At 59.1% G+C, this 55,001-nt stretch carries 54 protein-coding genes and 1 pseudogene; 30 read left to right on the forward strand and 25 right to left on the reverse strand.

Features of this window, described 5'->3' with window-relative positions:
* Positions 1 to 189 precede the first annotated feature (189 nt).
* From DYI20_RS09030 to DYI20_RS09055, 6 genes are all read left to right on the forward strand, one after another.
* Positions 190 to 669, forward strand: a complete 480-nt coding sequence (locus tag DYI20_RS09030) for a helix-turn-helix transcriptional regulator (protein ID WP_243857395.1) — start codon at positions 190 to 192, stop codon at positions 667 to 669.
* Between the two features lie 30 nt (positions 670 to 699).
* Positions 700 to 996, forward strand: coding sequence for a Sec-independent protein translocase subunit TatA (tatA, locus tag DYI20_RS09035; protein ID WP_122549360.1), 297 nt, complete (start codon positions 700 to 702; stop codon positions 994 to 996).
* Positions 997 to 1,024: 28 nt separating this feature from the next.
* Entirely contained in the window at positions 1,025 to 1,915 is an 891-nt protein-coding gene (gene tatC, locus DYI20_RS09040) for a twin-arginine translocase subunit TatC (RefSeq protein ID WP_243857334.1), read from the forward strand.
* 23 nt (positions 1,916 to 1,938) lie between these two features.
* Positions 1,939 to 4,884: a DEAD/DEAH box helicase gene (locus tag DYI20_RS09045; RefSeq protein ID WP_122549361.1), complete on the forward strand. Its 2,946-nt coding sequence runs from the start codon at positions 1,939 to 1,941 to the stop codon at positions 4,882 to 4,884.
* A gap of 21 nt (positions 4,885 to 4,905) precedes the next feature.
* Complete coding sequence (locus DYI20_RS09050) at positions 4,906 to 5,934, forward strand: hypothetical protein (protein ID WP_110100558.1); 1,029 nt, start codon at positions 4,906 to 4,908, stop codon at positions 5,932 to 5,934.
* Positions 5,935 to 6,024: 90 nt separating this feature from the next.
* Complete coding sequence (locus DYI20_RS09055) at positions 6,025 to 6,759, forward strand: polyprenol monophosphomannose synthase (protein ID WP_110098351.1); 735 nt, start codon at positions 6,025 to 6,027, stop codon at positions 6,757 to 6,759.
* Between the two features lie 75 nt (positions 6,760 to 6,834).
* Here the strand turns inward: DYI20_RS09055 and DYI20_RS09060 are convergent, their stop codons facing one another.
* From DYI20_RS09060 to DYI20_RS09070, 3 genes are all read right to left on the reverse strand, one after another.
* Positions 6,835 to 7,182, reverse strand: coding sequence for an RNA polymerase-binding protein RbpA (locus DYI20_RS09060; RefSeq protein WP_110098352.1), 348 nt, complete (start codon positions 7,180 to 7,182; stop codon positions 6,835 to 6,837).
* A 77-nt stretch (positions 7,183 to 7,259) separates the two neighbouring features.
* A complete protein-coding gene (locus tag DYI20_RS09065) occupies positions 7,260 to 8,492 on the reverse strand; it encodes an SPFH domain-containing protein (protein ID WP_122549362.1) in 1,233 nt (410 codons plus the stop codon).
* 120 nt (positions 8,493 to 8,612) lie between these two features.
* Positions 8,613 to 9,065, reverse strand: a complete 453-nt coding sequence (locus DYI20_RS09070; RefSeq protein WP_110098354.1) for an NfeD family protein — start codon at positions 9,063 to 9,065, stop codon at positions 8,613 to 8,615.
* A 260-nt stretch (positions 9,066 to 9,325) separates the two neighbouring features.
* On the opposite strand from DYI20_RS09070, the gene DYI20_RS09075 reads away from it, so the two are divergent.
* The 5 genes and pseudogenes from DYI20_RS09075 to DYI20_RS09095 all read left to right on the forward strand — a co-directional run.
* A complete protein-coding gene (locus DYI20_RS09075; RefSeq protein WP_110098355.1) occupies positions 9,326 to 9,937 on the forward strand; it encodes a maltokinase N-terminal cap-like domain-containing protein in 612 nt (203 codons plus the stop codon).
* Between the two features lie 120 nt (positions 9,938 to 10,057).
* Positions 10,058 to 10,879, forward strand: a complete 822-nt coding sequence (aroD, locus tag DYI20_RS09080; protein WP_122549363.1) for a type I 3-dehydroquinate dehydratase — start codon at positions 10,058 to 10,060, stop codon at positions 10,877 to 10,879.
* On the forward strand, positions 10,876 to 11,334 hold the full coding sequence (locus tag DYI20_RS09085) for a DUF3054 domain-containing protein (RefSeq protein ID WP_122549364.1): 459 nt from the start codon (positions 10,876 to 10,878) through the stop codon (positions 11,332 to 11,334). The genes aroD and DYI20_RS09085 overlap by 4 nt, the downstream gene beginning before the upstream one ends.
* A 51-nt stretch (positions 11,335 to 11,385) precedes the next feature.
* Positions 11,386 to 11,664, forward strand: a complete 279-nt coding sequence (locus DYI20_RS09090) for an Lrp/AsnC family transcriptional regulator (protein WP_110110163.1) — start codon at positions 11,386 to 11,388, stop codon at positions 11,662 to 11,664.
* 102 nt (positions 11,665 to 11,766) lie between these two features.
* Positions 11,767 to 12,282 (forward strand): annotated as a pseudogene (locus DYI20_RS09095) (transposase family protein); the annotation flags it as partial.
* Between the two features lie 113 nt (positions 12,283 to 12,395).
* On the opposite strand, the gene trpD reads toward DYI20_RS09095, so the two are convergent.
* Positions 12,396 to 13,454, reverse strand: a complete 1,059-nt coding sequence (gene trpD, locus DYI20_RS09100; protein WP_122549365.1) for an anthranilate phosphoribosyltransferase — start codon at positions 13,452 to 13,454, stop codon at positions 12,396 to 12,398.
* A 37-nt stretch (positions 13,455 to 13,491) separates the two neighbouring features.
* Here trpD and DYI20_RS09105 point away from each other — a divergent pair, with 37 nt between their 5' ends.
* The 6 genes from DYI20_RS09105 to DYI20_RS09130 all read left to right on the forward strand — a co-directional run bounded on the left by DYI20_RS09105 (position 13,492) and on the right by DYI20_RS09130 (position 19,642).
* Positions 13,492 to 14,001: a hypothetical protein gene (locus DYI20_RS09105; RefSeq protein ID WP_147472551.1), complete on the forward strand. Its 510-nt coding sequence runs from the start codon at positions 13,492 to 13,494 to the stop codon at positions 13,999 to 14,001.
* A 141-nt stretch (positions 14,002 to 14,142) separates the two neighbouring features.
* The gene (gene ctaE / locus DYI20_RS09110) at positions 14,143 to 14,781 is read left to right on the forward strand and encodes an aa3-type cytochrome oxidase subunit III (protein WP_233491952.1); all 639 of its coding nucleotides are present in this window, start codon (positions 14,143 to 14,145) and stop codon (positions 14,779 to 14,781) included.
* A 94-nt stretch (positions 14,782 to 14,875) separates the two neighbouring features.
* The gene (gene qcrC, locus DYI20_RS09115) at positions 14,876 to 15,676 is read left to right on the forward strand and encodes a cytochrome bc1 complex diheme cytochrome c subunit (RefSeq protein WP_110098369.1); all 801 of its coding nucleotides are present in this window, start codon (positions 14,876 to 14,878) and stop codon (positions 15,674 to 15,676) included.
* Between the two features lie 73 nt (positions 15,677 to 15,749).
* Entirely contained in the window at positions 15,750 to 16,832 is a 1,083-nt protein-coding gene (gene qcrA, locus DYI20_RS09120; protein ID WP_110123183.1) for a cytochrome bc1 complex Rieske iron-sulfur subunit, read from the forward strand.
* Positions 16,829 to 18,505, forward strand: coding sequence for a cytochrome bc1 complex cytochrome b subunit (gene qcrB, locus DYI20_RS09125; protein ID WP_122549367.1), 1,677 nt, complete (start codon positions 16,829 to 16,831; stop codon positions 18,503 to 18,505). The genes qcrA and qcrB overlap by 4 nt, the downstream gene beginning before the upstream one ends.
* A gap of 117 nt (positions 18,506 to 18,622) precedes the next feature.
* Complete coding sequence (locus DYI20_RS09130; RefSeq protein WP_208392070.1) at positions 18,623 to 19,642, forward strand: NADP-dependent oxidoreductase; 1,020 nt, start codon at positions 18,623 to 18,625, stop codon at positions 19,640 to 19,642.
* Between the two features lie 154 nt (positions 19,643 to 19,796).
* Here DYI20_RS09130 and DYI20_RS09135 read toward each other — a convergent pair whose 3' ends face one another.
* The 4 genes from DYI20_RS09135 to DYI20_RS09150 form a co-directional block, all read right to left on the reverse strand.
* On the reverse strand, positions 19,797 to 20,198 hold the full coding sequence (locus tag DYI20_RS09135; RefSeq protein ID WP_110098373.1) for a cytochrome c oxidase subunit 4: 402 nt from the start codon (positions 20,196 to 20,198) through the stop codon (positions 19,797 to 19,799).
* Positions 20,195 to 21,910 carry an aa3-type cytochrome oxidase subunit I gene (gene ctaD / locus DYI20_RS09140; protein WP_122549368.1) on the reverse strand — a complete coding sequence of 572 codons (1,716 nt, stop codon included), beginning with the start codon at positions 21,908 to 21,910 and terminating at the stop codon, positions 20,195 to 20,197. The genes DYI20_RS09135 and ctaD overlap by 4 nt, the downstream gene beginning before the upstream one ends.
* Before the next feature lie 5 nt (positions 21,911 to 21,915).
* Positions 21,916 to 22,815, reverse strand: coding sequence for an aa3-type cytochrome oxidase subunit II (gene ctaC / locus DYI20_RS09145; RefSeq protein WP_110110177.1), 900 nt, complete (start codon positions 22,813 to 22,815; stop codon positions 21,916 to 21,918).
* A gap of 250 nt (positions 22,816 to 23,065) precedes the next feature.
* On the reverse strand, positions 23,066 to 23,461 hold the full coding sequence (locus tag DYI20_RS09150; RefSeq protein WP_110098376.1) for a HesB/IscA family protein: 396 nt from the start codon (positions 23,459 to 23,461) through the stop codon (positions 23,066 to 23,068).
* Positions 23,462 to 23,793: 332 nt separating this feature from the next.
* Here DYI20_RS09150 and DYI20_RS09155 point away from each other — a divergent pair, with 332 nt between their 5' ends.
* Entirely contained in the window at positions 23,794 to 24,126 is a 333-nt protein-coding gene (locus tag DYI20_RS09155; protein WP_110100545.1) for a hypothetical protein, read from the forward strand.
* A gap of 25 nt (positions 24,127 to 24,151) precedes the next feature.
* On the opposite strand, the gene DYI20_RS09160 is transcribed toward DYI20_RS09155, so the two are convergent.
* Positions 24,152 to 25,561, reverse strand: a complete 1,410-nt coding sequence (locus DYI20_RS09160; RefSeq protein ID WP_122549369.1) for a M20/M25/M40 family metallo-hydrolase — start codon at positions 25,559 to 25,561, stop codon at positions 24,152 to 24,154.
* A 71-nt stretch (positions 25,562 to 25,632) separates the two neighbouring features.
* Here DYI20_RS09160 and DYI20_RS09165 point away from each other — a divergent pair, with 71 nt between their 5' ends.
* Positions 25,633 to 26,238, forward strand: a complete 606-nt coding sequence (locus DYI20_RS09165) for a DUF3043 domain-containing protein (protein WP_110098379.1) — start codon at positions 25,633 to 25,635, stop codon at positions 26,236 to 26,238.
* Here DYI20_RS09165 and DYI20_RS09170 read toward each other — a convergent pair.
* Positions 26,213 to 27,370, reverse strand: coding sequence for a quinone-dependent dihydroorotate dehydrogenase (locus DYI20_RS09170; RefSeq protein ID WP_110100543.1), 1,158 nt, complete (start codon positions 27,368 to 27,370; stop codon positions 26,213 to 26,215). The two genes, DYI20_RS09165 and DYI20_RS09170, sit on opposite strands and share 26 nt — an antisense overlap.
* Before the next feature lie 90 nt (positions 27,371 to 27,460).
* Here DYI20_RS09170 and DYI20_RS09175 point away from each other — a divergent pair, with 90 nt between their 5' ends.
* A complete protein-coding gene (locus tag DYI20_RS09175) occupies positions 27,461 to 28,525 on the forward strand; it encodes an alpha/beta hydrolase (RefSeq protein WP_110098381.1) in 1,065 nt (354 codons plus the stop codon).
* A gap of 29 nt (positions 28,526 to 28,554) precedes the next feature.
* On the opposite strand, the gene DYI20_RS09180 is transcribed toward DYI20_RS09175, so the two are convergent.
* From DYI20_RS09180 to hrcA, 10 genes are all read right to left on the reverse strand, one after another.
* Complete coding sequence (locus tag DYI20_RS09180) at positions 28,555 to 29,343, reverse strand: isoprenyl transferase (RefSeq protein WP_233487867.1); 789 nt, start codon at positions 29,341 to 29,343, stop codon at positions 28,555 to 28,557.
* A 23-nt stretch (positions 29,344 to 29,366) separates the two neighbouring features.
* A complete protein-coding gene (recO, locus tag DYI20_RS09185) occupies positions 29,367 to 30,215 on the reverse strand; it encodes a DNA repair protein RecO (protein ID WP_110098383.1) in 849 nt (282 codons plus the stop codon).
* Positions 30,193 to 31,941, reverse strand: coding sequence for a 2-isopropylmalate synthase (gene leuA, locus DYI20_RS09190; RefSeq protein ID WP_110098384.1), 1,749 nt, complete (start codon positions 31,939 to 31,941; stop codon positions 30,193 to 30,195). Before leuA ends, recO begins: the two co-directional genes overlap by 23 nt.
* Positions 31,942 to 32,205: 264 nt before the next feature.
* A complete protein-coding gene (gene era, locus DYI20_RS09195) occupies positions 32,206 to 33,234 on the reverse strand; it encodes a GTPase Era (protein ID WP_110100540.1) in 1,029 nt (342 codons plus the stop codon).
* Between the two features lie 18 nt (positions 33,235 to 33,252).
* Entirely contained in the window at positions 33,253 to 34,602 is a 1,350-nt protein-coding gene (locus DYI20_RS09200) for a hemolysin family protein (protein WP_110098386.1), read from the reverse strand.
* Positions 34,603 to 34,617: 15 nt separating this feature from the next.
* Complete coding sequence (gene ybeY, locus DYI20_RS09205) at positions 34,618 to 35,109, reverse strand: rRNA maturation RNase YbeY (RefSeq protein WP_110100538.1); 492 nt, start codon at positions 35,107 to 35,109, stop codon at positions 34,618 to 34,620.
* Positions 35,110 to 35,118: 9 nt separating this feature from the next.
* A complete protein-coding gene (locus DYI20_RS09210; protein WP_110100600.1) occupies positions 35,119 to 36,156 on the reverse strand; it encodes a PhoH family protein in 1,038 nt (345 codons plus the stop codon).
* Positions 36,157 to 36,298: 142 nt separating this feature from the next.
* On the reverse strand, positions 36,299 to 37,099 hold the full coding sequence (locus tag DYI20_RS09215) for a 16S rRNA (uracil(1498)-N(3))-methyltransferase (protein WP_110100537.1): 801 nt from the start codon (positions 37,097 to 37,099) through the stop codon (positions 36,299 to 36,301).
* 30 nt (positions 37,100 to 37,129) lie between these two features.
* A complete protein-coding gene (gene dnaJ, locus DYI20_RS09220) occupies positions 37,130 to 38,254 on the reverse strand; it encodes a molecular chaperone DnaJ (protein WP_110098389.1) in 1,125 nt (374 codons plus the stop codon).
* A 22-nt stretch (positions 38,255 to 38,276) separates the two neighbouring features.
* The gene (gene hrcA / locus DYI20_RS09225; RefSeq protein ID WP_110100535.1) at positions 38,277 to 39,293 is read right to left on the reverse strand and encodes a heat-inducible transcriptional repressor HrcA; all 1,017 of its coding nucleotides are present in this window, start codon (positions 39,291 to 39,293) and stop codon (positions 38,277 to 38,279) included.
* A 211-nt stretch (positions 39,294 to 39,504) separates the two neighbouring features.
* Between hrcA and DYI20_RS09230 the strand changes: the two genes are divergently transcribed.
* Both DYI20_RS09230 and DYI20_RS09235 read left to right on the forward strand, forming a co-directional pair.
* The gene (locus DYI20_RS09230) at positions 39,505 to 40,383 is read left to right on the forward strand and encodes a DUF3097 family protein (RefSeq protein WP_122549370.1); all 879 of its coding nucleotides are present in this window, start codon (positions 39,505 to 39,507) and stop codon (positions 40,381 to 40,383) included.
* Positions 40,384 to 40,537: 154 nt separating this feature from the next.
* Positions 40,538 to 40,933: a DUF4870 domain-containing protein gene (locus tag DYI20_RS09235; RefSeq protein ID WP_233487865.1), complete on the forward strand. Its 396-nt coding sequence runs from the start codon at positions 40,538 to 40,540 to the stop codon at positions 40,931 to 40,933.
* A gap of 4 nt (positions 40,934 to 40,937) precedes the next feature.
* Here the strand turns inward: DYI20_RS09235 and hemW are convergent, their stop codons facing one another.
* Entirely contained in the window at positions 40,938 to 42,200 is a 1,263-nt protein-coding gene (hemW, locus tag DYI20_RS09240) for a radical SAM family heme chaperone HemW (RefSeq protein WP_370443902.1), read from the reverse strand.
* Between the two features lie 24 nt (positions 42,201 to 42,224).
* Positions 42,225 to 44,063 carry a translation elongation factor 4 gene (gene lepA, locus DYI20_RS09245; RefSeq protein ID WP_122549375.1) on the reverse strand — a complete coding sequence of 613 codons (1,839 nt, stop codon included), beginning with the start codon at positions 44,061 to 44,063 and terminating at the stop codon, positions 42,225 to 42,227.
* A 272-nt stretch (positions 44,064 to 44,335) separates the two neighbouring features.
* Between lepA and rpsT the strand changes: the two genes are divergently transcribed.
* The 3 genes from rpsT (at position 44,336) to DYI20_RS09260 (ending at position 47,809) form a co-directional block, all read left to right on the forward strand.
* Entirely contained in the window at positions 44,336 to 44,602 is a 267-nt protein-coding gene (gene rpsT / locus DYI20_RS09250) for a 30S ribosomal protein S20 (RefSeq protein WP_110098392.1), read from the forward strand.
* Positions 44,603 to 44,940: 338 nt separating this feature from the next.
* Positions 44,941 to 46,578 (forward strand): AbgT family transporter, encoded by a 1,638-nt coding sequence (locus tag DYI20_RS09255; protein WP_122549371.1) that lies wholly within the window; start codon positions 44,941 to 44,943, stop codon positions 46,576 to 46,578.
* A gap of 40 nt (positions 46,579 to 46,618) precedes the next feature.
* On the forward strand, positions 46,619 to 47,809 hold the full coding sequence (locus DYI20_RS09260) for a M20 family metallopeptidase (RefSeq protein WP_110100532.1): 1,191 nt from the start codon (positions 46,619 to 46,621) through the stop codon (positions 47,807 to 47,809).
* 38 nt (positions 47,810 to 47,847) lie between these two features.
* Here the strand turns inward: DYI20_RS09260 and DYI20_RS09265 are convergent, their stop codons facing one another.
* Positions 47,848 to 48,948 (reverse strand): M20 family metallopeptidase, encoded by a 1,101-nt coding sequence (locus DYI20_RS09265; RefSeq protein WP_233242892.1) that lies wholly within the window; start codon positions 48,946 to 48,948, stop codon positions 47,848 to 47,850.
* A 973-nt stretch (positions 48,949 to 49,921) separates the two neighbouring features.
* Between DYI20_RS09265 and chrA the strand changes: the two genes are divergently transcribed.
* From chrA to DYI20_RS12640, 4 genes are all read left to right on the forward strand, one after another.
* On the forward strand, positions 49,922 to 51,130 hold the full coding sequence (gene chrA / locus DYI20_RS09275) for a chromate efflux transporter (RefSeq protein WP_110100529.1): 1,209 nt from the start codon (positions 49,922 to 49,924) through the stop codon (positions 51,128 to 51,130).
* Positions 51,131 to 51,638: 508 nt separating this feature from the next.
* Positions 51,639 to 52,070, forward strand: coding sequence for a hypothetical protein (locus tag DYI20_RS12630; protein WP_243857332.1), 432 nt, complete (start codon positions 51,639 to 51,641; stop codon positions 52,068 to 52,070).
* Positions 52,027 to 52,803 carry an integrase catalytic domain-containing protein gene (locus tag DYI20_RS12635; protein ID WP_243857329.1) on the forward strand — a complete coding sequence of 259 codons (777 nt, stop codon included), beginning with the start codon at positions 52,027 to 52,029 and terminating at the stop codon, positions 52,801 to 52,803. The genes DYI20_RS12630 and DYI20_RS12635 overlap by 44 nt, the downstream gene beginning before the upstream one ends.
* The gene (locus DYI20_RS12640; protein ID WP_243857328.1) at positions 52,767 to 52,910 is read left to right on the forward strand and encodes a hypothetical protein; all 144 of its coding nucleotides are present in this window, start codon (positions 52,767 to 52,769) and stop codon (positions 52,908 to 52,910) included. The genes DYI20_RS12635 and DYI20_RS12640 overlap by 37 nt, the downstream gene beginning before the upstream one ends.
* 194 nt (positions 52,911 to 53,104) lie before the next feature.
* Here the strand turns inward: DYI20_RS12640 and DYI20_RS09290 are convergent, their stop codons facing one another.
* Positions 53,105 to 53,893, reverse strand: a complete 789-nt coding sequence (locus DYI20_RS09290; RefSeq protein ID WP_233242895.1) for a hypothetical protein — start codon at positions 53,891 to 53,893, stop codon at positions 53,105 to 53,107.
* A gap of 67 nt (positions 53,894 to 53,960) precedes the next feature.
* Between DYI20_RS09290 and DYI20_RS09295 the strand changes: the two genes are divergently transcribed.
* The gene (locus DYI20_RS09295) at positions 53,961 to 54,368 is read left to right on the forward strand and encodes a hypothetical protein (protein ID WP_110100528.1); all 408 of its coding nucleotides are present in this window, start codon (positions 53,961 to 53,963) and stop codon (positions 54,366 to 54,368) included.
* Here DYI20_RS09295 and DYI20_RS12360 read toward each other — a convergent pair.
* Complete coding sequence (locus tag DYI20_RS12360) at positions 54,349 to 54,525, reverse strand: hypothetical protein (RefSeq protein WP_014320299.1); 177 nt, start codon at positions 54,523 to 54,525, stop codon at positions 54,349 to 54,351. The genes DYI20_RS09295 and DYI20_RS12360 overlap by 20 nt on opposite strands.
* Positions 54,526 to 55,001: the final 476 nt, after the last annotated feature.

The following is a 55,001-nucleotide window of genomic DNA, read 5'->3' on the forward strand; positions in this document are numbered from 1 at the left end:
TCAAGGGAGTCGAGCCGGCAGAACGTCGTGAGATCAGGAGATGATAAAGTAAGCTTGGACACGTCGAGGTCTTTCGGATGGACTGTGTAAGAACTTCCATCATCGGAAGACCTCGACGTCTATCCGGGCAGCGCCACGCCGTGTCCTGGAATCACTGATCCACACCCTCAATTACGAAGAGCCCGATTACTGTTCTACCGGCAACACACCTATGTGCAGGCCTGGTGTCGTCGTGCGAATGCCGAACGGTCCTTCCGGCTCGATCGGATCGGGCGTTTGGCCGAGACCGAGGACACCTTCACCCCACATGTGGCCTTGCACGCATTGGGCCTGCCCACCACCGGCGAGACGCATGATGACCATGAGACGTTGGTGGTGCAGTGCCTGTTCTCCTACCGTTTGAAGGATCTGGTACCCACCTACGATCCTGTCCGTGTGGCCGAACTCGATGACGGTCGCGTGGTTGCGGAACTACGCATGCATTCGATGCGTGCTCTGCAGGATCTGGTCACCTCCCACCCCGGAGAAATCCAGGTACTGGGCACCACACCACAGTCCCGTCGCGTGCGAGATGAGCTCGTCGAGCGCCTGGATGGAGCAATCGCCACCCAGCACCGTGCCATGACAAAGCAGGACTTTCTGTCACCGGTGACATCTAGATCGCTGTAGACTGTTCCACAGCTACGGAAAGGACGTGCCATGTTACCTAAGGGTTGGCCACTGGTCATCGTTATCATTCTTATTCTTCTGCTGTTTGCAGCACCCAAATTGCCACAGTTGGCCCGCAATCTGGGCCAGTCCATGCGCATTTTCCGCTCCGAGGTCAAGCAGATGAAAGATGAGGACCAGGACTCCGAGAAGTCCCAGTCCTCGCAGAAGGACTCCGCTGAGTCCGAGCAGGGCTCCGATATCCGCGCCGTGGAAGGCACGGTGGTCGAAGACGAGCCGAAGCAACAGCACTCGGAACACACCGCTCAGAACAACAACCGCTCCTAAATTTTTATCGGTGTGACTTTTCACGTCCATGACTGAAAACTCCTCCTCCGACCCTGGTTCGAGTAGCACGAGCACCACCGGCAAAAAGAAGTCGCGCACCACCACACGTCGCCGTCACAACCCCGAGGGGCAAATGCCCCTGAAGGCCCACCTCACAGAGCTCCGCAACCGCATCATCAAAGCAGGGCTCGCCCTGGTGGCCGGCACGATCGTGGGTTTTATCCTCTATCAGCCCACCTTCACGATGATCACCGAACCGGTGTCACGGTTAGACACCGCAGAGCATCCGGCCGAGGTCGTGTTTTCTTCGGTCGCTCAGCCGTTCGACATCATGTTGCAGGTCGCGCTTTTTACCGGTGTGGTGATCTCCAGCCCGATCTGGCTGTATCAGTTGTGGGCCTTCATCATGCCGGGGCTGAAGAAAAACGAGAAGATCTACACGCTCGGTTTTCTCGCCGCGGCAATCCCGCTGTTCATCGGCGGGGTGGTGTTGGGCTGGGTCGCGTTGCCCCAGGCACTGTCTTTTTTCACCTCACTGACTCCGGAAGGTACCGCGCACCGGATTCAAGCCACCGTCTATATTCCCTTTGTGCTCCGGTTGTTGCTGGTCTTCGGGGTGGCCTTGGTGTTGCCGGTAATCTTGGTGGGTCTGAATATGGCCGGGGTGATCTCGGGCAAACAGATCCTGAAACAGTGGCGGATCTCGGTGATTGTCATCGCCGTGGTGGCAGCCATGACGGCCCCGGGCTCGGATGTGATCACCATGTTCTTCATGGGGCTGCCACTGACCATCTTGTTCTTTGTGGCCTTGGTGATCTGTCTGGTTAATGACAAGCGTCGGGTGAAGCGTCAGACCAAAAAACAACGACAGCTCGATGAGGAGATTCAGCGCGGGGCGAGGCCACTAGGGGAACTTTAATCGTTTCCCCTAGGCTGAATAGCATGACCGAGGCAGATCAGCACTTATCACCCGCCGAACGCTATGCGCTGGATGCCAAGCGTCGACGGCAAGCTCGCACTCCGCTCGGCGAGTTTTCCGCCTCACTGGGTTTTCAGCTCGATGAGTTCCAGCAACAAGCCTGTCAGTACCTGCAACAGGGCCACTCGGTCTTGGTAGCTGCGCCCACCGGGGCGGGAAAAACCATCGTGGGAGAGTTCGCAATTCATCTCGCCCAGTCCTCGGGGCTCAAGGCTTTCTATACCACCCCGATTAAAGCGCTCAGCAATCAGAAGTACACCGATCTGGTTCAGCGCTACGGAGCCGCGCAGGTGGGGCTACTCACCGGGGATGTGGCTCGCAACCCGGATGCTCCTATTGTCGTGATGACCACCGAAGTGTTACGTAATATGCTCTATGCCGACGCGGAGCCACTGAGAAATCTCGGCTACGTCGTCATGGATGAAGTCCACTACCTGGCCGACCGTTTCCGCGGTGCTGTGTGGGAAGAAGTCATTATCCATCTTCCCGAGCACGTTGCGTTAGTGTCGTTGTCGGCTACGGTCTCCAATGCCGAAGAGTTCGGCGCCTGGCTGGATACGGTGCGGGGTTCCACCAAGGTCGTGGTCTCCGAACACCGTCCGGTCCCACTCTGGCAACACGTCATGGCCGGAAAGAATCTTTACGACCTGTTTGCCACCACCGGTGAAGGTGTGGAGAAACCCAAGCTCAATCCGGAGCTGGCGAAGATTGCCAGCGAACAGCAACGAGCCGGTCAGCCCGCCCACTGGGGTAAACCCGGTTCCGGAAAACGCGGTCGCGGTGGCAAGAGAGGAAAGGGTGGCAAAGGAAGCGCATACCGCTTCCGCAACCACACCTCCCAGCACCGCCACAGTCCCGGCCCGCGCGCCCAGTCGATGGCTACACAGACCCGAACCTCCCGCCCAACGATGGTGCGGGTACTCGAACGCGAAGCGCTGTTGCCCTGCATTACCTTCATCTTCTCCCGTGCCGGTTGTGATGCTGCGGTAGAACAGTGTCTGCAAACCGGCCTGGATTTGACCACTCCGGCAGAAAAACGCGCCATTGAGGATCTGGTTGACCAAGCCGGAGCGACGCTACCCGAGCACGACCGTGACGTGCTGGGCTTTTGGGGGTGGCGCGATGGCCTGAAACGTGGTTTCGCCGCCCACCATGCCGGCATGTTGCCACCGTTCAAAGAGGTGGTGGAGGAACTGTTCGCCGCCGGGCTGGTCAAGGTCGTGTTCGCCACCGAAACCCTGGCGTTGGGCATTAATATGCCAGCCCGTACGGTGGTGTTAGAGAAGTTGGTGAAGTTCAATGGTGAAACCCACGCACCCATCACGCCGGGGGAGTACACCCAGCTGACCGGGCGAGCTGGACGACGTGGCATTGACATTGAGGGTCACGCGGTGGTGATGTGGTCCGACCACCGGTTCGAACCTCATCAGGTGGTCGGGTTAGCCTCGCGTCGCACCTACCCGCTGAATTCCTCGTTCAAGCCCACCTACAATATGGCCGTAAACTTATTGGCGGTCTACGGTCTCGATACTGCCCGGGGGATTCTGGAGTCGTCGTTCGCCCAGTTCCAGGCCGACCGGTCCGTGGTGGGTCTGGCCCAACAGGTCAAAGAACAAGAAAAGTCCTTAGAGGGATACCGGCAGGCGATGAGCTGTCATCTGGGGGACTTCACCGAGTATGCTGCCCTCCGCCGAGAGCTGGCCGCGGCTGAAAAATCTGCGTCCCGGGTGAAAAAACGTGCCCGGCGCGATGCTGAAGAACAATCCTTGACCCGGTTGGTGGTTGGCGACATTATCGAGGTCACAGGCCCCCGGAAATTCGGGGTGTGTACCGTGGTCTCCACCGCCGGCAACCCCCATAACCCCCGAGTTGCGGTCATTACCCATAAGGGGCAGTTTCGCCGGGTCGGCACTGATGATCTCGCGGAACCGGTGGAACCGATCGGGTCGGTGAATTTGCCCAAGAATCTGCTCACCAAGACTCCCACGCAACGCAAAACGATTGCCTCCTGGGCTCGCGAAGCCCTGCGCCGGAATCAGAAACCTCGGCCGCGCGAAGAAATCACCGGGTTCCGGTACCGGGATGAATCCGCGATCGAACGCGTCGAACAGTTGCGGGCGATGTTGCGCGCCCATCCATGCGATACCTGTGCCGACCGAGAAGAACACGCCCGCTGGGCCAACCGGTGGGCCACGTTGCGCTCTGAAACCGACCGGTTGATCTCCACAATCGACTCGCGGACCAACACGATTGCCACCACCTTCGAACGCATCCTGGGCTTGTTGGCCGATTACGACTACGTCGATCTGGAAACCGAGACGCTCACCAAACCCGGACACGTCCTGCGCCGGATCTATGGGGAACGTGACCTGTTGACCGCATTGTTGCTTCAAGACGGGGTGACTGACACCATGTCGCCCGAAGACCTAGCCGGGCTGGCGGCGCTGTTGGTATTTGAGGGCCCCGAGGAGGAATTGATCGTCCAACCCGATATGCCCACCCCGGCACTGACCGAGGCGCTGGATGCCAGCGACGCGATCTGGTACCAGCTCCAAGATGCCGAGTCACAAGCCAGTCTGAAAGTCACTCCGCAACCGCACCCGGGGTTGGTGTGGCCAGTCTTCCGGTGGGTTCGCGGTCAATCGTTGACCCTGTGCCTGTCCGGCACCACGCTAGCGGCCGGAGACTTTGTCCGGTGGGCCCGGCAAGTGATCGATATGCTGGACCAGCTGGCGAAGGCCAGCCCGGATGCGGATTTTTCCCGGCGGTGCTTTAAAGCCAAGGACCTGGTTAATCGCGGCATCGTCTCCTACTCCGCCAGCCCCGACCCGCTGGGGGAGGATGGCCCCGACCCGCTCGATTCCCTGGAGTCGGACGAACCTACTGGGACCACCGATGAGACCCGCTGAGAACAGGAGAGAGAACACGCTATGAGCCTGCTACTGCGTAACGGCTTCATCCACACCGCTGATGACCCTTTTGCCACCGCGGTGCTCATTGAGGATCAGACCATCTCCTGGGTGGGGTCCGAGGAAACCGCTGACGCGATGGTCAAGGCCACTACCGACCCCGAGCCCACTGTCGAAGTGGACTTGGCAGGAGCCTTGGTGGTGCCAGCTTTCATCGATGGTCTGAGTACTCAGGCCCCCGACGTGACCACCGGATCCGAAGACCGGCAACTGGTGTCGATGACGACCGAGGCGGAATCGGTGGAGGACCACAATGCGGTGGTACGCTACGGTCCGATCGGCTCTGTAGCCCCACAGTGGTGGATCCCTCACCAGGAGATCGATGACGGGTTGACCCAGTTGCTCGAACACAGTGACCGGACACCGGCGGTGCAGGCGTTGATCGGCTCGAGGTCACCACACGAGTTGGATACGATTCTGTCTCGACTCGAAGGAGCCGATGCCGGTTGGCTAATGCGGGCCCGCCACCGGGTAGTGGCCAATCACCCGCTCAGCGCCGAGCAGATTCAGCGCATGCGAGCAACACAGTTGTCGTTGACTGTCACACCGCTCTGCTCGGACACACCCGAATTGCAGGCGCCGCTGGCCGATGTGGTCGCAGCCGGCATCCACCTCAGCCTGGGTTCCGGGGATGATGAAGCCAGCCACGAGAATATGTGGCGGGTCGTCACCGCAGCGGTGGAACACCCAGACCCCGCCCAGCGACTATCCACCCGGGCAGCCTTTCATGCGGTGACTCGCAACGGGGTACGGGTTTTGCCCTCGGTGATCTCCCAGCGGTTATTCCAGCACGGTCGGATTAGGGTCGGCTCACCGGCGCGGTTGGGTGTCTACACCGGGACCGAGCTGGGCGTGCAAGTGCCGGATGAATCCAGCGCCCAATTTTCCACAGATGCCCGGGCCGGCTCGGCGTTATTGCCGATCGTGGATTCCGCTACCCCCTTGCCGCAGCGCCAGGCCACTGTGGTGGGAGAGGACTACCGGGGGTGACGGGGACGCAAGCTCAGCTACCACGAGAAGAGAACACTCCGCGCTATACTCATGCGAGGAGAAGTCCAGCACGGCTAATCGAGGAGAGCCATGAAAGTACTGACCATCATCCCAACCTATAACGAGGCAGAATCCTTGCCCGGAACTCTGCAGCGCGTGCGAGTGGCTAACCCCGAGGTGGATGTCTTAGTGGTCGACGATAATTCTCCCGACGGCACCGGCGAGTGGGCCGATGAGCAGGCAACTCAGGACTCTCAGCTCCACGTGTTACACCGCACCGAAAAGAACGGGCTAGGTGGGGCCTATTTGGCTGGTTTCGCCTGGGGCCTGGAGCGTGGCTACGACGTGCTGGTGGAAATGGACGCCGACGGCTCCCACCAGCCTGAACAATTGCACCGGCTCCTAGACGCGGTCAATCAGGCTGATCTGGTGATCGGTTCGCGCCGGGTGCCCGGTGGCAAGATGGTCAACTGGCCTTGGTACCGCAAGCTGATTTCGATGGGTGGTTCGGTATACCCACGAATTCTCTTGGGGCTAAAACTCACCGATATCACCGCCGGTTACCGCGCCTACCGTGCTGACACGCTTCGGGAGCTTGACTTGGATGCTGTCCAGTCCAAGGGGTATGGCTTTCAAGTGGACATGACCTTCCGCACCGCGCTGGCCGGTAAGCGTATCGTTGAGGTGCCCATTACCTTCGTTGAGCGCGAGTTCGGCGAGTCCAAGATGAGTGGCAATATCATCACCGAAGCACTGGTAAATGTCACCAAGTGGGGTGTGCAGGCTCGCTGGGAGACCGCCAAGAAAAAACTCGGCCTGAACTAAATTCACTGCCAAGAGCCAAGAGCTGAGACACCCCTCCCTTAAGCACCACGCAGGAGTGAGAAAGGGTGCCTGTCGCTACGGCAGTGGCTCTTCACCACGACGTTCCCGCAGGGCATTCAGCCGTTGTTTGAGCGATTCTTCGAGTTCTTCGATACTACGACGCTCCAGCAACATATCCCAGTGGGTCCGCACCGGTTTGGAGTTGTCTTCGACGTGCTGTTCACCGTTGACCAGCCGCGCCTCTTTACCGGTTTTTGTGGTCCAGGTGGGGGGAACTTCAGCTTCAGCGGCGAAGGTGACAATGACGGTTTCACCGTCTTCGCAACGGTACTCCACCCGCTGTCGGGCTGCCGGCTCCACACCGGCTTCAGTTTCCATGGACTGCGAACCTAGCCGCATCCCGCGAAGACTGCGATCACTCATCCAATAACTCCTCTATATCAACCTCAGTGGTGCTACCGCTGGCCCGGCAGAACACCGGCGCAAACTACCACTATAGATCATTGCTGATCGTCAGCACGACCGGCCTGCGGTGGATGGGGCGGACGGGCCGGCAGTCCATCCGCAGTGAAATCAGGCTCGGCCAAGGCCTCTTCCAAGCTGGTGTGCGACAGCTTGGGAGCCTTGGGAGCGTGCTCAGCAACCTCAGCGGCAGTAGTCGGCCGGGGCTTACGCCGGGCGCGACGCTGTTCGGACTCTGCAGTTCCAGCGGAGTCATGCTCCGAAGTACGCGGGGTCCAAGTAGTCTCAGCGCCATCGGCCGAGGAATTATTCCCGGTCCCGGTCTGAGGTGTCGACTGAGAACCATTCTGGTCGGTGGAGTTTCTCGGGCCAACGGGATCGCCACTGGGTCCGGGAACATGGAAACCGCCAGCAATATTCTTCAACGCGTCAGTCAGTTCAGACGGGATGATCCACATCTTATTGGAGTCGCCTTCGGCCAGTTTGGGCAAAGTTTGCAAGTACTGGTAGGCCAACAGATCCTGATCCGGGCGACCGGCGTGGATGGCCTCGAATACCGTGGTGATGGCCTCAGCTTCGGCGTTGGCACGCAAGATTCTGGCCTGGGCCTCACCTTCAGCAGCCAGCACCGAAGCCTCGCGATTACCTTCCGCGGTCAAGATCTCGGATTGCTTTTCACCCTCAGCGGTGAGAATCGCGGCACGACGATCACGCTCTGCGCGCATCTGCTTTTCCATCGAGTCCTGAATTGAGGGCGGGGGATCGATAGCTTTCAGCTCTACACGAGAGACCCGGAGCCCCCATTTGCTGGTGGCTTCATCCAGCACGCCACGCAACTGAGTGTTAATCGAATCGCGGGAGGTCAGTGCCTGTTCGAGGTTGAGACCACCTACCACGTTGCGGAGCGTGGTTGTGGCCAGGTTTTCCACGGCGTGAATGTAGTTGGCAATCCCGTAGGTGGCGCGGTTAGGGTCGGTGACCTGGAAATATACCACCGTGTCAATGGAGACCACCAGGTTGTCCTCGGTGATGACCGGTTGTGGCGGGAAGGAGACCACCTGTTCACGCATATCAATCAGCGGTAGCATCCGGTCGATGATCGGTACCAGCATGGTCAGGCCCGCTCCTTGAGTACGCTGGTACTTCCCCAAGCGTTCCACGATGCCCGCGCGAGCCTGGGGGACGATTTTGATGGCACTCGCCAGTACCGCGATGATCACGATGGCCAAGATGATCATCACGACGACAAGAATGATTTCTCCGGCACTCATAGTTCCTCCGGGATGAGTTTGTTGGGGCCTTTCAATTGTTCAACGCAATGAACGCTTTAGGGTGACAGATCTAACACGAGTATAGCGAGACCTCGCAGACGGGCATAGCCACCGCACGGCCTATCGCTGAGGACGGACCCATAAGATCGCGCCGTCAACCCGCTCGATCACGACTTCCTGATCCACCGCCAGAGGCATCGGGCTGGTGGTGCGAGCCGACCAAATCTCGCCATCGAGCTTGACGAAACCCGCGTGTTCTGACACCTCGCTAGTCACCGCCGCATTCCGGCCCGGATAGGCCTCGATCGAGTCATCGTGCGGATGACTGCCCGGCAAGCTCAAATGTCGCATCGCCACCGGACGCAGGGCAAATAACAACACCGCTGCTACCGCCGCGAATACGCCAATTTCCGCCGCGAAGGGGATGCCGAACAACGAGGCGATCAAGGCTCCGAGCGCGCCACCGGCAAGCATGAGAAAGATCAGATCCAACATCATGAGCTCAACGAGTACTGAGCCGGCAGCGACGACCAGCCACAGCACCCAGGTGTTGTCAGACAGCCAGTCGAACATCCTGTGACCTCCTGAATGTGGTCGCCGAAGCACTCTCGGTTCCGTTGTGTCGTAGCCTACCGAAAAGCACCGCCCAACACAGTACTCACACTTGACCAGCACAGACGATTCTATTTATAATTCAAGTAATAAAAAATATCCATATCGACCTAGGGGAAAGGTAGCAACGATCCCAACGTTCACTATTCAATCCCAGAATCACACTGTCCCTCGGGACCGAGATTGTCGAAGAACATCACTCAACCCCGTAAACTAGAAGAATGGCTACTGTATATCTCGCCGAAACAGAACCAGATAGAAATAGTATTCTCTCGGATTGGGTTGCTTCCCAATACTGGGGATCTGATGAAGACATAGAGATCGTCGGTAGCTACCATTTTGATGACACCGAAGGCTCCATCATGCTCGAAGGGTTCATCCTGCATCAAGGTGAACGCTTCTTACACGTGCCGGTTACATACCGCCTGAAGCCCCTGGCTGGCGCTGATTCATACCTGGTTGCCGAAATGGAGCACCCAGCGGTCGGACATCTGTGGATCTACGATGCGCTCGCGGATCCTGTGGCCGTACATTTGCTCAATCTGGCGATTGCCGGAGAAATTCAGCAAGCTGTTCCGTATTTCTATAATGCCGATGGACAGTACCTGGGGTCCGAAGAGTCAAACATCACACTGATCGTGCGTGGCGAGGTTCCTGAGCCCTGGGGCCAGGTCGGTGCACACCACGTCTTATTGCCAGACCAAACCGAGAGCACCACACGACGCATCGTGGCGATGTGGGACTCTGGTCAGTCCACCATCTATGAGCTCCTGGCACCGCAACCAACCTCGGATGAGACCACCACACCAGAAGAGACCGGCTCGATCGACTAAAACCACGAGCGAAAATCAGCCCGGGCGACCGTCTCTGGCCGGACCAATGGGTAAAACGCCGATAATCTACATTATGTTAACTTAACTCTGTATCGAGGTTTTCGGAGGGATCATCTGTCTATGTCAGCGCCCGTCTCCACCCCGCACGGCTCCTACCCCCGTCTCACGCTGGGTACGGCCACCTTTGATGCAGCCAATCCTGCGATCATCACCCCGCTCATGGGTTCGGGGCGAAACCAGATTCTGGGGCAGGCAGCATCGATTCGGGCCCATCCGGATTTCTCTTCGATCTCCGTGGTCGAATGGCGCGTGGATTTCTACGACAAATATGCCCAGCCGGCAAAGGTCACAGCCGTTTACGAGAAACTCATCGAGTTCTTTGGCGAGGTGCCGGTCTTGGCCACACTCCGAACGAGCGCCGAAGGCGGTCAGGCCGACGTCAGTGATCAGACGTACGTGCAGATTTTGACGGCGCTGGCGACCACACCGGGTGCTGTGATCCTTGATATTGAAACGGCGCGAGGCACCGCAGTCGAAGCGCTTGAGCAGGCGCAGGCTCATGACGTAGCCACGCTGGGATCTTACCACGATATCGACCACACCCCAACGAGCTTCGATATTCTCGAACGACTCCAAACCATGGGTTACCGCGGATATGATCTGGCCAAAATCGCGGTGATGCCCAACTCCCCCGCGGACGTGATCCGGATCTATGAGGCCACCTATCAGGCCTCCTCGGTCCTGACGCAACCAGTGATTTCGGTAGCCATGGGCCCGCTGGGCGTGGGATCACGGCTCTCGGGCGGAATTTTCGGTAGCGCCGCGACCTTTGCCACCCTTCAGGGCGCTTCAGCACCGGGCCAGGTGCCTGTGCGCTTGGTCGTTGAGGCTGGCCAGGCGGTCTATACTTCGGCGAAAAATTCAAAGGATGAGACACCATGACTCACCCAGTCCCCTCCCCCTCGCGGGCAACCGAACAAGTCACCCAGCCTGTCCCAGGTGGCCGATGGCGCCCGATCGTGGCAGTGGTGATCGATGTCGCCCTGGTGGCCGGATTTGCCGCACTCGGGATGAGTTCACACCAAGAAGAGATCACCGGTAGCGAGTTGTTCCGCGTGGCTGCTCCCTTTGCCATCGCCTGCCTATTCGCCAGTATCATGACAGGTTTTTGGCACAGCTGGCAGCGCCTGTGGCCCGCTGGACTGGTGGTTTGGCTCTCCACAGTGTTTATTGGTGTGGCATTACGCGTGCTGATTTTCTCCGACGGTTCTCACTGGAGTTTCGTCACCGTCTCACTCATCGTGTTGGGCATCCTGCTACTCGGGCGCCGGGCCATCTCCCAGCTGATCACCGTAGCCCTTATCCGATCCGCACAGCGCAGTGTAGAGACAGACTAGACTAAGGGTCAGCCCGTCGTTGAACCGGCAGATATCGAAGGAGACACGCTGATGGTTACTGCGTTCGTGATGATCAAGACGGACACGAATCGTATTCCGGAGGTCGCAACTGAACTGGCGGATCAGGACGGTATCGCTCAGGTGTATTCGGTCACCGGATCGTGGGACTTGGTGGCCATTGTCCGGGTGCGTGAGTTCGACGATCTCGAAGACGTGATTTCTGATCGTCTCTCCAAGATTGAGGGCATCGTCGATACCGAAACCATGCTGGCGTTCCGCGCCTATTCTCAGCACGATCTAGGAGAAGGCTTCGCCCTGGGATTCGACTAAGAGGTTCCGCGGATAGGGGCACGTCGCTGACGCGATGTGGTTTACCCACTGGGGTGTCATCGTCCACCTATCCCCCGATCGAGTGGTCTTCGATAAGCTCCCGGCATCTTCAACCAACTCGAGCAGATCTGCCTGGAAGCCTACGACAAGATCGTCAGTCTCAACCTGAGCGAGGTCACCGTTGATGGGTGCATCGTCAAGGCATCCTGTGGCGGTGAAGCCACCGGCATCCCGCTCGGCTGCGTCATCGCAAGCGCGCACCGCAACAACTCACCCTTGCTGCAACCCACGCTAGAGCATCTGCTGGGCCGGTTCGACCAGGGCATGGGCGTCGGCCTACCCGAAGACATCACGATCCATCTCGACGCCAGCTACGACAACGGCAAGACCCGCGACCTGCTCGACGAACTCGACCGCGGGGTGATCAGCCAGAAGGGCTTCCCGCTCCAGGCCGGCAAGCGATGGGTCGTGGAGCGAACCAACTCCTGGCACAACCGCGGCTTCAAGAAACTCGCCATCTGCACCGAACGACGTGCCCGCATCATCGACGCTTTCGACGCTCTCGACGCTGTCGCCAACGCCGTCATCGTGACCCGACGCCTACTCACCACAGCCTAGAGCACCCACCACTGGAATCGACCACCCGCCCGCCGACCACGACCTACCCGCGGAACCTCTAACAGTCGACAGAGCTAGATAGGTTTTACCCAGCCCCGGAAACTGGCTGGTGGCTAGTTCCCCTGTGAAACCGCAACCCAGGTGGTCAGCACCTCAGCGGCCGCACCGGAATCAATGGACTCTCGGGCTCGATCCATGTTCTTGCCGATACGTTCAAACAGATGCCCTTCGGCCGAGGTGTCATAGGCAGTGAGCCCGGCGGCGGTGTTCAGTAGCACCGCATCCCGCACGGGACCTGGCTGACCGGCCAGCAACTTGCGAACGATCGTGGCGTTGTACTCGCCGTCTTTGCCGGCCAGCGCTTCGACCGGTTGCAATGAAATCCCGAAGTCCTGCGGGTTCAGCTCGTAGGTTTCGACCGCGCCGTCGCGAATCTCGTAAATCGTCGACGGACCCGAGGTGGTGATCTTATCGCGCCCGTCGCAACCGCGGAAGACCATCCCACGAGTTCCACGATCCCTTAACACGCCGGCCAGTTTCGGGGCCATGGCTTCATGGGCGCATCCCATCGCCTGGGCCTCCGGGCGCGCAGGATTGGACAGGGGCCCGAGGAAATTGAAAGCCGTGGGCACACCGAGTTGTTTCCGGGTGGGCGCAACGAACCGCATCGAGGGGTGGTATTCCTGAGCAAACAGGAAGGTAATACCGGCCCGTTCCAGACACTCGGCCACGCGGGTGTGCGCCATGGTCAGATCAACACCGAGGGACTCGATCACATCAGCGGCCCCTGCCGTGGAGGACGATCCACGGTTACCGTGTTTAATGACTTTCGCTCCGGCTCCTACCGCCACCAACGAAGACATGGTCGACAGGTTTACCGTACCTAACCGGTCTCCCCCAGTGCCTACAATATCGACCGCATCGGGGCTCAGATCGATCTGGGCAGCTTGCGCGAGCATCGCGTTGGCCAGGCCCATCAGCTCATCGACCGTCTCACCCTTGGACGCCAGTGCGACGAGAAAACCAGCGATCTGGGCGTCCGACGCGTTTCCAGACATCATCTCGGTCATCGCCCACGAAGCAGAGTCTACGGACAGATCTTCGCCGTGGATCACCGACGATAACAGGCTCGGCCAGGTGTGTGTGGAGCAGTTCGCTGTGGTATGCACGATCTCATCCTAGTACCTGCACGGCGCAGAACGTGCGCGAGTGAACACCAACATCACAGCCTCACGCCGCACCCGCTCATCACGAAACCTGTGCTGGCAACTCGGACCGCGAAAAGTCTCCTTTATGCCACGACGCCCTCGCTTTGCGGGTATTCACTTACCGACGTTATCGCTCGTCGAGAATATGAGCGAACAAAACCGGCGCCTTCCGGGAGTTGACATGTCGCAGAAAATTGATCCCACGGCACGACGCATCATCATCTGGGCGATTCTTCTTGTCCTGTCTCTGGCACTGTTCGGCATCTCAGTGCTTGCTCAAACGCACCTGTCGAACAACGCTGCGACGTTGTCAGCCGATCAAGTCAACTTGTTAGAGACAGTCGTTCTCTGGTGCGGATTGCCCGGTATATTCTCCGCGACAATTCTCATCATTCTCGCTTTGAACGCCGACGACAACCCGGTTTTTGGAGAAAGCAGGGCTCCCCTCATCACCAAACACAGGTGCTTACCCATGCTTCGGGTGTCATCTTCCATGGCCTGCCAAAACTGACTAAAAGGGTGTTGAAACCTGCAAAAACACTGAAAAATCAGGCCACTTGAGGGTCTCTAAGTGTTCTGTGTCACTCATTTTCCTCGTGAAACACGGCTCAACGATTGGAGAACGAGCCCACTTTCAGTCCATAATGAGAGGGTGACAACTACGACTCAAACCATCTCGCACCCCACCACAGGTTTCCCCTCCCGGCCGAATCTGGTCCAGGTCGGGACCATTGTTTGGTTGGCCTCCGAAATTATGTTTTTCGGCGGGCTGTTTGCCATGTACTTCACCCTGCGCTCGACGTCTCCGACCCTCTGGGCGGAAAACACCGAGATGCTCAGTGTGCCACTGGCGACTGTGAATACCTTGATTCTGGTCGCCAGTTCTTTTACAGCACAGTTTGGTGTTTTCGCTGCTGAACGCCTGCAACCCCGGCGCACCGGAGGCGTCTTCAATATCGGCAAATGGGGCATGGTCGAATGGTTCGTGCTGACCTTCATTATGGGCACGGTCTTCGTCGCCGTTCAGTCCTTCGAATATGCCGAGCTGGTTCAACACGGCGTCACCATCGCGTCCAGCGCCTACGGGTCAGCGTTCTACATCACCACCGGCTTCCACGCCTTGCACGTGGTCGGTGGTCTGATCGCGTTCCTGTTCGTGATCGGTCGCGCTTTCTTGGCCAAGCGGTTCGGACACCATGAGGCCACGACCGCTATCGTGGTGTCGTACTACTGGCACTTTGTGGACGTTGTCTGGGTGGTGCTGTTCGGAATTATCTACTTCCTTCAGTAACCTAAGACTGTAAAACTTAATCACCATTCGCACCCTGAGGTCGTCGAGCCGGAAATGTCACGTCGGGCTTGACAAAAACGTAAGGAAATCATCAGTGAAGGCTCTTTCACAGAACCGTCGCCACCCCGCCGTGGCCGTCGCATTGCTCCTCATCGGGCTGCTGTTGACCGGTGGCCTGTACGCGTTGGCCAGTAGCCTCAATACTGCTAGCGCTACGACGGCTCAAGAGTATTCCGAATCCGATGTCGCTGCCGGCGAGCGACTGTTCAACGCCAACTGCGCCACCTGCCACGGCATGAACGCCACCGGCACCTCCGTTGCACCGTCGCTGGTGGGTGTGGGTGCTGCGTCTGTGGACTTCCAAGTCGGTACTGGTCGTATGCCGATGCAAATGCACGGACCGCAGGCTCAGCAGAAACAGCCCCAATTCAATGACGAACAAACCCAGCAGATGGCAGCCTATGTTGCCTCTTTGGGCGCTGGACCGGCCGTGCCAGAGGACGAATACCTCGACGTCGACCACGACGACGTTGACCTCGCTCGTGGTGGCGAGATCTTCCGTGTCAACTGCGCCATGTGCCACGCCGCCTCGGCTGGCGGTGGTGCCTTGACCCGCGGTAAGTTTGCGCCCACCCTGCATGGTGTGGAAGAAAAACACATCTATGAGGCCATGCAGACCGGACCGCAGAACATGCCGGTGTTCTCGGATGCCAATATTTCCCCCGACCAGAAGCGCGACGTGATCGCGTACCTGAAAGAATTTGAGAACCAGGGCCACCCCGGTGGATTTAGCCTGGGCTCTCTGGGCCCGGTTGCTGAGGGGCTGTTCATTTGGACTGCCGGGCTGGGTCTGGTCATCGGCTTCATGGTCTGGCTGACCTCGCGGTCGTCCTGACCACTGTGACCACTGAGCGCTACCGATAACCCAACACAAGCACATTCATCACTCGAGTAAAGGAATCAGATCTATGGGCGAGCAACGCCACGGAGGACCCGAGACATCGGGCACCGTCGAGCGCGCTGGGGAAGATTCGGGTCGTTACGCGATCGACAACCCGGGTCTGCCGCCACACCGGCGGCGTCTTGCTGATGAGGATCCACGAGAAGCCAAGAAAGCTGAACGGCAAGTCTCTGTGCTGTTCATCATCTCGATTATCGGCACGATCGTCTTCTTCATCGGCTACTTCGGTGTGGGTCAGGTTGGCCCCGATACCGGGTTCGACACCTTGCGCTTGCAGAACACGCTACTAGGTCTTGGCACGGCCTTCGCGATGTTGGGTATCGGTGTGGGTATTGTGCATTGGGCCAAAACCCTGATGCCCGACCACGAATGGGTCGAGGACCGCCATGAGGTCACCAGCGCCGAGGACCAAGAGGAAGCTCGCAAGATTGTCAACGACGTCGTTGATGAGTCCCAGATCAAGCGTCGCCCGCTGTTGCGCAATACTCTCATCGGCGCACTCGCCCTGGCTCCGTTACCCGCTATCGCGATGTTCCGCGATCTGGATGACTCCGATAACCGCTCGGATAACGTCGCTGAGAACTTCGGTGTGGAGCGTTTGCGTCACACCATGTGGGACGAAGGCGTCCGGTTGGTCCGCGACATCACCGGCACCCCGATCAAGGCCAGCGACGTAACCATCGGCTCGGCTTTCCATGTGGTTCCTGAAGGATTGCTGGAGCTCGAGCACGACAAGCTGAACCAGAAGGCCAAGGCCGTCGTGCTGTTGATGCGGTTGAACCCCGAAGACTTGCAGATTTCCGAGGGTCGCGAGGACTGGAACGTTGATGGCATCGTGGCCTACTCCAAGATTTGCACCCACGTTGGTTGCCCGGTGGCGCTGTACGAGCAGCACACCCACCACCTGCTGTGCCCCTGCCACCAGTCAACTTTCGATCTCACGCAGGAGTGCAAAGTGATCTTCGGCCCGGCTAGCCATGCGCTGCCGCAACTACCGATTACCGTTGACGATGAAGGCTTCCTGGTTGCCCAAAGCGACTTCCACGAGCCTGTTGGACCTGCCTATTGGGAGCGTGACAGGAACCGATGACAACAGTCCACGATTACAATGCATCCACTCGCACCGGTAAGATCGCGAACTTTGTCGATACTCGCGTTGGTGCCTCCAAGATCATCAAGGAGTTCGGACGCAAGCTGTTTCCGGACCACTGGACCTTTCTGTTCGGTGAAGTCGCGCTCTACAGTTTTGTGATCCTGGTGCTCTCCGGAGCTTTCCTGACCTTCTTCTTCGACCCGTCGATGTCCCACGTGACCTATGAGGGTTCATATAAGCCGCTCTACGGTGTGGAAATGTCGGCAGCCTATGCATCCGCTCTAGATATCTCCTTTGATATTCGTGGCGGTCTGTTTATGCGCCAACTGCACCACTGGGCAGCTCTGCTGTTCATGGCTTCGCTATCCTTCCACATGTTGCGTGTGTTCTTCACCGGTGCCTTCCGTCGCCCGCGCGAACTGAACTGGGTCGTGGGCTGTACTTTGCTGGTGCTGGGCATCCTGGCTGGCTTCACCGGTTATTCCTTGCCCGACGATGTGCTCTCCGGTAACGGTCTGCGTATTGTCGACGGCATGATCAAGGCCGTTCCGATTGTCGGTACCTACATCTCGATGTTCCTCTTCGGCGGCGAGTTCCCCGGCGAGGACATCATCAGCCGGTTGTACTCCTTGCACATTATGGTCATCCCCGGTCTACTGATCCTGTTGATTGCAATCCACCTGTTCATGGTGGTCACTCACAAGCACACCCAGTACCCGGGTCCTGGCCGCACCGAGCAGAACGTGGTGGGCTACCCGATTGGCCCCGTGTACGCTGCCAAAGCCGGTGGGTTCTTCTTCATCGTCTTCGGTATCCTGGCGCTGATTGCCGGCCTGTTCCAGATGAACGCGATCTGGAACTACGGACCGTATGACCCTTCCCCGGTGTCGGCTGGTACCCAGCCTGACTGGTATGTCGGCTTCGGTGACGGTGCTTTGCGTCTGATGCCCGGTATGCTCGGCGACTACTCCTTCCTGTGGCACATTCCCACGCCGTGGGGCGAGAACGCTTTGCCGATGGGCGTGTTGACACCGCTGATCCCGATGGCCTTGTTGATCCTGGGGATGTTCGTCTGGCCTTGGATTGAACGCTGGATCACCAAGGACAACCGCGAACACCACGTTCTTGACCGTCCGCGTAACGCCCCGGGCCGTACCGGTGTCGGCGTTGCCGGTGTCATTTTCTACTGTGTAATGTGGGCAGCAGCATCCTCGGACTTGATCGCTACCCACTTCCACGTCTCGCTCAACGACGTGACCTACGTGCTCCGCGTGCTGTACTTCTTGGGCCCAATCCTTGGATTCATCATCACCCGTCGCGTGTGTCTGTCGTTGCAACGCAAGGACCGCGAGATCGCCTTGCACGGTCGTGAGGCCGGTATCATTCAGATGTCTCCGAGCGGTGGCTTTTCCGAGAAACACGAACGCGTCAGCGACTACCGTCTCTATGAGTTGGTGGCCTTCGAATCCCAGAAGCCGGTTCCTGCTCAGCCCAATAAGAAGGGCAAGGTCGGTGGCATGGAGAGAATGCGCGCTGGCCTGGCACGGTTGCTCTTCGAAGAGCGCGTCGAGCCGGTGTCCCGTGCTGAGCTGGCTGAAGCCGAGGCCCACGATCACGGTCACGAGGAAATCACCGACGCCTCCTCGGACACCAACTCGCTGGAGCGCTAAGCCGGCACCAACATAGTCTGTGGCCCACTCCCCTGTTGAGGGGCGTGGGCCACAGCTGTGTCTCGTACGTTTAGGTAAAGGGTGACTCGTCTTGCGTTTGTGCCTAGGCTGGGTGGTATGACGATCATTAACAGTACACAGATTCATCTGCAATCGCGCCCGCAGGGCGTCCCGACCCACGACAATTTTGAGACCGCCACCATCGGCCTTCCCGATCTGGGCGACACCGAGGTGCGTGTGGCCAATGATTTCATCTCGGTTGATCCATACATGCGTGGACGGATGAGTGATGCCAAGAGCTACTCTGCCCCCTATGAGGTCGGCGAGGTCATGACCGGTGGCGCTGTAGGACACGTCATCGAGTCTCGTGATCCCAATCTCCCCGAGGGCACCATCGTCCTCCACAATCTGGGATGGCGCGATATTGCTCAGGGGTCCTCCGAGATCTTTCGCCCGATTCATCCTGCATCCGACGACATCCCCTTATCGCTGTACTTCGGACTACTCGGTATGCCCGGCAGAACGGCCTATGTTGGTTTGACGCGTGTCGCACGATTACAGCCAGGCGAAACAGTCTTCGTCTCCGGTGCGGCCGGTGCGGTGGGCACCGCCGTGGGCCAGTTTGCACGGTTGCTGGGCGCCAGCAAGGTATATGGCTCAGCGGGCGGACCCGAAAAGTGTGCGTTAATCACCCAGAAATACGGATTTGATGAAGCCATCGATTACAAGGCCGCCCCGATTCGAGAGCAAGTCAACGAGGTCATCGGTGACGATGGGCTCAATGTGTATTTCGATAATGTCGGAGGCGACCACCTGGAGGCTGCCATCGACGTGCTGGCACCGTTCGGACGTGTCGCGATGTGCGGTGCGATCGGTCAATACAATGCCACGGAACCGCAACCGGGGCCCGACAACATGACCAAAGTCTTGCGCCAGAAATTGCGCATTCAAGGCTTCATCGTCGGAGACTACACTGACGACCTCGGCGATGAATTCGACACCGTGGTCGGCAACTGGTTTGCAGACGGAAAGCTGACCTACGACGAAACGGTGGTCAACGGCATTGAGAACAGCGTTGATGCCTTCCTGGGGCTCCTGCGGGGAGAGAACTCCGGGAAAATGGTCGTCAAGATCTAGCCTGGCCGTCTCCGCTCAGCCCAAGATACAACGCCAGCACGGACTGGCTCCGTGAACACCACATATACAAGGACCGGCCGTTATCCGCCAAGCAAAGGGAATAACGGCCGGTCCTTGTCTGTCACGTCATACTAGGCGGGGCTGATTTTTCGCCTTAGTGGGCGTGCTCCCCCGTCGAGAACTCGAAGACCCATCCAATAAGGAAGAACAAGCCCAGTGCGGCACCGATGAAAAAGATCCACCAACCAACAGCAACGCCGAGCACAATGACTGCGCAGGCCACGCCCAGCCCAAGCGGCCACCAGCTCCACGGCGCAAAGCTGCCGTAGGTACCGGAGTAATCCTCGATCTCACCGTCTTCACGATCGGACGGTCCGGTCTTGAATTTCCGGTCGGTGAGCCACAGGTAGAAGGAGATCATCCAGCTCATCGCAGCTAGGGCAAAGAATGCCGGGATGCCAACCCATTCGGTAAAACGCGTGGCGAACATGTAGATCACAGCGACGATGACGAAGAAGGCACCAATGATGTTGAAAACGGCGATTGATGGTTTCATGCCCGTGCACCTTCCTTGTCGATACGGTATGAGGACTCAGGATCCGGCGAACTGGGGAGCAACTCGGGGTGATGCAGGTCCAGTGCCGGGCGCTCGGAACGGATTCGTGGCAGAGCGTGGAAGTTGTGGCGCGGTGGCGGGCAGGAGGTTGCCCACTCCAGCGAGCCACCGAAGCCCCACGGGTCGTCGACGGTGACCTTCTTGGCCTTGCGGTGGGTGATATAGATGTTCCAGAAGAACGGAATCATCGAGGCACCCAGCAACATCGCAAAGACCGTGGAGAACTGGTTCATACCGGTGAAACCGTCTTCCGGCATGTAGTCGGCGTAACGGCGAGGCATGCCCATGACACCTAGCCAGTGCTGGACCAAGAAGGTCCCGTGGAAGCCAATGAACAGCATCCAGAACTGGATTTTCCCCAGACGTTCGTTGAGCATCTTTCCGGTGAACTTCGGCCACCAGAAGTAGAAGCCAGCGAACATCGCGAAGACCACAGTACCGAAGATCACGTAGTGGAAGTGTGCCACCACGAAGTAGGTGTCGGAAACGTGGAAGTCCAGCGGCGGGGAGGCCAGAATGACACCGGTTAGACCACCGAAGAGGAAGGTGACCATGAAGCCCAGCGTCCACAGCATTGGGTTCTCGAAGGTAATGGATCCGCGCCACATGGTGCCGATCCAGTTCACAAACTTCACACCGGTCGGGACCGCAATGAGCATGGTCATCAGCGAGAAGAACGGCAACAGTACCGAACCGGTGACGTACATGTGGTGTGCCCACACGGTCATAGACAACGCAGCGATAGCGGTGGTCGCAAACACCAGAGACTTATACCCGAAGATCGGTTTGCGGGAGAAAACCGGGATGATCTCTGAGGCAATACCGAAGAACGGTAGCGCAATCACGTAGACCTCGGGGTGTCCGAAGAACCAGAACAGGTGCTGCCAGAGGATGGCACCACCGTTCTCCGGGTTGAAGATGTTGCCGTCAAAGCGACGGTCCAGACCCAGTGCGAAAAGCGCCGAGGCCAGTGGCGGGAAGGCCATCAGGATCAGGATACTGGTGATCAGGGTGTTCCAGGTGAAGATCGGCATACGCCACATGGTCATACCTGGAGCACGCATACTAATGATGGTGGTGATGAAGTTGACACCACCCATGATAGTGCCGAAGCCCTGTAGCGCCAGACCAAAGACCCAGAGATCACCACCCACACCGGGTGAGAATGTCGTGTTGGACAGGGGCGCATAGGCGAACCAACCGAAGGAGGCTGCACCCTGCGGCATCAGGAACCCGGCGGTGGCGATCAGCGAACCGAACAGGAAGAACCAGAAGGCCAGGGCGTTCAGTCGAGGGAAGGCCACGTCGGGGGCACCAATCTGTAGTGGCACCAGCACGTTGGCGAAACCCACAAACAGCGGTGTGGCGAACATCAACAACATCAGGGTTCCGTGCATGGTGAACAGCTGGTTGAACTGTTCTTTGGTCTGCAGGATCTGCATACCTGGGCTGAACAGCTCGGCACGGATCAACAGTGCCATCACACCGGCGATGCAGAAGAACGCAAAGGAGGTGATCAGGTACATGTACCCAAGCGTCTTGTGGTCAGTGGTGGTGAGCCAGTTGACGACAATGCGCCCCTTGGATACCGGAACTACTCGAGGTTGAGCTCGAGTCTGCGAGTCATCCTGGGTGTATTCATAGGTGGTCATAGTTATTACTCCTCAACCCGTTCCGGGTCACCGAGCGGAATCTCAGCATCTTGCTGACCGTCTTCGTTCTGGTTGGTGTTACGGTTCAGCTCATCACCGGAGAGACCCTCAGGCAACTGCTCGAGTTGGTCACGGAATTCTTCTTCCGAGACAACTTCGACGTTAAACAGCATTTCTGAGTGGTATTCACCGCACAGCTCAGCACACTTGCCCTGGAAAGTCCCTTCTTCCTGAGGGGTCAGGTACATATGGTTGGTCTGGCCGGGAACCATATCGAGCTTCTGCAAGAAAGCTGGGATCCAGAAGGAGTGGACCACATCACGAGATTTCAGACGGAACTCGACAGGAACATCAACCGGCAGATATAGGGTCGGCAAGGTTTCTTCGACGCCCTCGGACCCGTCGAGGTGAGCCTGCTCGCCGTAGAAGTGACGCTCTTCGCCGTCGTATTCGTAGTCGAAGTCCCACGCCCACTGCTTACCGTAAACGGTGACGGTCAGCGGGGAGTCTTCAACCGGAGTGTCGACCGAGCGCTGCACGCGGTCGGTGAAACCCCACAGGGTGAGGACCAAGATGATCGGGATGATAGTGAACATGGTTTCCATCGGAACGTTGTAGGCGTTCTGACGCGGGAAACCACGATCTTCCTTACGACGACGATAGGCGATCATGCACCACAGCATCAGGCTCCATGCGGCCACGCCGATCACCAAGGCGGCGATCCACGAGCCGACCCACAAGTGGGTCAGTTCTTCCGTGTGGTTCGTGGTGTCGTTGCTGCCTGGTAGCCAGCCCCGCTTTACTTGTTCTGAACATGCCGTGAGAACAAGCAACCCGATGGTGGCTAGCGCTCCTCCTTGGAGAAGCCGTTTACCGTGGCTGCCGGCTTGATTCTGCGATCTCACAGACGGCCCTTCCTCTTCATTACAAATCAGTGCGAGTGTGTCTATATAGAACTGTACCCCGTTTTCCTCAGCGGACTGAAGTCTGGGCACAGACCAAGACCGTTATGGTGTTTTCTATTTTAGAGTCTCAAGACCACCTGGGGTGAACAATGACACGAGACAGCGGACCAGATCATGGGCTCATGGTCTGGTCCGCTGTCATTTACTGTCCCGTACCTCGGTACTGCACTCTGGCTTGGTTCCTCAGCCGTTAGTGGAAGGAATCACCGCAAGCGCACGATCCTGCAGCGTTTGGGTTGTCGATCGTGAATCCCACTTTGGTGATGGAGTCTTCAAAATCGATGTTGGCGCCGATCAAATACGGAACCGACATCTTATCGACGATCACCTCAACGCCGTCGAAATCGCGGACGGCATCTCCGTCAAGGACGCGCTCATCGAAGTAAAGCTGGTAGATCAGTCCGGAACAACCCCCGGGCTGAACAGCGATGCGCAACCGAAGATCTTCGCGGCCCTCTTGGGTGAGTAGCTCGCGGACCTTCGCGGCCGCAACATCACTGAGGGTGACCTCGTGGGTGGGCAACCCGTCGGCAGGTGCGGCCGGCGGCAGATTCACGGACGACTGTTCCTGTGCTTCAGTAGTCATTTTCCGCCTTCTCTCAGATCGATCAAGGAGATCACGTAGATCGGATGGTTCAATTAGGTCGCACCTGGGCCTGAGGGCCTCACGAAAGCCATAGCCTCAGATGCTTTGTCTTCCATTGTAGACACTCTGTTATAACGGGGCGGGTGTTTTGTCACGCAGAGCGCAACCCGGGGTCTCAGCGACGGTCCCCTGACCACCTGGTAGATCGTCGCCCCCAGTGTGCCCGCTGAAACAGACATGATTGTTAGCGTGAGTCATAGGTTACCGAACAAGTTCGTTTTCAGAAGCGTTAACAGCACGACCGCACTATCGTAGAAAGGATCTTGGCTAGGATGGCCTCGATCTTCCGCCCGCGTACGGTCACCATCCCCGAGGAGCACCTGGACGAACTTGACACAGTGGTGCGGGGAATGCCGCAACGATATGGCAAACAGGTCGCGACTTTCGGTGATGAACTCTGGACGGTCGAGGGCCAGCCTCAGCTCGGTCCGGAGCCCTACGGTAGCGGTGACAGTTTTCGCTACACGACTACCTTTTCAATCCTCGAGGACGATCTCTCAGCACAAGCACAACAACAAGTTGTCGAGGATTTCCAGGACCTCGCCGACGAGTTGGGGCTAAGCCGCAACGAGGGCAACCCGTCCGAGCTAACCGCCAGCGACTGACCCAGCGGTGGGATTGTTCTATTGTTCACGATCTGGCCCGATTAAGCAGACGGGCCAGCAACAGGATTTCGGCGGTAATGCACCGGTAGAAATCCGGAAGGTACAAGGACTCGTTGGCCGAGTGCGCCCGGGTATTTGGGTCCTCCACCCCGGTGATCAAAATAGTGGCTTCGGGGAAGACTTCGGCGAGATCTCCGGTCAGGGGGATGGACCCGCCCAGACCGGTGGCGACCGGGTCGGTCCCAAAAGCATCCCGCAGACAGGACAACATCAGCTGGGTGGTGGCCGAGTCGAGGTCAGTGCTAAATGGTGAACCTTTCTCGCCCGGTTCCAGGGTGATCTCGGCGCCGAAAATATCGAGGGACTCCACGTGCTCCCGGACGCGTTGCATCGCCTCGTCGGGGGTCACCCCGGGGCCGATGCGTAGTGAGAACTTCGCCCGGGCCTGCGGGATGATGGTATTTGAGGCGTGGTTGAGCTCCGGTAGGTCGGTTCCCAAAATGCTCAGGGCGGGTTTATGCCAGAGTCGTTCGGCAATCGACCCGGTGCCGGCTAACCGCACCGAGTCCACGATGCCGGCCTGGGCACGCAGGTCCTCTTCGGGGTAGTCCACCTGGGCCTGGCCCGATGTTCCGTGCAGGCCGGGGATGGCCACGTCTCCGTGCTCGTCGTGTAAGGTCGCAATAACTTTGGAGAGCACGGTGGCCGCATCAAGTACCACTCCCCCAAACAGGCCCGAGTGCACCGCGTGATCGAGGATTTTGACATGAATGGTGCCATCAACCACCCCGCGTAGCGAGCTGGTGATCGCGGGCACGCCTTCGGCCCAGTTAGCTGAGTCGGCAACGACCACCACGTCGGCGGCGAGCTTGTCGCGGTGGCGGTCAAGGAAGGCGCGGAAGGTCGGTGAGGCGACTTCTTCTTCACCTTCAATCAGCACGGTGATCCCCAGCCCGTGGTCAGTACCCAGTAGCTCGTTGAGTGCGGTCACCGCTGCCACGTGGACCATAATCCCGGCTTTATCGTCGGCGGCCCCGCGACCGTAGAGGCGGTCGCCGATACGTGTGGCAGTGAAGGGGCCGGTGTCCCACAGGGCCAGATCTCCGGTGGGTTGCACGTCGTGGTGGGCATAGAGCAGGATCGTGGGGGCTCCCGGGGCCGGCGCCCGGCGGGCGAGCACGGCCGGGCCACCGCGGTCGCCGTCCGGTTGCTTCGGATCCAGCGGTTCGCTCAGGATCTCTACCTCATCGAAACCGGCCCGGGTCATCAGGGCTTTCACGGCTTCAGCGCAGGTGTCCAGCACGGTGCGGTCGTAGCCGGGAAAGGCGATGGAGGGGATCGCGACCAGCTCGGTGAGGTGTTGCAGAATCTGGTCAGCGTGAGCGGTGACCCAGTCGGTGGCATCGTCAGCGGTGAGTTCAGTGTGATCGGCCATGAACACCACAGTAGTTGTTGGTGCGGGTCGGGTGGCAGAGGGTGAGGGTGATTCCGCATAGAATAGGGGGCGTGTTTGGACGTAAGAAGACTGAGAAGACTGCTGAGGTCGACGAGGTAGAGGCCACCATCGAGCCGGTGGTGGAGAAGAAGAACTCGAAGACGACCCCCGCTAAGGGTGCCCCGACCCCGAAACGTCGTGATCAGGAGGCAGCCAACCGTCGCCCGCTGATTATGGATAACCGCAAGGAGGCCAAACGGGCCCAGCGCCAGGCGGTCGCCGAAGAGCGCGCCAAAATGCGTCGTGCCATGGAGACCGGCGATGAGAAGCACATGCCCTATCGCGATAAGGGTCCCCAGCGGCGTTATGCCCGGGACTTTGTGGATGCCCGCTATGGGATTAGCGAGTGGCTGATGATCATGGTGCTGGTGTTCTTATTGCTGTCTTTTGTCCAGATTCCAGAGGTCCAGGTCTTTATTTCGGTGGGCCTGATGGTGCTGGTCGTGGTCGTGGTGGTCGAAGGCTTCTGGGTCGGCCACCAGCTGAAGAAACGTCTGACCGAGAAATTTGGGGAGCTGGAGCGCGGTGTGCGCTGGTACGGTGCCATGCGCGCGTTGCAGTTGCGCCGGTTACGCCTGCCGAAGCCCCAGGTCAAGCGTGGGGAATTCCCCCGCTAACCCGCTCGTGACGCCAAGCGCTCAGGTTATTGCGCAGATCCCGGTTGATCCGGTAGACCCACAGCGGTCCTTGATAGAGGAAGGCCGTATAGCCCTGCACTAAGTCAGCTCCGGCACGCAGGCGCTGGATAACATCCGCTCCGGTGGTCACTCCCCCGACGGACATCACGGCCAGCGAGGATCCAGTGGCATCCAGGTGGGCACGCAACAGAGTGAGCACATCCAGGGAACGCTGGCTAAGGGGTTTGCCGGACAGTCCCCCACCGCCGTAGGACTCCACGGTGGTCGGGTCGGTGACCAGGCCCTCACGGGAGATCGTGGTGTTGGTGGCCACCAAACCGTCCAGCCCGAGTTCCCCGGCCAGGTCAGCCACCGCCAGCACATCCTCATCGGCGAGATCGGGGGCGATTTTCACCGCCAATGGCACGTGACGGCCGGTAGATTTCAGCGCCTGATCGCGCACCGCCGTCAGGATCGGACGAAGCGCTTCCACGGCCTGGAGTTGCCGGAGACCGGGGGTATTGGGGCTGGAGACGTTGACCACCAGATAGTCGGCGTGGCGAGCCAGCCGATCGGTGGACTCGCGGTAGTCTTCCACGGCGTTGTCGAGTGCGACCACTTTGGTTTTGCCAATGTTGACCCCGAGGATGGGGCGGTGGGTCCCAAACCGGCGGGTGAGTTTTTTCCGCGTTGCAGCCAGCCGGGGTTCAATAACGCGGGCCCCGGCGTTGTTGAACCCCATACGGTTGATCAGGGCCTGGTCCTGAGGTAGTCGATGCATTCGCGGTGCCGGGTTGCCGGGTTGTGGTTGGGCGGTGATGGTGCCGACTTCCACGTGCCCGAAGCCCAGGTCCATCAGCGCGGCAGTACCCCGGCCTGCTTTATCGAATCCGGCGGCCAGCCCGAAGGGCGAGGGAAACTCCAGGCCCATCACCCGCGTCCGCAGGGCCGGGTCAGCAGTAGCGAGCTTTCGGTACGCTAAAGAGAGACCAGTTGATTCCGCTGAACGGATGGCCTGAAATCCGATCCCGTGTGCTCGCTCGGGTTCCATGTTCTGGAAGACCAGCCGGAAGACCTCCGGGTAGATCCGTGGTGTGCCAGACAGGTTCCAGTCGGTGGATTCAGCGGTCATGCCATCATTGAACCATATTCTGTTTCGCCTCGTCGTGATCCTCTCCGCCTGCTCTCTGACCGCGACCTGATTCAGCCGAAGGTGTCCTGTATGTCCGAGCAACCGATTCATCCTGCACCAGATCAGCTTCCGGATTACCTCACCGATACTGCCCCGGGGGTGTGGGAACCCGACATCATGCGGGGATTTCAACGGCTATCTTTGCCCCTGGGCTATGACGACCAGGGCCCGGTCTCGGCCACCCTGGTGCGCCGTGCGCCGGCAGACGTTGACTGGAGCCTCCCGGTGCCCGGGCGTAACTGCAGCGCCGAACCAGACACGATTCCGGTGCTCTCGGTACACGGGTGGTCGGATTATTTCTTTAACGCCGATGAGGCCGAGGCCTTCGAGCAGGCCGGCTACCGGTTTTACGCCCTGGACTTGCGCAAATATGGCCGGTCGTTGCGGAGCTATCAAACCCCGGGATTCATTGACTCGCTGTCCAATTACGATGATGAGATTCGCGCCGGGCTGGCGGTGCTGGACCGGTTGCATCCGGGACAGCGGCCGGTTCTGCTCGGGCACTCCACGGGGGCGTTGACCTTATCGCTGTGGACCCAGCGACATCCGGGGCGGATTCGGGCGCTGATCATGAATTCGCCGTGGTTGGAGTTGCAGGGCAACTCGTGGGTGCGCGGCATGGCCCAGGCGGTGATGGAGCCGTTGAGTAAGATCTCGCCGAACTCGATGGTGAACCTGCCGCACACGGATAGTTACTGGCAGTCACTATCGGCCCAGGCGCACGGTGAGTGGAACCTGCACCCGCTGTGGCGGCCCCGCTACTCGTTTCGGGTGCCGCGGACCTGGCTAATCGCGGTACTGACCGGACACCGTCTGGTGGCCAGTGGTCTAGAGATTCGGGAGCCGATTTTGGTACTGACTAGTCGGGACACGAAGTTCACCATGAAGTATCAGCCCGAGGTGCAACGGGCTGACGCGGTGATTGATGTCAAGGTCACGGCCGACCGGGCCGCGCACCTGGGACGAACGATGACGCTGGTAAAAATCACCGATGCGCTCCACGATGTCTTTGCCTCAGCACCCGAGGTTCGTCGGGAGGCGCTGACCGTGGCGACCACCTGGTTGGAGTGGGCCTTGGGCTGGCCGGAAGTCTAAACGTTGCTCCGCTGGGCTTGCGGCGGTGGTTACCGGCCGGTGATCTGGTCGACGGCTACGCCGTAGCGACGATCCCGTCGGGCGTAGGTTTCGACGGCTTCCCACAGCGTACGGCGGTCCACATCGGGCCAAAGGGTGTCGGTGAAGACCATTTCGGCATAGGCAGATTGCCATAGCAAGAAATTTGAGGTGCGCTGCTCTCCGGAGGTGCGCAGAAACAAATCTACGTCGGGCACATCGGGTTCATCCAGGTGGGCGCTGATGGTGTCCTCAGTAATGTGCTGTGGCTTCAGCTTCCCGGCAGCCACCTGCGCGGCGATGGTTTTGACCGATTCGGTAATCTCGGCGCGTCCCCCGTAATTGACGCACATCATCAGCTGACAGCGGTCGTTGTCCCGGGTGAGTTCCTCGGCGGCGCGTAGCTCGTTGACCACCGAGTTCCACAGTCGCCCGTGTTGACCGTTCCACCGGATGCGCACACCCCAGCTGTTGAGCGTGTCGCGTTGGCGACGCAAGACGTCCCGCGAAAAGCCCAAGAGGAACCGGACCTCGCTGGGAGAGCGTTTCCAGTTCTCGGTCGAGAAGGCATACACCGAGACGTATTCGATGCCCAGCTGGAGGGCACCGGCCATCACATCCAGTAGCGCAGCTTCTCCGGCCCGGTGCCCTTCGGTGCGCGGCAGTCCTCGCTGATTGGCCCAGCGACCGTTTCCATCCATCACGATCCCCACGTGGCGGGGCAACACCTTGGCAGGAAGTTGTGGCGGTTGTGCTCCCGAGGGGTGGGGTGCGGGATCCAGGTAGTCGGTACGAGTCACGGTGGACAGGGCCTTCCGATGGGTCAGAGCTCGCGCTGGTTCATGACCTGCAGCGAGTGCAGGTTTTGTTCAACATGGAATCTTAAATATTGTGCCACGATCGAGGAGGCCTCCTCGATGACACGACTGGGGTCCAGCTCGTGGGCTGTGGCATCGGCCAACGCCTGCCCGGCAGCATCCCAGTCACCGGTGGCCAGCGCGGCCAACAGGCTGATGGCCTGCCGGCTGGGTGCCAGCGCGCCCTGGGGCCGGCAGTCGAAGCACACGGTCCCACCCAGCAGGATGGAGACTTGCACGTGAGGTCCCGGCGCCCCACACGAGACACAGTCACCGAAGTGGGCACCCCATCCGGCCAGCGCCAGGGCCCGGAGCAGGTAGGAGTCCATAATCAACCGCGGCGGGTGCTGGTGTTTGGCCAGTGCGGCCATTGCCCCATAGAGCAGTCGATAGTGCTCGGCGGTCGTGGGCGTGTCCTCTGCTCGGGTGAGTCGTTCGGCAGTTTCGACCATCGCGGAGGCAGCCCCGTAGGAGTCGTAGTCGGCGGCAATGATGGCCCCGTAGGGGTGGATGGTTTGAGTTTGGGCGATGATGTCTAAGGATTTTCCGGGCACTACTTGCAGGCCGGTGTGCATAAATGGTTCCAGGCTGGACCCGAACTTCGAGGTGGTGCGCCGCACTCCGCGGGCCACGGCCCGAATCTGGCCGTGCGTGTTGCTCAGTGCGACAATAATCCGGTCGGCCTCGGCGAGTTTATAGGTGCGTAGCACGATCGCATCGCACCGGTAGCTCTGAGCAACATAGCTGGCCCCGGCACGACGCGATCGGCTACCACCGGATCCACCACGAGTCTTACTCAGCGGTGGCTTCCTCATCCCGAATGAAGCGGTTCACCGCGGAGGTGACGGCTTTCAGTGATGCGGTGGAGGTGTTGTGGTCCAAGCCCACGCCCCACAGCACGCGGTCGCCAATCGCGCATTCGACGTAGGCGGCCGCCATGGCCTCGCCACCTTCTGACAGCGCGTGTTCGGTGTAGTCCAGCACGCGCACATCCACCCCAGCGTCGTGGAAGAGCTTCACCATCGCCGAGATGGGGCCGTTGCCCTCGGTGGAACGGCTGTGGACGGTGCCATCGACCATCATCTCCACGGTCATCGAGAACTCGCCGGACTCGGTGGTCGTCGAAGAAGAGGAGACGAACTGGTAGCGGCCCCAGCGGTCGGCTTCTTCTGGGCTGGGCAGGTATTCCTTGGTGAAGACCTCCCAGATTTGGTCGCCGGAGATCTCCCCGCCCTGAGCGTCGGAGAGGTCTTGGATCACCCGGGAGAATTCGATCTGGGCCCGCCGTGGCAAGTCCAGGTGGTGCTCGGAGCGCAACAGGTAGGCCACCCCGCCCTTGCCGGACTGGGAGTTGACACGGATCACGGCCTCGTAGCTACGACCCAAGTCTTGGGGATCCACCGGCAAATAGGGCACTTCCCAGACCAGATCGTTGACGTCCACGCCCTTTTCGGCGGCGGTGGCGTCCATGGCGTCGAAGCCCTTGTTGATCGCATCCTGGTGGGAGCCGGAGAAGGCGGTAAAGACCAGGTCCCCGGCCCAGGGCGAGCGGGCGTGGACCGGCATCTGGTTGGCGTATTCGGCCACTCGGCGGATCTTGGGCATATTGGAGAAGTCGATCTCGGGGTCGATGCCCTGGGTGTAGAGGTTCATGCCCAACGTCACCAGATCGACGTTACCGGTGCGCTCGCCATTACCGAATAAGCACCCTTCAATCCGGTCGGCCCCGGCCATATACCCCAGCTCGGAGGCGGCCACCGCGGTGCCGCGGTCATTATGCGGGTGCAGGGAGAGGATGATGGAGTCGCGATGGGCCAGATTGCGGTGCATCCACTCGATGGAGTCGGCGTAGACGTTGGGGGTCGCCATCTCCACGGTGGCCGGCAGGTTGAGAATCATCTGTCGGTCTGGGGAGGCCTCCAAGACCTCCATGACGGCCTCGGAGATTTCGGCGGCGAACTCCAGCTCAGTGCCGGTGAAGGATTCCGGGGAGTATTCGTAGACAATCTCGGTGTTTTTCAGCTGGTCTTCGTATTTGCGACACAACCGCGCACCCTGGGTGGCGATATCGATAATCCCGGCCCGGTCTTCACGGAACACGACCCGGCGCTGGACGATGGAGGTGGAGTTGTACAGGTGGATGATGGCCCGGGGCGCACCTTCCACGGCTTCATAGGTGCGTTCAATCAGGTGTTCCCGAGACTGGGTGAGCACCTGGATGCTGACGTCGTCGGGGATGCGGTCTTCTTCAATCAGCTGGCGGACGAAACGGAAGTCGGTTTCAGAGGCCGAGGGGAAGCCCACCTCGATTTCCTTATACCCCATCTCGACCAACAGCTCGAACATGGCCAGTTTACGGGCCGGACCCATCGGGTCGATCAGGGCCTGGTTCCCATCGCGCAGATCCACCGCACACCAGCGGGGCGCTTTAGTGATGACCTGATCCGGCCAGGTTCGGTCCGGCAACTCCACAGTGATGTGGTCCTGGAAGGGAACGTATTTGCCGATGTTCATACCCGAGGGTTGTTGACGATTCTCCATGAGATGTTCCTGCCTTTGTGAAAGCTTTGTGTGAGTTCAATGCTGTGGCAGGCCGTGAGTCAATACTCCGTAACGGGGTCCGGCCTCAAGTGAAGTTGTTGCGTTTAGTCCATCACCTTGGCCCCGCTACGGCACGATAGTAGCAGGGTGAGAGCCGAGAGAACCGGTGAGGAACGCATACCGCAACTCTAACACGTGGTGTGTGTTCTCAGTGATGGCTGCCACGCCGGGTCAGTATCCGGGGTGGTGCCGCAGGTCGTCGTCTCAGAGGTCCTCAAAGCCGACCCGGCGCATTTGTTTGGGGTCGCGTTGCCATTCTTTGGCGACTTTGACCCGCAGGTCCAGGTACACCTTGGTGCCCAAGAGTTTTTCAATCTCGGCCCGGGCCCTCGCCCCGATTGTGCGCAGCTGGGCTGCTTTCGTGCCGATGACGATCGCTTTCTGAGAGTCACGCTCCACGTAGATGGCGGCGTATACATCGGTGATGGGTGCTTTGGTGTGGCGTCGAGACGCGCGCTGCCCGTCTCCGGCGTCGTGTTGCGCGGTGGTCTCCTCGTCGCGCTCGCGCAGGCTCATCTCCTCGACCACCACGGCCAGGGAGTGTGGGAGTTCGTCGCGGAAGTCTTCCAGGGCGGCTTCTCGGATGAGTTCAGCGACCATGACCGTGTCGGCTTCATCGGTGAGTTCATCGTCCGGGTACAGTTTCGGGGATTCGGGCACGTAGTTGGCCAGCACCGTGGCAACGGTGTCGACCTGGAAGGCCGTCAAAGCCGAGACTGGCACGAGCTCGGCGAATCCCCCGTGCTCGGCTAGCATCTCATCGCCCAGCGCCTGGACGTGAAGTAGCTTCTCCCCGAGGTGTTGTTTGGTGACTTTATCGGCTTTGGTGACCAGCGCGATCACGGGGGTGTCCTTCAGGTAGGACAGTTGGGTGACGATGAACCGGTCGCCGGGGCCGATGGCTTCATCGGCGGGCAAACACAATCCGACCGCGTCCACCCCGGCCAGGGTTTCGGCCACCAGGTCGTTGAGCTTTTCTCCCAGGAGCGTGCGGGGCCGGTGGAGGCCGGGGGTATCGACCAGGATCAGCTGGTAGTCCTCGGTGGAGATGATGCCACGGAGCACCCGCCGGGTGGTTTGGGGCTTGGAGGAGGTGATGGCCACTTTGGTGCCGACCAGCGCGTTGGTGAGGGTGGATTTTCCGGCATTGGGCCGACCCACCAGGCTGATGAACCCGGCCCGGTAGCCGGGAGTGTTGTCGGCGGGATGCTGGGGTGCGTGGTGATCGTTCATCGGTGTCCTGGGGTGTGTCTAGCTGGCCTCGGAACTGGTGGCGGATTCGGTCTCGGCGCCGGTCTCGACATCGGTCTCGGTCTCGGAAGGATCCTGGTCGGTGCCACGCCGGTCTCGTTCGGTCACCCAGACCCGGATCTGGTCGACGCGGTTGCGTCGGGGTTCGAGGCTTTCGACCTCGAGTCGAAGGTTTTCGATCTCCACCGTGGAGGATTCGATGGGGATGCGGCCGAGATGTTTGGCAAACAGACCGCGCACCGTATCCACATCGTCGTTGTCATCCATCGACAGATCAAAAGTTTCGGTGAAATCGGAGACGGACATGGACCCGGTGACCAAAAATTCCCCCGGGGCGACCGGGGTGACATCCTCGCGGTCGTCCACATCGTATTCATCGGAGATATCCCCAACGACTTCTTCAATGAGGTCTTCGAGTGTGACCACACCGGCGGTACCGCCGTATTCGTCGATGACCAGCGCCACGTGGGTGGAGTCGCGTTGCATTTCTTGTAGCAGCGACCACACGGTCTTGGATTCGGGGACGAAAGAGATACTGCGGGCAATGTGGTCAACCCTGGCAGAGGTGTCCATCTTGGTGCGGTGGATGGCCCGGACCACGTCTTTGAGGTAGACGATGCCGAGAATGTCGTCGGGAGATTCTCCGGTGAGCGGGATGCGGGAGTAACCGGAGCGGATGAACAGGCTCAGGGCATCCTCCAGGGTGGTGCCGGTCTCGATCCAGATCACGTCGATGCGGGGAACCATCACCGAGCGCACCAGCGTGTCGTCGAGCTCGACCACCGATTGAATCATGTCGGCCTCTGACGGGTCGATAATATCGGCATCTTCGGCCCGGGAGATGAACTCGCGGAAGTGACGGTCGTGAATTTCGTCGAGTTCTTCGTCCTCGGTGTCGTCATCGTCGGTGGACGCCACCACCCGACCCGGGATGGGGCCGAGGATTTGGCGCAGGGTACGTACCAGCCGGGCGGTAAGGCGCACCACGAGAGATTCGTGGCGGGAGGCTAGATCACGCGGGGTAAACAGCAGGTGCAGGCCTGCGACCATCAGCATCGCCAGGCTGGCACACAGCATGGTCAGCCACAGGTTGTCGGTGAAGAAGTCGATGAGCATGGTGACACACAGTGCGACTCCGGTTTGGAAGAAAGCCCGCCAGAATTGCAACGCGAACAGGTGCTCTTGCAGGTGGGAGACCACTATCAGCGCTGGGTTCTTTGGTCGGGTAGCGACGATGTCTTCGGCTTGCCGGTAGGAGATGTAGCCCAGGGCGATTTCAGCCAGGGAGAGCACCCAGACCAGCCCAAAGCAGGCCAGTACCAGCAGGATCAGGATCGTTATAGTCAGCATCTGGTGTGTTATCCTTTAGTCCACGGTCGGTGCCGGTGCCGGGTAACCCAGGAATGCGGTCAGCAACCGGTTTTGGAGTGTGAACATTTCCTCGCGTGCTGCGGGGTCTTGGTGGTCGTAGCCGAGTAGGTGGAGCACGCCGTGGGTGAGCAGCAGTGCCATTTCATCGGCAGTCTCGTGTCCGCCGGCGCAGGCTTGGTCGGCGGCGACGACTGGGCAGAGTACCACATCTCCTAACACCCCATCGGTGGGTTCCTCGGCGGTGCCGGGGGTCATGCCGTCCATCGGGAAGCTCATCACGTCGGTGGGCCCGGGCAGCTCCATCCAGTCCAGGTGGAGTTGTTCCATCGGACCCGGGTCCACGCAGACCACCGAGAGCTCGGTGGTCTCTGCCAGGTGCAATGCGGTGAATAGGTGCTGGATGAGATGGTAGAGACGGTCGGTGTCCACGGGGGTCTGGGACTCGTTGACCACATCGACGTGTGGCAGGGCGTCAGCAACGGACATGGCAGACCATTACCTTCCGGATTTCCGGGCGTTGCGTGCACCGCGGGCAGGACGCGAGGCGCCGGCGGGTTGGTGAGTTTCATAGGCGTCGACGATCTGAGAAACCAGACGGTGGCGAACCACATCCTTGCTGGATAGGCGCACGATGGCAATATCGTCGATCCCCTCCAGGTATTCCACGGCTTGGGCCAGCCCGGAGTCGGTGCCCCGGGGCAGATCGATTTGAGAGGAGTCGCCGGTGATGACCATATGAGAATTGAATCCCAGACGAGTCAAGAACATTTTCATCTGTTCCGAGGAGGTATTTTGGGCCTCGTCGAGAATGATGAAGGCATCGTTCAGGGTGCGACCGCGCATATAGGCCAGCGGGGCGACTTCAATGGTTCCGGCAGCCATCAGGTGCGGAATGTTTTCGGGATCGACCATATCGTGCAACGCGTCGTAGAGCGGGCGCAGGTAGGGGTCGATTTTCTCGGACAGGGATCCGGGCAAATAGCCCAAGGACTCGCCAGCCTCGACCGCCGGGCGAGTGAGAATAATGCGGTTAACTTCCCGGGCCTGCAGGGCTTGGACCGCTTTGGCCATGGCCAAATAGGTTTTACCGGTGCCAGCTGGGCCGAGCCCGAAGGTCACGGTGTGCTCGTCGATGGCTTGCACATAGCCCTGTTGGTTCAGCGTCTTGGGACGGATCTGCTTCCCCCGGGAGGAAATAATCGCTTCGGTTCCCACACCGATTCGGGTACCGGAGGCGGTCGCGCCGGCGCCGAGGCCGGCCACTCCCCCGGCATGGGTCTGTGCTTGGGCGACATCAGCCATCCGGGCCTGGTGCCGGACACCGGAGATGGTGGCTTCAATCAGCTGGGCGCCGACGGTGGTGCCACCGGCGGCGATGGATCGCAGTTCTTCGAGTACGCGGTGGGCTTGCGTCACCGCGTCGTCGGCGCCAGAGAGCACTACGGTTTGGTCACGTAGTGCGATGGTCAGCTCCGGGTAGATACCGTCCAAGACACGCAGGGCAAGGTCTTGGGGTCCCAAGCTGGCAATCATCTGCTCGGCAGAGGAGAAACTAATGGTGTTGTGGTTGGTGATCTCAGCCAAGAGTTCGGTGCACTCTCCGTCAGGGGGTCAAGGTCGTGTGCTCAGACGTTGTGGTCAAGTCTACTCGCTTCACCGACGCGACGGTGATCCCTCACCCGGTGGCCTGGGGCGGATACCACCGGCCGAGTCGTTCATTGATCACCGCCACGGCGGCCGGGCCGGCGGTGGAGGCCCGCAGAATATGGGTCCCCAGCACGACGATGCGAGCCCCGGCATCCTGCAGTGCGGTGATTTCTGCCTGTGAGATACCACCTTCGGGGCCGACCACGATAGCGATCTCGGAGATGGCTGGACCGTCATGGTGTGCTTGCTGCATCGCGTCGGTGAGCATTTCACCCAGGTGCTCGGTGGCGTCTTGGTGGGTGACGAGCACCAGCCGGTTCCGATGCTGGGCTAGCTCGGCCACGGCGGTGCCACTGACCGGATCCCTGAGCTCAGGGATGCGGTATCGGCGGGACTGTTGGGCCGCGGTGAGTAGCTGGGACTGCCATTTGGTCACGGTTTTGGCTGTCTTGTCTGCTTTCAGCCGCACGATCGAGCGTTCGGCCTGCCAGGGAATCACCGCGTCCACGCCGAGTTCGACCGCGGTGGCCACCGCCAGCAGGTCGCGGTCTGCTTTGGCCAGGGCTTGGACTAAAACCAACCGAGGTGCAGGTGCCGGTTGGTGGGTGAGTTCCTCGAGACCGACCACGGCACAGGGCCCGGAGGTGTCCACCAGTTCTCCCACTCCCCCGGTGCCGGTCCCATCGGCCACCAGCACCCGGTCTCCTGGCGCCAGTCGCAGGGATTTCACCGCGTGCCGGGTGGTTGCAGCATCCAGTTCCACCTGGTCGCCGCGGCCTGTCAGCCCCTCCAAAGCCCCGGGGGCAACATAGAACAGCTGGTGCGTCATGGCCTGCCCGCACTCACCGCCGCCAGATGCTTAGTCGCGGTCACGGTTCTTTTTCTTCCGCCGGGAGAACAGGCCTTTGGATTCGGTCTGGCCGTGGACGATGTGTTCACTGCGGGCGGTGGCTAGTGCTTCCAACAGCTCGCGTTGCTTATCATCAAGCTTGGTGGGGGTCTCGACTTTCAGCGTCACCTTTAAGTCCCCGCGCCCGTTGCCACGCAACAGACCCACGCCCAGGCCCTTGAGAGTTTCGACCGAGCCGGATTGGGTGCCGGGTTTGACGCGGATCGTTTGTTCCCCGTCGAAGGTATCCAAGGTCAGCTCGGTGCCCAGGGCCGCAGCCGTCATCGGCAAGGTCATGGTGGCGGTCAGGTCAGCGCCGTCACGGGAGAACACCGGGTGGTCTCCGACTTTGATTTCCACATAGAGATCGCCCTGGGGGCCACCGGCGGGACCGGCTTCACCACGACCGGCCAGCTGAATGCGGGTGCCGGTATCGACACCGGAGGGAATCTTGATGGTCAGCGACACCCGTTCGCGAACACGGCCCTGGCCACCGCATTCGTGGCACGGGTTGGGAATGGTGTCGCCAAAGCCCCGACAGCTCGGGCAGGTCTCGGCGGTCATCACCGTACCCAGAATGGATTGAACCGGGCGACGGATTTGGCCTTGGCCGTGGCAGGTTTCGCAGGTCTGAGTGCCGGTGCCGGGTTCGGCACAGGAGCCATCGCAAACGCTACAGCGTACCGCGGTCTGTAGGTCGATGGTTTTCTCTACGCCGAAGACAGCATCTTCGAGCTCGATCTTGACGTTAATCAGCGCATCTTGACCGCGACGGGTACGTGAGGCCGGGCCAGAACGAGCACCACCGCCACCGCCGAAGAAGGTGTCAAAGATATCGGAGAAGCCACCGAAGCCTCCTCCAAAGCCACCGGTCGCTCCGGTGCCGTTAGCGTTACCGGTCATATCGTAGTTACGACGTTTGGTCTCGTCCGAAAGCACTTCGTAGGCGGCGGTGACCTGCTTGAATTCTTCGGCAGCGTCAGGTGAGGGGTTCACATCTGGGTGCAGGGTGCGTGCCTTCTTCCGGTAGGCGCGCTTAATTTCTTCTGCCGAGGCATCTTTCGATACCCCCAGAACCTCGTAGTGATCTGCCACGGTGGAGTAACTTCCTTCCAATTTACTGAGCTAAGATTTTCGACAAGTAGCGGGCGATGGCCCGTACCGCAGACATGGTACCGGGGTAGTCCATCCGGGTTGGACCCACCACACCCAACATGGAACTGCTGTTGGGGCCATAGCCGGCTGCGACGACGGAGGTCCCCGACAATGACCCCTGGTTTTCGGTACCGATCGAGACGGACAACCCCCGCACGTCTTGTTGCATTTCGGCCAGTAGCTTCAGCAACACGACCTGTTCTTCCAGTGCTTCCAACACCGGTCCGATCGAGGATCCGAAGTCGGTTTGAGACCGAGCCAAGTTGGCGGTACCGGCCAAATAGATCCGGTCGCGCTGAGTGGAGGCCAACAACAGCTGGAGCTGGTGGGATAAATCTTCGGCCAGGCGCTGTTCTCTTCCGGGCACACCGGCCAGAATGCCCGGAATCACCGAGAGCGCTTCCTGGGCAGTGAGCCCGTTGAGCTGGCGGACGAAGATGTCGCGCACCACCTGGACGTCGAGGTCATCTTCCTGATCGGCGACGGTGAACATGCGCTGTTCGATTTTCCCGGTCGAGAAAATCACCGCAACCAGTAGGCGGTGTTCGGCTAACCAGACGAGCTCGAGGTGACGAATCACCGCGGTATCGGTCTTGGGAAACTGTGCGACGGCCACTTGGTGGGTGAGCTGGGCCAGTACCTGCACGCTGCGGGTCATGACCTCATCGAGGTCTTCGGTGGTGATGTCCAAGACGGCCTGCACGGCACGTTTTTCTGCTGCCGAGAGCGGTCGAATCTCGGAGATGCGGTCAACAAAGTACCGGTACCCTTTATCGGTCGGGATCCGCCCGGCCGAGGTGTGCGGGGCAACAATAAGCCCTTCATCTTCCAAATCGGCCATATCGTTACGCACCGTGGCCGAGGAGACGCCGAGGTCGTGACGATCCACCAGGGCTTTGGAACCGACTGGTTCCCGGGAGGCGACATAGTCTTCCACGATGGCCTGCAAGACTTTCATCCGGCGCGGTAGCTCGCTCATCTCACCGTCCCTTCTGCTCACCCTGTTGATGGTCGTGCGTATCTTCCACAAATTAGCACTGTCGGACGCCTAGTGCTAATTCTAGTAGCCCGCTGTGGTGATGTGCAGTCTCACCGGCGGTGCTTCGCTGGCAGACAAACGTCCGGTGGTAGTCTCACCGGGAACCGAGTGGACCACGTCACCGACGACGTGCCAGCGAAAGGGAGTGCTGATGGAGTGGGATCAGTGGGGACCAGAGACTCTGGCAACAGATCAGGCTCGGCGGGCCCGGCAGGCCGTTGTTCCCAAGGTTCCCGCTGCTAAGAATCTGGTGGTCGAGGATGCTACCACTGGTTTCACCGGAGCGATGATCCGGCTAGAACGGGTTGGTGGGATGATCGTGGTGGTCTTAGAAGATCGTCGCGGTGCGACCAAGTCTTTCCCGTTGGGCCCGGGATTTCTGATCGACGGACAACCGGTTGAGCTGGTGATGCCGACCAAGACGAAGAAACCGGCCGAGCCGGGACACCGTCATGCTCGCACTGCCTCAGGGTCTCGTCAGGCTCCGGTAACGCGGGCGAAGGTCGCCCGCGCCTCCCGGATTTGGGTGGAAGGTGTCCACGATGCCGAGCTGGTGGAGAAGATCTGGGGCGATGATCTGCGGGTTGAAGGGATTGTGGTCGAACCGCAACACGGTATTGACGAGCTGGCCGGTGCGGTCGAAGATTTTGGTCCGGCTCCGCGACGCCGTTTGGCGGTGTTGCTGGATCACCTTGTGCCCGGGTCCAAAGAGTCGGCGATTGCCGAGCACACCATGACGCTTCCCGGGGCTCAGGGCAATGTGCTGATTGTGGGTCATCCGTATGTCGATATTTGGCAGGCGGTCAAGCCACAGGTGATTGGCCGGCAGCAGTGGCCGGTCATCCCGAAGGGCCAATCCTGGAAGGCCGGGATTCTCGAATGGTTGGGGCTACCGCACAAGGATGCAGAGGATATAGGGCTGGGTTGGAAACAGATTCTGGCCCGGGTGAGCAACTACGCGGACTTGGAACCGGCATTGCTGGCCAAGGTCGAACAAATGATTGACTTTGTCACCGTGGAGCCCGCCTAGCTCTCGGACCTGATCGTGTTCTTTACACGAAATTCAGGTTGTCCTCCTATACTGATGGTTGAATTCGCCCGGATTCACCTGACGAAGGGACCGGACGTGATGGCATAAAGCTGAGACAGTAGCTGTGACAGCTCGGAGAGAAAAGGTGGAACTCGTGTCCCAGTACTCGGGAAATACTTCTGGCCCCCAGCAGAATGAGACGTCAGAGCCGAAACCGCTGACTCCCTCCGAGGACCGTCAGTGGGCCGCTGTCGCACATTTTGGTGCCATTTTGATGTTCATCCCCTCACTGGTGATCTACTTGGTCTTCCGCGAGCGTGGCCCCTTCACCGCCCAAGAATCGAAGGAAGCCCTGAACTTCACTTTGCCATTGTCGGTGGTGGCTATCGTGCTGAACGTTTTGTCCTTGTTGCCGGTGATCGGCGCGATCTTCGCTGTACTGACCGTGTTGATTTGGCTGTTTATGACCGTTTCCGGTGTGGTGGCCGGTATCGAGGTCAATAAGGGTCGCCCCTACCGCTACCCGGTCAACCTGCGCCTGATCAGCTAGTCAGCTAGATATCGGCCAGCTGGCGGGTGATGGCATCCCCCAGTAACCGTCCGTGTAGGGTCGGCACTAAGCGACCTCTCTTCACAGCGCCTGGTTCTAATAATCCCTGTCGCAGTAGCTCGGGAATCTGTTCTTGTTCTGTTGGACTCAGCTCTGAGATGGCGAGTCCTTCGGAAAGGCGGATCCCGAGCATAATATTTTCCAGGTGGCGTTCTGCCTCATCGGGTTGTTCCATCCCAACCGCGGCAGGCACCCCCGAGCTCAACCGTTGCGCATAAGCCAGCGGATGCTTGGCATTCCACCACCGGATGCCGGCTAAATGCGAGTGAGCTCCGGGGCCCGCGCCCCACCAGTCCTGATTACGCCAGTAGGCCAGATTGTGTTCTGCCCGATGCACTCCGGTGCCTTCCGGATCATGAGCCCAGTTGGAGATTTCATACCAGCGGTACCCCGCCTGGCCCAGTAGCTCCTCGGCCATCACGTATTTATCGGCCTGGTCGTCCCCGTCGGTATCGGGGTAGGTGCCACGCCGAATTTGGGCCGCCAATTTGGTGCCTTGTTCAACGATGAGCCCGTAGGCAGACAGATGTTCCGGGGCCTGCTCAATGGCGACCTCAAGGCTCTGTTGCCAATCTGCCAGGCTCTCCCCCGGTGTGCCAAAGATCAGGTCGAGGGAGACCTCCAGCCCGGCCTGTTTTGCCCAGACCACCGCCGGGGGAATATTGGCCGGGGTGTGTGACCGGTCGAGGACTTTCAGTACGTGGCCGACCGCCGACTGCATGCCCAGCGACAGCCGGGTGAATCCTCCCTCGGCCAGTTCGGCGATCGAGTCCTCGGTAACGGTATCCGGATTGGCCTCGGTGGTGATTTCCGCCTGCGGTTTGATACCGAAGAGCGCCCGGGCTCGCTCAACAATCCGGACCAGGTCTGTGGCAGGCAATAGTGTCGGGGTCCCGCCTCCAAAGTAGACGGTATGAATCGGCCGGTTCGGAATGCCCGAAGCATCCATCCGCTCCCGGGCCATTTCCAGTTCCTGTAAGACCGTTGTGGCGTAGGTGTCGTGGGAGGCTCCGGGCCCAAAGTCGGTGGCCGTGTAGGTGTTGAAGTCGCAGTACCCACACCGGACGGTGCAAAACGGGATGTGCACGTACAACGAGAAGGTCCTGGGTGTTCCCGCTGTCAGCGACTCGGAGATGCGCTGACCGACGTCAGCGGGAAACAGCGGGGAGTCAGGAACCCCGTAGCCCTGCAGGTCGATGTGTGGCACGAGATCGTCAGGCCTCCTGGAGGCTTAGTCGCCACCGTCGGTGGACAGAGCAGCAATGAAAGCTTCCTGTGGCACTTCCACGTGGCCGACCATCTTCATCCGCTTCTTGCCTTCCTTCTGCTTCTCCAACAGCTTCCGCTTACGCGAAATATCGCCACCGTAGCACTTGGACAGCACATCTTTGCGGATAGCCCGAATACTCTCGCGGGCAATAATCCGGGAACCAATGGCTGCCTGAATGGGCACCTCGTACTGCTGACGCGGGATGAGCTCTTTGAGCTTTCCGGTCATCTTGACCCCGTAGGCGTAGGCGTGGTCACGGTGGGTGATCGCTGAGAACGCATCGACCGTGTCGCCTTGAAGGAGCACATCCACCTTGACCAGGTCCGCTTCTTGGTCGCCATCGCGTTGCCAGTTCAACGAGGCGTAGCCCCTGGTCCGGGATTTCAGCTGGTCAAAGAAGTCGAAGACAATTTCGGCCAACGGGATCCAGTACCGGATCTCGACACGCTCTTCGGACAAGTAGTCCATACCTTGAAGCTGTCCGCGCTTACCCTGGCAGAGTTCCATGACCGCACCGATAAATTCGCTGGGCACAATCACGGTGGCTTGCGCCATGGGTTCACGCACCGACTGGATCTTGCCTTCGGGAAACTCTGACGGGTTGGTAACATCAACTTCGGTGCCGTCTTCGGTAGTGACCTGGTAGACCACGTTGGGCGCGGTAGAAATCAAATCCAGGTTGTATTCGCGTTCCAGACGTTCGCGCACAATCTCCAGGTGGAGCAATCCCAAGAATCCGACACGGAATCCGAAACCGAGCGCCACCGAGGTTTCGGGCTCATAGTTCAGCGCAGCATCGTTGAGCTTGAGCTTATCCAGGGCATCACGCAGGTCCGGGTAATCCGAGCCATCAATGGGGTACAGACCGGAGAACACCATCGGCTGAGGCTCCTCATAGCCACTAATCAGGTCCTCGGCCGGATCGTGGGCCGAGGTAATGGTGTCACCGACTTTGGATTCGCGCACATCTTTGACGCCGGTAATCAGGTACCCGACTTCACCGACCGACAAGCCCTCGGCTTGGATGGCATCGGGTGAATACACACCCAGTTCCTGGAGTTCGTAGGTACTACCGGTGGCCATCATCTTGATCTTCTGGCGGGGTTGGAGTTCGCCGTCGACCATTCTCACGTAGGTAATCACACCACGGTAGCTGTCATAGACCGAGTCGAAAATCATCGCCCGGGTGGCCGCATCGTGATTGCCCTCAGGTGCGGGGGTGGACCGGACCACTTCATCGAGCAGTTCTTCCACGCCTTCACCGGTTTTACCCGAGACGCGGAGTACGTCGTCGGGTTCCACACCGATCAGGTTGGCGATCTCTACCGCGTAGCGGTCGGGATCAGCTGCCGGAAGGTCAATTTTATTAAGCACCGGGATAATGGACAGCTCGTGTTCCATCGCCAAATACAGGTTGGCTAGCGTTTGAGCTTCAATCCCTTGGGAAGCATCAACCAGCAGAATCGCCCCCTCACAGGAGGCTAGAGAGCGGGAGACTTCGTAGCTGAAGTCGACGTGCCCGGGGGTGTCGATCATGTTCAGCACGTAGTTGGTGCCTTCATAGGCCCAGGGCATGCGCACGGCTTGGGATTTGATGGTAATCCCGCGTTCGCGTTCAATGTCCATCCGGTCCAAAAACTGGTCTTTCATCTCCCGGGGAGTCACCACGCCGGTTTTCTGCAACATCCGGTCGGCCAGGGTAGATTTACCGTGGTCGATGTGGGCGACAATGCAGAAGTTTCGAATCTGCACCGGGTTGGTCGACCCAGGACGGGGCGGATCAATAGCCTGTGGCGACAAGGGCAACATCCTTCATCGATGACAATGAATAAGGTCTAATGGTCTATTGTCTCATGATTGCACCAGGGTGCCAGCCAGTGTATGTGCTCAGTGCCACCGCACACCACGAAGAATCCGCACGCTGTTGCGTGGTATGATGGTCAGCTGTGTGTCCGCGTAGGTCGACGGGCACCCTGTGTCGAGCTTTCCTAGGTGCCCCCACACCGCTCAGTCGCTCGGGATAGGAAACTCCCTCAACCGACCAATCCTCGACAGAAGTTAGGACCATTTCCGTGGCCAATATTAAGTCGCAAAAGAAGCGTATTCTCACCAACGAAAAGGCTCGTCGTCGCAACAATGCGTACAAGTCCGAGCTGAAGACTCACCTGCGCAACCTCGATGCAGCCGTTGAGTCCGGTGATAAGGAAGCCGCCTCGAAGGCTCTGGCCGTAGCCAGCCGTAAGCTGGACAAAGCCGTGAGCAAGGGTGTCATTCACAAGAACCAGGCCGCAAACCGCAAGTCCGGTGCTGCCGCCAAGGTTCAGAAGATGGACGCCTAATCTAGACGTTTAAGTCTGCACATCTGGCCGGGGACCTCGCGATCGCGTGGTCCCCGGTTTTGTTTAACGCTAGTTACCGTCTGAGCTGGTAAGACGAAAGAGCGCGAGACCCTGTCGATAAAATCCGATCTGACTCATGAATCCCCCACAGAAATATATGACTTCTCGTCCCTCACATCTCAGCACCTCAACGAGATCGCTTTGAAAAAATCCGGTTGCTTTCGTTATGATTTAGTTCACATTAGTCAAGCTATCTAGACAGGCCTACGCGACACATCCAACGTTGAATCGCCGGCCCGCAAATCATCTCGTCACTCGCTCTTGAACAGAGGACCGCTATGACAACTCAACAACACGATCCGGAGCCAAAAGTAGCTTCCGCCGATAGTGTAGCTACCACGCCGAGAGACGGACGCTTGGTACGGTCACTCCAATGGCTTGAGAAGATCGGCAACTATCTGCCGCACCCGTTCTGGCTGTTTATAGCGTTAGCCGTTCTTGTCCTTGTCCTTTCGGCCGTTCTTGAAAGCGTTGGCCTCAGTGCTGTGAATCCGGCCGACGACGAGCACGTAGCTGTCCAATCGTTGCTCAACCCCGCGGGTTTTCAGCGGATGATTGAAGATGCGATAGCTAACTTTGTCGAGTTCCCGCCACTTGGCATCATCATCACGGTCATGCTTGGCGTGGCTGTCGCCGAAAGCTCGGGACTGATTAGCAGTGCAATTCGGGTCATTGTTTCTCGTGTCTCGACCAAATGGCTCACATTTACTATCGCTCTGACTGGCGTCACCGGTTCTGTGGCCTCCGACACAATCTACGTCATTTTGATTCCTTTAGCAGCCGCCGCGTTCAAGGCCGCCGGTCGCTCCGCAGTGCTCGGCGCAATCGTTGCCTTCGGTTCAGCCTCGGCGGGATACAACTCGTCACTACTAATTACTGCAGTGGATCCCGTCCTGGCCGGTATTAGCACGAGTGCAGCTCATATTATTGACGATGAATACGTCGTGTCCCCAGTTGCCAATTACTTTTTCTCTATGGCGTCTGCCGTAGTCCTCGCCACCCTGGTCACCCTTGTTGCTGAACTCTTGCTGGTGAAAATGACTCGGCGCTTCCGTGACGAAGAAGATCGAGCAGGAGGCGCGGCGACCGCAGTACTCCAAACGGGTCGGGATACAGATGCAGATACTGCGATCGATGACGACGAATCGCTACTGACGTATACGAAGAAAGAAGTCCGTTCTCTGGGATGGACAGCACTTGCTATCGTGCTCTTCCTGGCTATCTATTTCGCTCTACTGTTCATACCAGGTTCTCCGATGCAGGCTGAAAGTGGAGATGCGCTGGACTCTCCGTTACTTACCGACATCGCGTTACCAATCGCACTGGCATTCTTCGTCGCCGGTGTCACCTATGGCCTGGTGAACGGAACTATACGCAAACTACACGATGTCCCGGACATGATGGCCAAAGCGATTAAAGAACTGGCACCCATCATTGTTATCTTCTTTGCGGCAGCACAATTCATCGCTTACTTCAGATGGTCAAACATGGGCGAGGTAATGGCCATTAACGGTGCAGAGTTCCTGTCGCAGGCCAACTTGCCGACAATCGTCCTCTTTGGCGGAGTGGTGTTATTGGTCGCGGCGCTAAACTTCTTTATCACCTCCGGATCTGCTCAATGGACACTCATGGCACCCGTTTTGGTACCTATGCTGATGCTGATCGGGATTTCTCCGGAAGTTACTCAGATGTTGTTCCGCATCGGTGACTCGCCCACCAATATCATTTCGCCGATGAGCCCGTATTTCGCCCTCGTCTTAGGGTATCTGCAACGGTACTATCCACGTGCCGGAATCGGCACACTGATCTCCATGACCTTGCCGATCTCTATCGCGTTGCTAGTCGGCTGGTTCCTTTTCTTTATGGTCTGGTACGCCATCGGAATTCCCCTAGGCCCCGGCGTTCCCGTCCGCTAACGTTTGATTACCGCCAGCCCACAGGAAGGCTTCTCCCGCGATGCCCGCCACGACGGATGCCGTTGAGAACTACATCAACTCACACCAACAGGAATTTATCGACGACCTCAGAAGGGTTGTCACAGCGGAAACGCCCAGTAACGACAAAGCCCTGCTGGATAGTGGTCTCGAAGTGATTCGCCATACTGTGATTTCCCGTACTGGAGAACCTGACGCTGAATTCAGGAATTCGCACACCGACTACGGCGATGTCTTGAAGCTACACTGGCACGGTCGTACCGCCGAAGACCACACTGATAGCATCCAGCAAGCAGTACTGGTGCTGTGCCATTACGATACGGTGTGGCCACAGGGCACGATCGATGACTGGCCACTCAAGGCCGACGGAGACAAACTTTCTGGTCCCGGAGTCTTGGATATGAAGTTCGGGATCATACAACTCGCCTGGGCGATCAGAGCAATGAAAGCACTCGGGCAGGCGTTCCCGCCCGTCACGTTATTACTCACGGGGGACGAAGAGATCGGATCGCTCTCATCGCGGCACTTGATCGAGGACGTGGCATCGAGATCGAGACTCACTTTAGTCACCGAGCCCAGCGCCCAGGGGCATCCCAAACATGAACGCAAAGGCGTGATGTTTGCGGATGTTAGGGTATATGGGCGCCAGTCGCATGCGGGGTTGGAACCAGAAAAAGGTGCCAACGCTATCCACGCGCTCGCGACAATAATCAGCGATATCACCAGTCTCGCCGATCCCGAGCAGGGTACCACCGTCAACGTGGGAGTTATCAATGGTGGCACAGGACGCAACGTCGTTGCAGGATTCGCCGAAGCTCTCGTGGATATTCGAGTGACCACGCTCGAGGAACAACAACGAATTAATCGCCAGTTACCAGCGCTAAAATTACCTGAACCTTTTGCCAGTGATGATCGGCTCTCCCTCGAGATTGAGATGGGCGCAGGCGATAGACCACCGATGACGCTCAATCCCGCTTCTGAAAGGGCGCTCTACCGTGCACTAGAAGTAGGCAAGAGGCTGGGCAGAGAACTTTCACCGAAGGCCGCCGGTGGTGCTTCTGACGCCAATTTTGTCGCCGCACGTGGCTTGGCGGTGATAGATGGTCTTGGAGCCGACGGCGAAGGACCTCACGCATTTCACGAGCATATCTTGATCTCCTCCATCGCTCCGCAAACTGCGCTTCTCGCGGGTATTATTCAAGGCCTGGGCTAGAGACAGCTTTTGAGCGACACCTCATAAATTTTGTCAGCCTATTCCGTGTCACGTTTCTCAAGCTGGGTAGCAACCATGGCAGCCAAGAGCGCTGTTCGTGGCGCAATATACTCCACCAGAGCGTGCTCGTGATCAGCGTGTGCTCCTGCACCGCACGCCCCCATTCCATCCAAAGTGGGAATCCCTTGGGCGGCGGTAAAGTTGCCATCAGAGGCTCCTCCCACACCGACTCCCTCGAATGGCTCTATGCCCAACGTCTCCGCAATCGTCTGCGCTTGGGTTAGAAGATCGGCGCCGGTGCTACGCTCCATTGGCGGACGATTGACGCCACCTAGAACTGTCACCGTTGCCCCAGGAAGCGGAGACACGAGCTGGCGCATTTCGGCATCGACACGGTCTTGCTCTTCTCGGGTCGGGGTCCGGACATCAACGGTGACTTGAGCAGAAGCGGGGACGGTGTTGGGCGTGGTTCCGGCCTTGATAATGGTTGGTGTGACTGTAGTCCCCTGGTCAGGATCACTCATGCCGGCAATCTTCGGCACCAGCAGAGCCAAAGCAAGACCCGCATTGATGCCCTGCTCAGGTTCAAGACCCGCGTGAGCGGCTCGCCCTTTAACGGCAACGACATAATCCGATGTGCCTTTACGAGCAATCTTCAGCGACGTCTCAAAAGCGCCTTCGGTAACGAAAACTGCCGTCGCATTCTGGCTCTCTGAGAGAATGAGCTCCTGCGATGTTGTCGAACCCACTTCTTCATCTCCTGTCACCAGAATGCAGAGACCATCGAGATCCACTCCCAATTCCTGCAACATGGCTGTGGCATGAACGGCCATGACCACGCCGGTTTGCATGTCAAGAGAGCCAGGGCCTCGAAGCTTGGAACCATCATTGCTAAAGGGAATGCGTTCCAGGGTCCCCAGGGGCCACACCGTATCTTGGTGAGTCAGGATGACGACTTTCGGGTTGCCTGCTCCGAAACGTAGACGCAGGTGCGTAACACCATCGACCTGGAGGGTTTCCACGGTGGCACCCAACCGTTGAGAAATAACCTCAGAAACAGCTTCAGCACCACGAGCCACAGCTTCCAGGTCCGAGGAAAAAGACTCGACCTCTACCAACTTCTGAATATCACGGAGCATGTCCGCGAGCCGCGATGACGCGGATTCAACGAGGGAAGGTGAAATAATTGACATAGGCAAAACAATACCGAAGATTCTCTCACGAACGCCCCCTGCTTTCTCTCCGCTCCAAAAACCTTCGGGCGCTTCCGCAGTAGCTCGCCGAACAGCAACATAAACCCGGCTTCAGGTGGAAACAACGACTTTCCCGAGAAGTTCTGGTGCAGTGGAATCAACCGGGCAACCGCGAAACCGCGTGGACTGCTATCCATCAGAGACCACAGGCCATGGAAACACCCGGCACTCTTGATTCGATCACCTCATTCCGAAAAGGAGTCTTCCGCCATTTCCGCGATCAGCTCCCAAGGCAGGTGCTCCCTCACGTGTCCGCACCGACCGCGACAAGGCCTGATCAACACGTCGTCGGCAACTTGTTGGACAAGGTCAGCATCAGCTCCAAGTGCTTCCGCAATCCATACGAGTTTCTCAGCGCTCTGGAGACGGTTATGAGTCTTCTTTGCTGATAGATCCGGTCTTCGCCTAACGTAGGCGCCAAAACCGGTCGTTGTTTGGGAAGCGAACCACTCAGTCATATGCTCTCGTTGAAAGGTCCGCCAACGGCCTGTCCTCTGGCGATTGGTTTGCTCAAAAGAATCTGATATCGGGAGGGGCTCAGGTAACCGAGCTAGCAGCCCTGCAAATTCTCGCACGTCAAAATCGATGTCTTCCAGAGACTCTCTCTCGATACTCGACCATCAACCATTCGCATAGTCTGCTGGTGTGTTCTGATGAAATTCGGGAAATAAAGTAAATAGTGTGCACCGTTGCCCTGCCCGGCGACACCGCCCTGGGGAACCGTGACGACTCGGGAGGCCACATGGATTTCCCGCACCGGTTTGTCGAAGTTCTCATCTAAAATGAACGAGGGCCAACCACATGACTCGGATGCGGTCCACGACAACAGGGGCAGGTATTTCACGGGGTGAAGACCAGCATGACGAAGACTAAGCCGTGGGAAGTCTTTCATGTCTTCCTCAGACTAGGACTCACCTCTTTTGGCGGACCTATTGCTCACCTTGGATATTTCCGAAATGAGCTAGTGTCTCGCCGGCGGTGGATCAGTGAAGAGCACTACGGACAGCTGGTCGGGCTCTGTCAGTTCTTACCCGGCCCTGCCTCAAGCCAGGTAGGTTTCGCTTTGGGATTCATCCGAGGTGGCTACCTGGGAGCGGTAGCAGCTTGGACGGCGTTTACCCTGCCCTCGGCACTATTGCTCGTGTTATTCGCCATCGGCGCCGTGAATTTGGACGGTGCGATCGCAGAAGGTCTCGTCATCGGCCTGAAGGCGGTGGCCGTTGCTGTGGTCGCACACGCTGTGTGGGGCATGGCAAAATCCTTAACACCTGACCTGCGGCGCATTCTCATCGGGATCGTTGCCGTCGCCCTCGTCTTAATCCTCCCCTCGAATATCGGTCAAATCGGCGCCATCGTGGCCGGAATCATTGCCGGCGTCATCTGGTGCCGTCACCTGGTTCAGACACAGCCTGCCCCACTCAGCGTGGAAATCTCCAAATACGTGGGCATCATCAGCGTTGTACTCTTTGCGGTCTTGCTGTTCGGCTTACCAATCATCACTGCCCTCTGGGACGACCCCTGGGTGAGCTTGACGGACGCGTTCTACCGTGCCGGTGCCCTGGTCTTCGGTGGCGGCCATGTCGTCTTACCCCTACTCCAAGCCGAGCCTGCGGTCACAGAAGCAGTCAGTCAAGATCAATTCTTGGCCGGTTACGGTGCGGCCCAGGCGGTACCTGGACCGTTGTTCACGTTCGCAGCATTCCTCGGGTTCGAGATGGGATCCGGTGGGAGCGCATGGCTGAGTGCAGCCCTGGCACTGGTCTCCGTCTTCCTTCCAGGTATTCTGCTTCTGTTGGCTACCCTGCCATTTTGGTCCAAGATTCAGCAGAACCAGGTGGCCCGTTCTGCCGTTCTCGGGGCCAATGCTGCCGTTGTCGGCATCATGACAGCCGCGCTGATCACTCCCATCATCACCGAAGGGATTACCGGATATGCCACACTGATCATCGCCGTGGGGTGTTTCGCCTTACTACTGTTCGCCAAAGTCCCAGCATGGTCGGTGGTGCTCATCGGTGGATTGGTTGGTGTGGTAGCTTCGGTGACCGATGTGGGGCTGACCTGGGTCTAATTGCGACCCCCGTTATCGCGGTATGGGCTGTGAGACGGGGAAGCAAACTAGTGCCAGTTTTTGGACCTCGGGGTGTTGCGAATGGTGACGTGGTGCATGGCCTCCGGACCAATCGATTCAAAGTGCACTACATACGGCAGTCTGTGACGACTGCTTGATTGCTCTCGTCAACAGGTGGTCTAGTGTCTGACGTTATTGACCGAAATGGTATCAGTACACGTCTGCAGAAAATGGCTGTTTTCTGGCGGGATCGAATCAACCAATGGCGTGCAGAGGGCACCGAGTCAGGAACACAGAAACGCTATGCCCAGCAATTCTGGTCAGACCTGATGAAGTGTTTCACTTCTTTTGGTCCGGTGTGGTGATCGGTAAGGCAAAAGCCCGACGAGACTCATAGAAAGCCCCCAGGTAGTAAGGGGTCGTGCCTCACAGAATAATCCCCGCGAAATCTTTCTCCCGGGCCACCAGGCACGACGACGAGGGGGTCATGGTCGACAAGGACGTATCTATGAGCAGCCGAATCGAGATCACGAAGAACTACGCCACCGCCTACACGCAAGCGCCGAAGAAACCTAAAGCCGCGATCCTCGATACCGTCACCGAACTCACCGGGTGGAACCGCGACCACGCCCGCCAGCAACTCACCCGCCGTACCCGGCAACCCCAAGGACGCGCGACAGCCACAGTCGCGGTCATCGACAGGCCGAAGACGAAGGCCCGCAAATACTCCTACGACGCGGTCAAGATCTTGCCATACGTGTGCTCGATCGCCGGCGGCATCTGCGGTAAGTACCTCGCCGCAGCCATGAAAGGCCTACTGGACTGCCTCGAAGCCCACCCACCTGATCCCGGGCAAAGGCCGCTACAACCACAGCGTGCGTGCCAAGCTGTTGGCGATGAGTCCGGCGACCATCAACCGGTACCTCAAACCAGTCCGTGACAAGGATCCCCTGCCTGGGAAGTCAGCGACGAAGCCCGGGAGCCTACTGCGTAACTCCATCACCGTGCCCAAGGCCGGTGACGAACTCGACGACGAACCCGGCTTCTTCGAAATCGATACCGTCGCCCACTGCGGCCCGACTCTCAACGGCGAGTTCGCCCGCTGCGTGAACGACACCGACATGCACACCGGGTGGGTCTATACCCACCCGATGAAGAACAACGCCTCGACCCACGTCGTCGATGCCTGCACACAACTCGTCAATACTGTGCCCTACCTGGTGACCGGACTCGACTTCGACAACGGGTCCGAGTTCATCAACCACAACCTCATCGACTGGGCCGCTGACCGCAAGATCTTCTTCACCCGGGCACGCCCGGATACGAAGAACGATCAGGCCACCATCGAATCGAAGAACAACCACTTCATGCGCCGGTACGGGTTCTCCTACCGCTACGACACCGCGACCGAGCTACAGCTACTGCAACGCCTGTGGCCGTTGGTCAACGACCGCCTGAACTTCTTCACTCCGAGGAAGAAACCGACCGGGTATTCCACCGATCATGTCGGCCGGCCGCAAACGCGTCTACAACTCTCCCGAAGACACCGTATCAACGATTGCTGGATTCCGGGATCCTCAACGCCCAGCAGAAACAAGAGCTTCAGAAGTACCGGGCAGGTCTGGATCCGGTCGGCATGGCTGCCGAGATCGATCAGATCCAGCAACGGTTGATCAAGCTCGCTGCGGGCAAGACTGCGAGGCTTGAACGCCAGATCGAGAAAGCTCAGGCCCAACCGGATCCCGCGGGCATCAAGGTCCACCACACCCGGGCCGGCTGAGACCCCGGTTAGCGGGGAAAATATGTGTGAGGCACGACCTGCAATTCCCGGGGATCTTGACATGAGGCACTCCGGGGTCCCTTGATCGCTAGGTCAGTCTTCTCCGGTGTCGTCTGGGTCTGGTGGCGGGCGGCCCGGTAGCAGACTCTCCACGGTGGCCCATTTGTCTGCTTCGGCAGCTTCGAGCACTACGGCTAAGAGTTCCGGGTCTGATCTGCGCAGGCGGTCGTATCCACGGCCTTCGGCCAGCCACCGGGCCGGGGCTGACTCGGTATCGTCGATGATGTCCTCATCGGTCTTGTCGTTGACGTCGAACCTGTCTTTGAGTCCCCGGCTCCAGGTGATCGCCCGCCGGCCCTTGGTTCCTGCAACGTACTCACCCCATAGCCGGCGGCGTTACCCCGGCCGATGCTTGCGATCGCCTTGCCGATGCCCTTGACACCGGCGATGATCGCCTCGGCGGCCAGATTCGCTTTGAGCACGTCCCCAAAGACGCGGGTCTTATCCCCGGTGTCGTCCATCTCGTCACCGAGATCATCGACTGCGTCCTCCAAGTGCCCGGCGTCCTTGGCAGCGTCTTTCGCGTCATCGCCTGCCCCGTCGGTCTCGTCACCGAACTCGCCGAGCGCATCGTTGTTGGCCTTGAGTTCTTTTTCTAGCTCGTTGAGCTCAGCTCCGGCGTTGTTGAGCTGGATCTGCCAGTTCTTCGTGCGCGAATCGTTCTCCCCGAACGACTCGGCCGAGTTCTCCAGCGCGGCCTTGAGTGTTTCGATCTTGGCCTTTTGGGTCTCGATGTCTTTAGCCAGCACCTGGTTACGAGCCGTGAGCGCATCCGCACTGGTGGCGTTCTTCCCGAACTGGGAAGCCACCAGTTTCATCTCCGAGCCCAGCACCCGCATTTCACGGTTGATGTCGGTGATGGCCCGCTTGAACTCGCGTTCACCTTCCAGACCGATCTTGAGACCAAACGAGCTATCAGCCACGGTGAAGGTCACCTCCTCGAACTAGAATTAGGTAGTGGGAATCGTCCGCGATGCGAGGGAGCACAACGTGAGTGACACCGATATTGATGTGCGCCGGTTCGCGAAACTGCTTGCAAAGCTGGATGCGCATTTGCCGATTTCTGATGCTATGGAACAAGCCGATCCACAAAAGAATGGGCGCTGGTGGTCCTCGCAGCGTGAACACATGGCGGAGTGGTTCGCATCGCAAGCGACGACCGGCAGCGTAGCGTTCATGCGGAAAGAACCGAATGTGTCGGCGAAAACGACCTATAACCGGCTTCAACACCCCGAAGGGCTGGTCTGGATTGCTGAGGCGCTCGGAGCCGATACCGATCTGGTCCAGCGTGTGGCTGACGAAGCGTTGACGATTCCCAGACGTTCCCGCAGTGCATTTGTTCGCTCGCACCTACCGTGGGAAATGATCGCGCAGCTGGCTAAATCCCGGCTGGGATGATGTCGTCGATGAACCACACCCGTGCTGGTTTCGCTCGTCCTGTCTCGATCCGCCAGCAGTCCACCAGGTCCAGGAGCTCGCCGAAGACCATCAGGCCCACCTCGTCTTGTCTCAGGCCGAGGTGGGCTAAACCGATGTAGGTCAGGCGGGTGAACACTGCCTGGTCGGATTCGACTATCCGTCCGCTGAAGCATCGTGCGAGGGATGAGATGGGTGACTCCGGTCCAATTTCGCAGGGTCGCTTTCTTCCGCCCGTTGGCCGTGCCAATCATGAGGAAAAGTTGTATTGTTCTGACCACCACTGGTGTCTATCTCTCCCCGTTACATTTATTTATAGGTCCTTCTAGGGTATTTCTTAGGTCTATCTAAGGAGCTGGTCGCTGGCTCTGGTATGGCTGTGTTGCCCTGTCATTTCATGGTCCGGGGGTGTTGCCGCCAGCGGTCCAGGACGCGCGTTGACTTCTCATAGGGATGCGGCCCAAGCAGTGTGTTGAGGTTTCTTCGTCACGTGGGTGCAAGCATCGGGTGTCATGATCACAGCGGCCTTGCTACCAGCAGTGAGGAAGACTGCCATGACAACAACCTACGATGTGATCCTGGGGCTAGACGTTGGTAAAAGCGCACAATACGGAT

The sequence above is a fragment of the Auritidibacter ignavus genome (genome assembly GCF_003703835.1).
Lineage (GTDB): Bacteria > Actinomycetota > Actinomycetes > Actinomycetales > Micrococcaceae > Auritidibacter > Auritidibacter ignavus.

Bases quoted from the DNA above. Each gene is read 5' to 3' on its own strand.
- tatA (WP_122549360.1), top strand. From the start codon at position 700: ATGTTACCTAAGGGTTGGCCACTGGTCATCGTTATCATTCTTATTCTT.
- tatC (WP_243857334.1), top strand. From the start codon at position 1,025: ATGACTGAAAACTCCTCCTCCGACCCTGGTTCGAGTAGCACGAGCACC.
- DYI20_RS09045 (WP_122549361.1), top strand. From the start codon at position 1,939: ATGACCGAGGCAGATCAGCACTTATCACCCGCCGAACGCTATGCGCTG.
- DYI20_RS09050 (WP_110100558.1), top strand. From the start codon at position 4,906: ATGAGCCTGCTACTGCGTAACGGCTTCATCCACACCGCTGATGACCCT.
- DYI20_RS09055 (WP_110098351.1), top strand. From the start codon at position 6,025: ATGAAAGTACTGACCATCATCCCAACCTATAACGAGGCAGAATCCTTG.
- DYI20_RS09060 (WP_110098352.1), bottom strand. From the start codon at position 7,182: ATGAGTGATCGCAGTCTTCGCGGGATGCGGCTAGGTTCGCAGTCCATG.
- DYI20_RS09065 (WP_122549362.1), bottom strand. From the start codon at position 8,492: ATGAGTGCCGGAGAAATCATTCTTGTCGTCGTGATGATCATCTTGGCC.
- DYI20_RS09070 (WP_110098354.1), bottom strand. From the start codon at position 9,065: ATGTTCGACTGGCTGTCTGACAACACCTGGGTGCTGTGGCTGGTCGTC.
- DYI20_RS09075 (WP_110098355.1), top strand. From the start codon at position 9,326: ATGGCTACTGTATATCTCGCCGAAACAGAACCAGATAGAAATAGTATT.
- aroD (WP_122549363.1), top strand. From the start codon at position 10,058: ATGTCAGCGCCCGTCTCCACCCCGCACGGCTCCTACCCCCGTCTCACG.
- DYI20_RS09085 (WP_122549364.1), top strand. From the start codon at position 10,876: ATGACTCACCCAGTCCCCTCCCCCTCGCGGGCAACCGAACAAGTCACC.
- DYI20_RS09090 (WP_110110163.1), top strand. From the start codon at position 11,386: ATGGTTACTGCGTTCGTGATGATCAAGACGGACACGAATCGTATTCCG.
- qcrA (WP_110123183.1), top strand. From the start codon at position 15,750: ATGGGCGAGCAACGCCACGGAGGACCCGAGACATCGGGCACCGTCGAG.
- qcrB (WP_122549367.1), top strand. From the start codon at position 16,829: ATGACAACAGTCCACGATTACAATGCATCCACTCGCACCGGTAAGATC.
- DYI20_RS09130 (WP_208392070.1), top strand. From the start codon at position 18,623: ATGACGATCATTAACAGTACACAGATTCATCTGCAATCGCGCCCGCAG.
- DYI20_RS09135 (WP_110098373.1), bottom strand. From the start codon at position 20,198: ATGAAACCATCAATCGCCGTTTTCAACATCATTGGTGCCTTCTTCGTC.
- ctaD (WP_122549368.1), bottom strand. From the start codon at position 21,910: ATGACCACCTATGAATACACCCAGGATGACTCGCAGACTCGAGCTCAA.
- DYI20_RS09150 (WP_110098376.1), bottom strand. From the start codon at position 23,461: ATGACTACTGAAGCACAGGAACAGTCGTCCGTGAATCTGCCGCCGGCC.
- DYI20_RS09155 (WP_110100545.1), top strand. From the start codon at position 23,794: ATGGCCTCGATCTTCCGCCCGCGTACGGTCACCATCCCCGAGGAGCAC.
- DYI20_RS09160 (WP_122549369.1), bottom strand. From the start codon at position 25,561: ATGGCCGATCACACTGAACTCACCGCTGACGATGCCACCGACTGGGTC.
- DYI20_RS09170 (WP_110100543.1), bottom strand. From the start codon at position 27,370: ATGACCGCTGAATCCACCGACTGGAACCTGTCTGGCACACCACGGATC.
- DYI20_RS09175 (WP_110098381.1), top strand. From the start codon at position 27,461: ATGTCCGAGCAACCGATTCATCCTGCACCAGATCAGCTTCCGGATTAC.
- recO (WP_110098383.1), bottom strand. From the start codon at position 30,215: ATGAGGAAGCCACCGCTGAGTAAGACTCGTGGTGGATCCGGTGGTAGC.
- leuA (WP_110098384.1), bottom strand. From the start codon at position 31,941: ATGGAGAATCGTCAACAACCCTCGGGTATGAACATCGGCAAATACGTT.
- era (WP_110100540.1), bottom strand. From the start codon at position 33,234: ATGAACGATCACCACGCACCCCAGCATCCCGCCGACAACACTCCCGGC.
- DYI20_RS09200 (WP_110098386.1), bottom strand. From the start codon at position 34,602: ATGCTGACTATAACGATCCTGATCCTGCTGGTACTGGCCTGCTTTGGG.
- ybeY (WP_110100538.1), bottom strand. From the start codon at position 35,109: ATGTCCGTTGCTGACGCCCTGCCACACGTCGATGTGGTCAACGAGTCC.
- DYI20_RS09210 (WP_110100600.1), bottom strand. From the start codon at position 36,156: ATGATTGCCAGCTTGGGACCCCAAGACCTTGCCCTGCGTGTCTTGGAC.
- DYI20_RS09215 (WP_110100537.1), bottom strand. From the start codon at position 37,099: ATGACGCACCAGCTGTTCTATGTTGCCCCCGGGGCTTTGGAGGGGCTG.
- hrcA (WP_110100535.1), bottom strand. From the start codon at position 39,293: ATGAGCGAGCTACCGCGCCGGATGAAAGTCTTGCAGGCCATCGTGGAA.
- DYI20_RS09230 (WP_122549370.1), top strand. From the start codon at position 39,505: ATGGAGTGGGATCAGTGGGGACCAGAGACTCTGGCAACAGATCAGGCT.
- DYI20_RS09255 (WP_122549371.1), top strand. From the start codon at position 44,941: ATGACAACTCAACAACACGATCCGGAGCCAAAAGTAGCTTCCGCCGAT.
- DYI20_RS09260 (WP_110100532.1), top strand. From the start codon at position 46,619: ATGCCCGCCACGACGGATGCCGTTGAGAACTACATCAACTCACACCAA.
- DYI20_RS09265 (WP_233242892.1), bottom strand. From the start codon at position 48,948: ATGCTCCGTGATATTCAGAAGTTGGTAGAGGTCGAGTCTTTTTCCTCG.
- chrA (WP_110100529.1), top strand. From the start codon at position 49,922: ATGACGAAGACTAAGCCGTGGGAAGTCTTTCATGTCTTCCTCAGACTA.
- DYI20_RS12630 (WP_243857332.1), top strand. From the start codon at position 51,639: ATGAGCAGCCGAATCGAGATCACGAAGAACTACGCCACCGCCTACACG.
- DYI20_RS12635 (WP_243857329.1), top strand. From the start codon at position 52,027: ATGAGTCCGGCGACCATCAACCGGTACCTCAAACCAGTCCGTGACAAG.
- DYI20_RS12640 (WP_243857328.1), top strand. From the start codon at position 52,767: ATGGCTGCCGAGATCGATCAGATCCAGCAACGGTTGATCAAGCTCGCT.